Raw genomic sequence first — 57,671 nt, 5'->3', positions numbered from 1 at the left:
GAAGGGGCATTACGCGCGGCAGACCAAGCGATAGAAGACATTATTAATAACGCGACAGCGCGTAAAGTATAAAGGCTAGTCCCCTCTAATCTATATCTCGAACGGATATTTAACCTGATCCGGTGCTTTTAGCACATCGACGTTGTCACTAGTCTGCGCTATTTGTTTATTGGACGTTGCAGGCTCAGTGACTAAAGATTGTTTAGCTTCATGCTCTGCGGCCCGTTTACTGGCTTGCTCGACTAAGTCTTTCATAAGCTGCGTTAGCACATCAATTCGGTCATTGATTAGCTCCAATCGTTGTTGCTGTGCTTCATTGAGGCTTGTTTTGCTTACCAGCGAATCACGTTCTTTTTCTAACGCTTCAATTTCCGCTTTAATTTCATCCAGCGTACGTTTATCAACGCCTAAACGGTTAGCCAACAAATACTCAAACGCTTGTTCACTAAAGGAGGCTTTTTCGTCATCGCTTTTATCTAATGCTGAAGTGCTATCTGCTTGGCTAACGGCCTCGCTCTGTGCCGATTGCTGCACAGCCAGTTCAGCGGCAAACGCTTGCCCTTTTGCCGTGACGTCTTGGGCATTATCGCCTTTCTTAGCGTATTCTCGCTGCCACTGTTCGTATTCAACACTGGTCACTAACATAAGATATTTCCTTCTTGGCGTATGAAAACAGGTCGTTACTGCTGATCAGCCAATGGACAAAAGCACCACAACCGCAAATGCGTTCAAACTATATAACGTCATGCGCTAAGACTTAGCAAAAACAGCGCCATTAGTTGAATAATTTAAACAACTAATTAGGTAATCAAAAGCAACACTCGCTCGTAATGTAACAGCATCCATTTTTACCTGCGAAATATTGAGGTGATATATACATGGCAAATGCCAGCGTTTATATCCCTCTGAGATTTTCAAAAACCATTCGAGATAAAAACGTCATTTTTATCGATTGCTCAAACCGTTGCCGTTGGTAAACGTAAAAAATAAAGATGAACTTCGCGTTTAAGGAAAGATTATGCGGGCCCCATTATAACAGGACTTCAATGATACCCAGATAAAGCAGGCACATTTAAGATGGGTATCTTTTTATCTCAATGAGTTAATGACGCCTACGATCGTAATATTAAATTATCCCCAACTAACCGTCTATCCCTTATACAGCCCAGTCAGAACGATAAATCACTGCAACCCTTTTTATCAAAACGTATTTGAGCAAGTATTCGCTTGCCAAAGCTAACGTAAAAAGAAACGATAACCGATCCTTTTTACGTTATAGACTCACTGAGTATTTAAAAGCGGAAATTTTATCTATATCGATATTTAACGGTTCTTTAATTGCTGTGTCTAAACCCTTTTTCTATAAGCTGCTGAACCTTTTTTTCAAGGGCGATTACCAACGCGGGATATTCGTCGGCGCGGTCTTTTTGCTCGGCAATATCATCCGTTAAATCAAATAACTGCGGCTTAGCTTCAAAGCCCATTTCGATGTCTTTATTGCTTAGCCATTTAGGTAAAGCTTTACTTGCGCTAATGGGCTGAACGTACTTCCAGTTATGCTTACGAAGTCCAACCGTACCCACTGCTTCTTCAAGTAGGTACGTTCGAGCGTGCTCGGTTTGGCCTAAAAATGCGTTCATAACATCAAGGCTATCAATGGCCTCGCTTTTAGCCAATGGCTGATCAACTAAGCCTGCCAATGACGCATAAATATCGACTTGGGATATAAGCGCGTTGCTGCGCGTATGGGCACTTTTGTTCGGCCAATATACAATCATAGGGACACGGGTTCCGCCTTCATACACACTGTACTTACCGCCGCGAAAAGGTCCAGCGGGCGAATGCTCACCAAGCATTTCAGCGGCCATATCGTCGTAACCATCGTCAAGCACCGGCCCGTTATCACTGGTAAATATCACGAGGGTATTGTCCGCAACACCCTGATAAGTCAGCTCTTGCATGACCCTGCCGACGACCCAATCCATTTGTGCAATAGCGTCACCTCTTGGCCCCATGGTGCTTTTACCTTTAAAGCGCTCGTTAGGTAAACGAGGAACGTGAATGTCTTGAAATGAAAAGAACAAAAAGAATGGATTTTTTTTGCTTTTCTCAATAAATTCCACTGCTTTTTCAGAAAAGACATCAGGGAACTCTTCGTCGACCCATAAGGCATTTTCTCCGCCACTCATACTACCAATACGACTAATGCCATTGACTATAGTTTGACTATGTTGCAAATCTGCTTTCATGCGCAGCAATTCTGGGTGTTCAACGCCGGTGGGGCGATGACCCACTTTATGCGCATAACTCACCTCTATAGGATCAGCGCTTTCAAGGTTAACCACTTTGTGGCCTTCTAAATACACAGTGGGCACTCTGTCTCCCGTTGCTGGTAGCAAAAAGCTGTAATCAAAACCAATTTCTAATGGTCCTGGCTTAACGTCTTTATTCCAGTCTACTGACCCATCGCCTAAGCCTAAATGCCATTTCCCAATCACACCCGTGGTGTAACCAGCTTTTTGTAACATACCGGGCAAGGTAGCTTTATCTGGGCGGATAAGCGCGGGGGCATCACCCGCCAAAATAGCAGCATTCTGACGAAAGCCGTGTTCACCCGTTAATAATGAGTAGCGAGAAGGCGTGCACGTTGAAGCTGTACTGTGAGCATCTGAGAAGCTCACACCTTTACTAGCCAATGCGTCTAAATTTGGTGTACTCACACCTACCGCACCATTAGGCGAAATATCCCCATACCCTAGGTCATCCACGTAAAAAATAACGACATTGGGCTTTTTTTGCAAAGGTTGTTCAGCAGCTAGTGCTGAAAACCCGACGACCAATGTGGAAACTCCCATTAGTAAGGCGTAATAACGTGAAATTGATGTATTGATAAAATTCATTATTTGTTACTCCTGAAAAGATCATAAGTCCGATCACTCAATTGAAAAATCAACCAGATGATTTATTGGTACTGCCATTTGCTGAGCCAAGGATCCTGAGTGTCTTGTTGAAACGTTTTAAGCTGTTGTATTAGCGCCTCTCGCACATCGTTAAATTGCGCTAAATAGGCGAGATTATGTTGCTCCTGTGGGTCTTTCTCTATATCGAATAATTCAAACTCAGGGCGATGTAAAAAGTCCTCGATTGGGCGACCCGCGTATTGAGTGATTCCGCGGCGACGCACATCTTGCCATATCAAGGATTGCTGCAAATCCGCAGCGAAGGGATAACTTAGTTCATGGGCAATATTCCAGATCAATTTGTAATGTTTGTTGCGCACCATTCGCATGGGGTAATACATCATCACCTCGTGCATAGTATGCGAGGCGAACACTTTATCCCAACCGGACTGTTGATCACTTTCTATTACTGGTTTGAATGATTTACCCTGCACTTTTGTGTTTGATAGCGACACATTTGCGTAATCTAAAATAGTGGGTGTTAAATCGATCCAGGACACCATCTGCTCATGACTTGGACAGTTTTGGATGTCTTGTTCACAAGCTTTGCTGATGTTAGTGTTACCGGGTGCTTTAACAATTAATGGTAGATGAATACCTGCGTCGTATAAGGTGGTTTTTGCTCCTGGAAAGGCAATGCCATTGTCTGACAAATATAAAATCAAGGTGTTCTGAAATTTCCCCTGAGCCGTAAGAACCTGAATGAGTCTGCCAATCCCCTGATCCAAGCGAGCAATAGATTGATAGTATTGTGCAAGTTCTTTGCGGGCTGCCTTTGTATCAGGTAAGTAAGGCGGAACTAACACATCTTCTGGCTGATAAACGACTTCAGTTATGCCAGGGTAACCTTGTTGGCGATTACCAAAAGTATTAGGTTGCGGGTAGGTTTCAAATGGAAAGCCACGATGGGGATCATCACTGGCAAAATATAAAAAGAATGGCTGTTTACTTTCTCCGATGAATCCTGCACTTTTATCGGCCATCTCAACTGGGCTACGTGCAATTGACTGCATATCGTTAGCAGCCCCTTTAGACAGTACTTCATCAAATTTATAAACGTCATCAGGCCCTAAGTGATACTTTCCTATACGTGCAGTTCGGTAGCCGTTTTCACCCAGCAAGACCGGCAGCGATTTCACATCATCAAAGCTACGAAAGTGATGCTGCTTATGCTCTAAACCATACATCCCATTGGTATGATTTTGCTGACCGGTTAAAATAACGGAACGACTTGGACTACAGCTCGACACAGTCGCAAAGGCATTATCAAAACGCGAACCGTCTCTTGCCAATGCATCAATGTTGGGCGTTTGTACTATCCCATTGCCGTACGCGCCTATAGCGTCTAAACCATGATCATCAGCAACGATCATAACTATGTTTGGTCTACTGTCTATTTCGTTTGTATCTGTTGCGCTATTAACCACAAAGTGAGCTGTGCACAAGGCCATGGTTATTACGCTCAATGGAACTTTTCTAATACGTCTCACAATAGAAGATCCTTGCAAATTGTGTAGTCTATGTCGCTGGACGCTAATAAAAGAACAGCGCCACAAATTATGTTGTGTGGCCTATTCGTTTTTTACAGGACGAAATCGATTAAGTGACGGGGGATAGCTTAGGTACAACGATGTCATGTCGTGTACCTAAGTAAGCAGGGTCAAAAGGTGTAAGACACTCCAACTAGCACTTGCTTTTCAGTCGCTATCCAGTGATACGGGTCATACTTATCCCCAGCACGGTACTCGAAGTGGTCACGGCGTAGCAGATTCAGAGCATCAAGAGTTAAACGAAAGCTCTCTGACACGTTATACGCGAGAGATAAATCCAATTGTCCAAAACCTTCTTGCGCCACTTCTGTGGTAACTAAGAAATCAGAACGATAGTTATAAGATAAACGCCCTGAAACTAAGTCATCTTCATAAATAGCGACCAGGTTATAACTGTTGTCTGATAAGCCTTCTAATGAAATATTAGGCAATAATGGATTTGGTGATGGTACGTCTGAGTCCACATAAGTGTAGTTTGCTTGTAAGCCTAGGCCGTCAAATGGCGCGGGTAAAAAGTCAAAAAACTGCTGATAGGCAAGCTCTAGCCCGCGAACTGTGCCGGAACCGCCATTACTTTTACGTAAAATAACAAAGTCGTTCCCGCCGATGGTTTCTGCACTCTCAGAGGTTTGTAAGAAACCATCTATGTCTTTGTAAAAAACAGTCGACGACGCTAAGCCACCGCTAGCGAAATAATACTCTAGGCTTAAATCCAAATTAGTTGCTGTGAAGGGGTCTAAATCTGGATTACCGCCGGTGCCTCGTCCTTGTTCGAAATTAAGATACAAAGACGGTGCTAAATCTCCAAAATGCGGTCGCGAAAATGTTTTAGAGCCAGCCATACGTACCAACAACTCATCATTTAATTCAATTTTTAGATTAAATGATGGCAAGAATTTTCCGTAATCTTTGTCGCTTTTAGTTCCTTCATAAATCGGACTGCCACTTCCATTTACATTACCGGTGTCAAAGAAATAATCAGCGCTGGTATTAGTTTGAACATAACGGCCACCTGCGTCGCCACTAATAAACAAACCGCCCATTTCAGTTTCAAAATTAGCTTTTAAATATACAGCTGTTACGTCTTCTTCATAATCAAATGAATCACGTGGATTTTCTGTTTCTGACTGCCCAGTAAATCCATAATAATCACGAATTTCGTCGTTGCGAGACAACAAATAATTCGGATTTACGGCGACATAACCATTTGGAAAGTTACCACCATCATATTCATCCATAAAGTTCTTCCATACACTGGGCTCTACCAAATTTAACGGATCATCGCTACCGTATGTTGCACCAGATGCATCAAAAATATGGTTATTCTGTACGTTCTTACTTGTACTTAAACTAGCAAAACGAAAACCAGCTTCGATCGAGCGAATAATGCCGTCATCAAATGCGTAATCGACGTCCATTTTTGCTGCAGATTCATCCGCTTTGAGTTGGCGACTTTCATGCCGCCACTGGACAATATTAAAATTACCTTCATCTGCCACATCAAAGTCACCAAAATCGACTGATGGCGGCTCACTTGGTAATCCGCTATTGTTAATTGTTACAGGCAAATCATCCCAGTTATCGCGAATTCTAGTATTGTGAAAATTCGTTTCGTTGTCGGTATTAACATAACTTACTTCACCTTCGATGATCCATGGGCCAGCGACCGTTTCGAAACCTAACGCAAGATCGTAAGTGGTCGTTTTACGATCATCTATCATGCTTAGCACGTCAAAGTTCATATCGCTTAACATCACCGACGCAGGGTATAAATTGTTAGCATCCATATTTGAGAAATCGCCGTCAATGGCGTTAGCGCCATTAAAACCCCATACAAATTCTTGGCGCAGCTGAGATGTTGAGTAATCGGTATATCCTGAGTCAAAATAGAATTTAGTATCACTATTAAGAGACACGTCTACACCTAGTGAGTACACTGTGCGTTCTCGATCGCCCCACGCCGGTGAAGAGTTAAGTGACGCACTGGTTTTAGCGCCTGCAGGAGCAGTGCCTCCAGCAAAGTCGCCTACAATTGGGGTTGAACTGGAGTTACGAACCAAGTCTTCACGGTATTCACGCTCTAAATACGATACTCCGAAAATAACCCCAATTTCGCCACCATCGTTGCCGTAATCCCAGATGTTACCAGCAACTAAAGAACCTCGAGGCGACCATTCTTTGGATAAATCGCCATAATGTTCTTTGAAACTACCTGCGATAGTTGGACCGTTTAGGCTCAAAGCATCAGTACGCTCGATATCTACCACACCACCAATTCCGCCCTCTAAAATATCTGCAGATACCGATTTATACACGACTACGGAACCAACAAGTTCGGCCGGAATATCTTCAAAACTAGCAAAACGATTGATACTTAAATCGGATGACCCGCCGAAGTAATTACGCCCATTGAGTAAAGTAGCAACTTCATCAAGACCACGAATTGACACACCAGACGCTTCCCCACGAGAACGTGAAATTTGGATACCAGGAATACGTTGTAGTGATTCTGCTACGTTTAAATCAGGAAACTTACCGATATCCTCAGCTGTAATAACATCAGCTACTTGAGCAGATTCCTGTTTGCGTGCAACAGAGCTAGCAATACTTGAGCGGATCCCAACCACTGAAATTTGCTCAATATCTTCACTCGCCCCAGGGGCAGGTGGATTTTCCTGAGCCCATAATTGCCCAGTACTAAGTATCATTGAAACCGCAGATGCTAAAATTGTGCGTTGTGTGCTGGCTTTCATTTCGTTCTCCGAAAATTTTTGTAGTGTGTGTCCGTTTTAGGCGCGAGCAACACGCCGCTCTCCTCAATCATCACTAGTCAGTACATCTGCGCAAAGCGCTCCTAAACGCGATATAACAGAACCAGCTTGCTTAATGCAGTGCTCAGCCTAAGCATGTAAATAAATTATCATTCAATTAACATAACCTCAACATATAAATGAAAACAGTTTCCTACATAAATCAATAATAATAAATATAATAACAACTTAAATAACTGAATTTAATGAGTTATTATTCAGACCATGAAAGAAATTCATTATTAAGAAATATTTAAAATGATATAAATGATAACGGTTTACCCGGCACGAAAACTTATCATTTGTTTTGAAATGAATATTAGTAGTAACTAGGATGTTGCATTAGACAGAAAAATGTACAGAGGGGGGGAATATGACTTCCGCTTAACAAAGAATATGTAAAAGCAACAGTATGAAGCGTTACAATTTTCAGTAAAATTACTTGTTATTTGAATGATGAGCGTGATATTTGACCTGCTCGGTGGTCCAACATTGCGGATATTACATACATAAGAGACTATTTTATGACGTACTTCTTTAGTCTTTATTGGTAAAGCGTACTTTGATGTTTTAGCCAACCATTAACATGGCGGTTATTTGGGTTTCAGTGGGTCCAGTGCACTACGCCAACTTTACTGCTGTATTCGTATTCACCAAGATATTAAACGGTTTCACATTGGGCGATATTCTTAATACGCGGAGCAAGATCTATATTGTGAGCAATTAAAATAGTCTGGCCTGATGAAAGCTTAAGAATAAACTCTTGGTGCTGGGAGCCACTATTATCATCACGCACCACAGTGCCGTTGACCTGAACGTCACTTTTGTGATTAGCATAAGCCTCTTGTAATGTAATGGCGTGGACAATACTTATCTCTTGAAATAACACGAACGTGAATAGCGACAGCAAAACCACACTGCGTACTTTTCGCATTATTTCACTACATAAGCCTGTTATCTTCACCGCATTTTTGAAAGGTTCATTCCAGCGTGATGTTATTAAAGCCGTATATATTTCCTTACGTACCATTCGTTTCTCCCTGAAAATCTATCGCCACTGGAAATAAAGCCCCTCTTGTAAGCTGGCATTTTACTTCCAACCACAGGGGCGCTGCTTTGGACAAAACACTCGTAGTACTGGCAATAAAAAATAATATCGATGGAGCCAAGTATGAATATTAAATAAATCAGCGTTATTTTTTAATCATTGCTCTGCCGTTCGGCCCAGTACAGCGAACAACCCAAAAGATGATATGCCTTTAGTAAAAGAGCAAAAATCCGTAAAAAAGAACAATAGGTCTAGTCTTCAAATGGTCTCAATTTTACTAAGCTATTTCGTATTTTTAGCTAGGCTTGAGTGCTATGCAATTTATAATTTACCCGCTGTATCAAGACTCAATAATCGGTTCAACATTTTGGGGAATCGTTTCAGACTCGACGCTCTCTTCCTGTTTTGCGCGCTCAGCTTTTGAAACGTATGAAGATTTTTTCTTACCGCTGTTTTTAGCGGCTACCGCTTTAATACGTTTTTTATGGATTTGTGTTAATTTTTTCTTTCGGTTCATGGAAATATCTTTGGTAAAGAGCCAAATTTAATGGCTGATTAATACGCCATATCGCGTTATTTTGACTATTATAGCGCAACAATAATGCCCTGTTGTTTTTCTTTCAATATGCGTTTGCAAAAACTGTTAATATGCGCGCGATAATTACTTAGCATCCATGACCAGCTCATTGATACGGGTGATAACGTTAATCCTTTTGCATTTTTTATAGGTAGTACCATGTCAGAAAAAACAACCAGAAACAGACGTATTCGTAAGAAGTTACATTTAGACGAATGGGCCATTTTAGGCTTTGAATTTAGCTGCAATTTAGCTGAAGCTTCAGAAGAAGAATATGAATTATTCTTCAACACATTCGCTGATATTGTTCTAGCCCAGCACCTTTACATTACGTTAAACGACGAGAGTGAAACACTACAAGGTTTTGTTACCTCTGCTGACCGTTACGGCAATGCAACAGAAGAAGATAAGGCTGCTATCGAAACATTCCTTAATGGTCAAGCTATTGCCAACGACGTTAAAGTCGGTGTTCTGGTAGATGCCTTTTACGATATCTAAATATAGTCACGTGAACGCTAACGTTAACGACACCAGCCGTTAACGTGCTTAAAGCCTAACGTACATCTGCATATTCATGATGTACGTTATTACCCATCAGTTTTAAACACGTAAAATTCCCCTAATCGTCACTCTATCGACACCACTAATATTTAACGTCCAAAAAAGCATGCTTCCACCCTTTCAATACAATAGTCAAATTGCGTTATACGCGTACGATTAAACAATAATACTAATCTCTACTTTCGTTTTCACATCCCACTCTGTTGCGCAGCGCTCTCAACCATCATAGTTAAACTGATCCAAATCAAAAATCTGCTCGAGTGACAGACTAAATTATCGGATACATATGTTTTAATGTAGACACTAACAAGGCTCAAAGTAACACGTCGTATCAAGGATAAATCGTGCTATCACTCGCAAGCGCTTATCTACCTATCGTTTTGTTAGTTTACCTGATGACAAAAAAAAACAATTTAGCCGCGAGCAAAGCTTTGCCCCTGTGCGCTGCAATAGCGTATTTGTTGATGTTAGTCGTTTTCAATTTCAAGGCTAATTTGGTTAATGCTTCGGTACTGAGTGGCTTATTGTTGGCATTAACACCGATTACGATCATCGCTGGCGCAATTTTTTTGTTCCGTTGCATGGAAGTCACAGGTGCACTTGAAATTATTCGTAATTGGCTAAATCAGATCAGTAGTAATGCTGTGGCACAACTGATGATAGTCGCTTGGGCCTTTGCCTTTTTAATCGAAGGTGCCAGCGGATTTGGTACGCCTGCAGCCATCGCCGCGCCTATTTTAGTAGGTTTAGGTTTTCCTGCCCTGCGGGTCGCTATATGTTGCCTTATTCTTAATACCATCCCCGTTACCTTTGGCGCTGTGGGTACACCCATTTGGTTTGGTTTGTCGATGACAGACCTAACATTTTCATTACTACAAAATGTAGCATGGAAGTCAGCGTTAATTAATACTGTGGCGGCCCCTTTTGTGGTTTTTGCTGCGCTGGCTTTTGTAGTCGAGAACAAACGTCAGCTTAAACAAAATTTTGCTTTTATAATTTTATCGACTTTCTCATGCACAACTCCCTACTTATTACTCAGTTCCGTTTCAGTGGAATTTCCGTCACTAGTCGGTGGGCTAATAGGGTTAGTGATAACGTTATTGTTAGCTAAATTTGGTATTGGGCTACACCGCGACACATCACCCTCCATTCAATCAGTCAATGTGCCTATTACCATGCTATTGAAAGCGAGTTTTCCACTATGGGGAACGGTAATGTTGTTGGTTATAACAAGGATCCCAGATCTAGGCATTAAAAGCCTATTACAACTAACCTCCCCTGCTTGGCACTTAGGGCTTGGTCAGTTAGGTGATTTTAGTATCAGCGCTGCACTGGTATTAAAACTAGAACATATCTTGCGAACCGATATCGTATGGCAGCACAACTTGTTATATGTTCCATCAATTTTGCCATTTCTTGTAATGGGAATTCTAACTTTATGGTGGTTTAATAACCACTCACTAATCGTAGTCTTAAGGCATACCAAAAATAGCATGCACAAACCCGTTGTTGCCTTATTGGGTGCACTCGTGTTTGTGAATATGATGATGCTTGGCGCTAAGGACTCAGCTGTGAGCCTAATTGGCCAAAATTTAGCGAGTGTTAGCGGTCAATACTGGGGCTTTTTCGCGCCATTTTTAGGTGCATTAGGTTCATTTTTTTCTGGATCAGCGACTATTTCAAATTTGACGTTCGCTGGAATTCAACAATCAATCGCCACCGAACTCAGCCTTAATATCACAACAATTATGGCTTTACAGTCCGTAGGCGCCGCTATGGGAAATATGATTTGTATCAATAATATCGTCGCGGTAACGTCAATCTTAGCGTTACAAAACAGTGAAGGTTACATCCTAAAACGCAGCATACTCGTGCTATTACTGTACGGCATGATTGCAGGTGCAATGGGGCTGTTGCTGAATTGAAGTAGACTAACGACAACAATCAAACTATCAAACTATCAAACTATCAAACTATCAAACTATCAAAATTGAACTATCGTAGTTAAGAGCTAAGCAAATTAACCAGCATTATGTTCTTTACGAACTAAATAGCAGTTTAAAACATACCAACATCAGATCCCCCTTGTTTATATATTTATAAAGACACTGGTTACAAATTCCATAAAAGCTAGTTTAGTGCATTGTCCACTGCCGTTTTCACCTACAAAAACGGGGAGTTTTATACCGTTAAATAACTATTTACACATAAGTGGTTAGACCAGTTAATTTTTGCTATACTCTTCAAAATATAATCAAAACAACCTTTTTGGAATTCTACTATGTTGCAATACAAAGCGCCGGTTATGGACATGAAGTTTCTTATTGAAGACGTGTTTAACTATTATCCTCATTATGCAAAATACCCCGAGTTTGCTGAAGCCACACCCGATTTAGTAGATGCGATACTTCAAGAATGTGCAAAGTTTTGTGAAAACGAACTCTTACCGCTAAATCAGAGCGGCGACAAAGAAGGCTGCAAGTTCGACAACGGGGTCGTCACCACACCGACTGGCTTTAAAGCGGCTTACAACAAATATGTTGAAGGTGGATGGCAGAGCTTATCTCACCCTGTTGAGCATGGTGGACAAGGCTTACCTCCTTCGTTAGGTATGGCAAAACAAGAAATGATGGGTACAGCCAATTGGTCATGGGCCATGTACCCTGGCTTGAGCCATGGAGCGATGAACACCATTCAAAGTCATGGTACTGAAGAGCAAAAAGAACTTTTCCTCACCCGTTTGACCGAAGGCACATGGACCGGAACTATGTGTTTAACCGAACCCCAATGCGGCACAGATTTAGGCCAAGTTAAAACCAAAGCCATACCAAATGACGACGGAACATATGACATTGTAGGTACTAAGATATTTATTTCTGCAGGTGAGCATGACTTAACCGATAATATTATTCATATTGTTTTGGCTCGCCTTCCAGGTGCGCCCGAGGGTACCCGCGGAATTTCATTATTCATCGTGCCAAAAATCCAAGTCGATCAACAAGGCAACTTAGGCGAAGGTAATAATGTTACATGCGGTGCCATTGAAGACAAAATGGGTATAAAGGCATCATCCACTGCAGTACTGAATTTTGACAACGCAAAAGGTGTGTTAATAGGTCCTGAAAATAAGGGCTTAGAATGTATGTTCACCTTTATGAACACTGCACGTGTAGGGACTGCGCTGCAAGGTGTCTGTGCCTCTGAATTAGCTTACCAAAACTCATTATTATATGCCAAAGACCGCTTATCGATGCGCGCATTAAGCGGCAAAAAATTCCCAGATAAAGTCGCCGATCCTATCATTGTGCATCCCGACGTGCGCAAAATGTTGATGACCCAAAAAGCCATCACTGAAGGTGGACGTGCCATGGTGTATTACACCGCCAAGATTGTTGACGAAATTGAAATGGCAAAGACCGACGAGGCACGTAAAGAGGCTGATGATAGATTAGGGTTTATCACTCCTATTTTGAAAGCCTTCTTAACAGAATTAGGCTGCGAAAGCGCCAGCCACGGTATGCAGATATTCGGTGGACATGGCTATATTAAAGAATGGGGCATGGAACAGATCGTTCGCGACGTGCGTATCGCCACCTTGTATGAAGGTACTACCGGCATTCAAGCACTAGATTTATTGGGTCGTAAAATATTATTAACGCGCGGTAAGTCACTAAAAGCATTCAGTAAAGAAGTTCTCGTTTTTTGCAAAAACAACAGCATGATTTCTAGCAACCCTCACAAACGACAAATGAATAAGTTCATCTGGGCGTTAAGCAAGAATGTAGCTAACTGGCAGCAATACACCATGCGCTTAGCCCTAAGAGCAAAAAAAGATCGCGATATAGTAGGCTCAGCATCAGTAGATTACCTAATGTATTCAGGCTATATCATGATGGGCTATTTCTGGGCGCAAATGGCGCAAACGGCCTACGAAAAATTAGCCACAGACGTTGAAAATCGTGACTTTTATCGAGCTAAAATAAAAACGGCAGAGTTTTATTTTGAACGCTTACTACCCAGAACAAAATCATTGGCTAAAACTATGATGGCTGACCCAAAAACCCTGATGCAACTAGACGAAAGCTTATTGTCTTTTTTATAAACGAGTATTTTTTGGCGCACTGGGTAGGAAAAACAAACCCACTCAGTGCTCCAGAATCATTGCACAGACGTTAAATTTAAACAAAAATAAAGCTAAAATTGAGTAGTAACTCAGGTGTAAGCCTAAGTGGAGTAAAGGTTACGCTTTTAAATAATCAATCAAAGCCTAAGGCTCGCATATCGAAACAGCCTTTCACATCACTAGGGCTTGAAGCGCTAGGCACTCGTGCCACCAGCGGCGCTTCCAATAAGTTCTGTAAACTTTGAATATTCTCTTGCAAAAATGGCATATCGGCTCCAAGTACATTCGCGACCCAACCTGCTACAACGAGTCCATCATGTTCAATAGCCTGCGCAGTTAATAACGCATGGTTGACGCAACCTAAACGCATACCTACAACTAAAATCACGGGAAGCTGTTGTGCGATGGCAAAATCAGACAAAAATTGCTCTCGTCCTTGGCTGTTTTTGCCCAGCGGTAAGCGCCAACCACCTGCACCTTCGACCAAAAGCACATCACTTTGCTTATTGACTAAATGCTGATACCCCAAATTGATGTCATGCAATTCAATAAGTTTACCCTCACCGTTAGCTATTTGTTTGGCACAAGCTAAGTGCGGCGCAATAGGCTCTTCAAATGCAACTGGGTTCACCTCTTCATAACCAAGCACGACGCTACTAACCTGTTGTAACAGCATGGCATCATCATTTCGTAAGCCCTGGGCACGACGCTCGCATCCAGCTGACACGGGTTTATAGGCGGCAGTAGAGAGGCCCACGTCATTACACGCGCCAAGCAGTGCGCAGCTTACAAAGGTTTTGCCCACTTCGGTATCTGTCCCAGTAACAAAAAAGGTATGTTGCACTGGATATTGCTGAACGTTATCTGACGACATAGCGCATTCCCTAAATTGATTTTTCGACAAAAATATTGACTAAGCGGTTTCAACTGAGCCGCTAGTTTTTAATTAGCATTTTTTCGGAGCTTCAAAAAGCACACGCTGTAGGTCAACGGTAATCCCTGAGTGTTGCCAAACTCACGCTGATAATACTGCTCTAAATACTGCAACGTTTGCCGACCAATCGTTTTTTGCCGGGTGTTGCTCGTTACCACATTAGCCCCAATCTGTTTCATTGAGCCAAGCAGTTCCCGTACATTTGCATGCCAAGTGATAAAGTTTTTCTGCAGCATTTCAACCTGTAAACCGGCTGCTTTAGCGGCATTAAACCAATTTTCAGCTGAGTCAAAATGGTTTATTTGTCGTTCACTATCAATATGCTGCCAACAGGCATCCAATTCATGCATTGAGCCTGTACACATAATGGCCAGTACGCCTTGTGCATTTGGCGCTAACACGCGATTGATTTCACGGCACACCAGCGCACTATTATTACACCATTGCAGCGCCATAGAGGAAAACACACCACCTGCTGTGTTGTCGCCAATGGGAATATGCTCAGCATCTCCCTGTATCCACTGTATGCTTTGAACTTTACCGGCCTGTTGCTCAGCGGCCTTATTCGTCGTCGTTTGTTGTGCGTATTGCAACATGCCAAAAGCCAAATCCATAGCCATAATATGTTGATGACTATTTATATTCAAAGCCGCTAACTGTCTGGTAACACGACCCGTGCCACAGCCAATATCTAAAATATATTTCGAGGATTTTTCTGCCGAACCGCCCTCTTTAAGACCATAAGCTTGCTGCTTGAATAACCTTAGGGCGTCACGGGCGATATCAATTTGTACCTGAGCGGCACAGTCGTAACGCTTAGCCGCCCGGCTAAACTGCGAGGCTATGCGTCGTTTGAGTTGCAGCTCTTTACTTGTTCTAACACAGGTATTATCGCTTATGTCGACTAAGCTGCTCGCGCTGGTTTTGATGTTTTTAGTCACATTGACACTCAAGCTGGCCAATTGTGATTTGTCAGCTATCAATTCAAGTACAACTCACGGTATTACTCACCAATTTTCACCCATGACTTTTTTTCTCCCATCACGAGTACCAGAGCATCGACCAGCGCCTGAATATCTTTTTTGTGATGGGAAGCACTTAGAGTAATGCGTAATCGGTCTGTGCCTTTTGGCACCGTTGGCGTACGGATGGCACTGACCCAAAGGCCCATATTACGTAACCGTTGACTAATCAAAACAGCCTGCTCTGGGCTGCCAATAATAATGGGTTGAATAGCCGTCATGGATGGCGTTATCGCTACGCCAGCAGCGGTAGTTAACTGGCGAAAGTAGGCAATATTATCGTGTAAAAGTGCGCGCTGATCATTTTGCTCAATGGTATGTAAGCTAGCCAATGTTGCCACTGCCTGAGCAGGTGGCATTGCCGTGCTGTATATGTAATGCTTAGCAAAATTCGTCAGATAGTCGATTAGGTCTCGGCTACCCGCGATAAACGCGCCAGCAGTGCCAATTGCTTTCCCAAAGGTGGCCATTAGCACAGGTACTTGCTGTTGATTTAAACCATGTTTTTCAACTGCACCCATACCTGTTTTGCCTAGCACGCCAAAACCATGAGCATCATCTACCATTAGCCATGTTTTATACTGCTTACTAATGACGGCAAGTTCGCTCAAAGGAGCCTCATCGCCGTCCATACTGAACACACCTTCGCTAGCCAGCAAAATATCTTGTGTTGGTCTATTGGTGCCTGCAAATATTTTATCGAGCTGCTTCTGTAAATGTGCACAGTCGTTATGTGCAAAGCGGCGCAGTGTGGCGTCACTGGCCACTGCTCCATCAAGCAACGATGCATGCATGAGTTTGTCAGCAACAATAAATCCTTCAGTTGCGCTTTTTGAGCCCAATGGCAACTGGAACAACGCCTGACAAAGTGCTTGATTAGCAGCGAAGCCCGAATTAAACAACAGCACTGCCTCACGCCCTAACGCATTAGCTAAATGGTCTTGCAATGCTTGATGTGCTTGAGTATGCCCAGTAACCAACGGTGATGCCCCGCTGCCACCGCCAAATTGACCAATACCGTCAACCCACCCCTGCATAACAGCAGTAGATTGCCGCATACCAAGATAATCATTACTCGAAAAATTGAGGTAGTGCTGGCCACCCACTTCAATTAACGCACCGACCGCTGAGTCTAACGTTGTAACTTGGCGAAACACGTTATCTTTACGCCGCGCAGCGAGCGCAGCTTGAATAAAATCAAATGCCATTAACGGGTCACCGTCTCAGTATTCTTTTGGGTCGCATCGTAAAATAACGCTGACGCCTGAGGCGCTTCTTTACTTTGTATTTCGTCTAGTAAAGCGGCTTGATGTGCTTCATCAGAGAATTCACGCGTCTGCCTAGCGTTAATACCGAGTTTTTTGAACAACGTTACGTCCTCATGAGTTTCTGGGTTTGACGTAGTTAACAATTTACACCCATAGAAAATCGAATTAGCCCCGGCCATAAAGCACATGGCTTGCATCTGTTCGTTCATCGCTTCACGTCCTGCAGACAAACGAACAAACGACTTGGGCATAATGATACGCGCGACGGCTATAGTGCGAATAAACTCAAAATAATCTAAATCTTCGACGTTTTCCATAGGCGTACCTTTAACCTTCACCAACATATTGATAGGCACACTTTCTGGATGATGATCTAGATTAGCTAACTGTATCAATAAACTTGAACGGTCAGAACCTGTTTCACCCATGCCTACTATACCGCCAGAACAAACATTCATACCCGCTTCGCGCACATTATCGATGGTGTTTAAGCGGTCTTGATAGGTACGCGTGGTAATAATATCACCATAAAATTCAGGTGAGGTATCTAAGTTGTGATTGTAGTAATCAAGTCCCGCTTGCTTTAAAGCGACCGCCTGAGCACGGGTTAACATGCCCAATGTCATGCAGGTTTCTAACCCCAGCTTTTTCACTTCGCGAACCATATCGACCACGTAGGGCATATCGCGATCCTTCGGGTTTCGCCATGCAGCCCCCATACAAAAACGCGTAGACCCAGCAGCTTTTGCTTCTTGGGCCCGTAAAATGACTTTCTCGATTTCCATCAGGCGCTCTTTTTCAAGCCCTGTGTCGTAACGAGCACTTTGCGGACAGTATTTGCAGTCTTCGGGACAAGCCCCAGTTTTTATTGATAATAAAGTGCTGACCTGTACATAATTCGGATCGAAGTTAGCGCGATGCACACACTGGGCTTTAAACAACAGATCATTAAACGGTAAAGAAAATAGTGCATTTACTTCTGCAAGAGACCAATCGTGACGAATAGAATCAGACCCTTGGCCGGCGTTAGCAGAATGATTTTGAGAATGGCTTTGGGCTGCACGTTGGTTTTGGGCTTGAGAAAGTGCATTATCTGGTGCTTCGACGCTGACTGACATAGTTGATCCTTTACATCATTATAATTCGCGCTTAGTCTAAGTCCGCTCGACACATTGTCAACTAAATTTCATATTTAAACTTTACAAGTGAGTATTTTTTGAACAGTTCAATTCAGGCAAACCTCGCCTTCGATCAACGGCATATATGGCATCCCTATACATCAGCAATAGATCCTCTACCGTGCTATCAAGTCTCCGGTGCCCATGGCGTACATATTCACTTGGCGACAGGCGAAAAACTGGTGGATGGTTGCTCATCTTGGTGGACCGCTATTCATGGCTATAATCGCGCTGAGTTAAATCAAGCCGCAAAAGACCAAATTGACGATTTCTCCCATGTCATGTTCGGCGGTTTGACCCATCAACCCGCGATTGATCTATGTCGTAAATTAATCGACATCACACCATCTGGTTTAAATAGAGTATTTTTGGCCGACTCGGGCTCAGTGTCAGTAGAAGTCGCCATGAAAATGGCATTGCAATATTGGGCTTGCCAAGGCAGCCCAAATAAACACCGCTTTATTACGCCGCGCAATGGCTATCATGGTGATACGTTTGCCGCAATGTCAGTATGCGATCCGATTAATGGCATGCATTCATTATTTACTGACGCGCTTGCCAAACAAATTTTCGCCCCGGCGCCGCAAACCCGTTTTGGGCAAACATGGAACGAGGATGATATAGCGCCGCTCGAAGAATTAATCCAGCAACATCATAATGAACTCGCCGCCCTAGTACTTGAACCTGTGGTGCAAAACGCCGGGGGTATGCGTATTTATCATCCGCACTATTTAAAGCGTGCGCGTCAGCTGTGTGATGACTATGGTTTGCTGCTGATTTGCGATGAAATTGCCACTGGCTTTGGTCGTACAGGCAAGTTATTCGCCTGTGAGCATGCTGATATTAGCCCTGATATTCTATGCATAGGAAAAGCGCTGACTGGTGGCTATGTAACCCTCGCAGCAACCCTGTGTACTGAAGATGTAGCCCAAGGCATTTGCCAAGGCAGTCCAGGGGTATTTATGCACGGTCCAACCTATATGGGCAATCCACTGGCGTGTGCGATTGCAAATGCAAGTTTAGATATTATTGCCTCAGGTGAATGGCAACACCAAGTACGTAATATCGAATATCAATTGAATAATGAATTGAATAAATGCCGAGAGCTTGATGCGGTAGCTGATGTACGGGTTTTAGGTGCGATTGGCGTAGTAGAATGCAAGTCGCCGATTGATGTCGCTACCATGCAACGAAAGTTTGTGGAAGCTGGCGTGTGGATCCGTCCTTTTGGAAAGTTAGTGTATATTATGCCTCCCTATATTATTTCCCCTGATGAACTAACCCAATTAACGCAGGCGATATATGAAGTGTTAGGTCAATAATTCGGTAGTAATGCATTAACAATATCACATTGCTAGTGCATTACGGGTGGTGTGATATCCATATGTTTGACTTGATGAGCTAATAACGTTGCTGCTGGATCTTGGGGACATTGACGGATAAAATATTGATAATCGATAACGGCGAGTTGCGGGCATTGTAACTCGTGTAATAGTACCCCCCTATCTCGTCTTTCATAGGGATTATTTGGGCATAAGTGAATCAACAAATCGATACTTCGAAGCGCATGTTCATAGCGCTTCGCGTTGATTAACGAAAATTTTACCTGATGCAACATATGTACAACGACTTCGTCGTTGCTGGCAGGCTCTAACGCTTCTTTAGGCATAGACTCATTATCAATTTCCTCTATGACATTAAAGTACATTTGCCTAAGGGTATCATTGTCAAGCACGCGCCCATCGATAGGATCAATAAGTACACTGTGAACTTGAGTATCGTGGTCAGTTTTTTCTGAACAGCTTATTTCAGGTGGCAGTGTTAACGTATCTGATAGTACTTTATCTTCCTGGCATGCTATGTCACATCTCAACAAGAAGTGCCCAGGGAAGTTAACACATCGGACATTAAAGCCAAGACACTGGCCTAGATGACTAAACAGCACAGCTAACGTGACCGGTGTGCCACTGCGATAAACCAAGACCTCGTGCAATAAACTTTGCTTGCATGCATCCCCACTGTTGTGAGCGCCGGTAAACGCGAGATCGCGATAAAAAAAGTGAACTAAGCGTAAAAAAGCGGAGTGATCAGGCTGAGATATATGCGCTAAAACACGGGCGTGTTTAGCCCATTTATCAAGTTGTTGTAAACAATCAGAGATATCCGTATCTATCCCAACACTATGACGGCTAGCTAATAACCCCGCACATAACAGTTGTTCACTTTGTATTGTTTGCTCTAAATACTGCACCGAGACATTACCTTTTCCTTACCCTGTCTCTTTTATCGGAAAGAACCGCGTATTCTTGATATCAAATTTGTGTAATTTTTATCTCAAATGGAAAGACCGGAAATAAAGTTGCCTAGCAGAGTGTAGGCAACAGGGGTATGTATATGGAGCAAGCGTTATTTGAATTAAGAAAACAAAATAGCCTGTTTAGATACAGCCACCAGAGCAGTGAAAGCAATCCAGCTTAATGCACCCACAAAGCCTATTATGCGCATAAAAGTCGTGCGAGCCATTTTAAGTGCCAACGCCACCATGAAAACGTACATAAACAAGCCAACCAGCTTCTCGGTTACCCAAGGCGTAACGAACGGGTATTGGCTAATAAGCACACATAGGGTTCCGGCACTTAATATCAAGAAAGTATCCACGATATGAGGCGTAATTTTCACCCACTTTTTTTGCAACATGCTTGAACCTGTCATTGTCCAAAAGAAGCGAATTAAAAATAATAAAACGCTCAAGGCGATACAGGTTAAATGAAGGTGTTTTACTGCGGTGTACAACATGGATGGTCCTTATAAAATCAAATTGGGTTTAGTTAACGTTAAGTAATGATAATGTGATGGTCGCCATGCACAACGGCGGGCATCGTCACGTGAAACTAAAAAATAATATCAGTGTATATATTAACGCACACAATCTAATGTGACGTCCTCAACTTTATCGATATTTTGGGTTAATAAGGCAATCAAGCTTGGATCAAACTGACTACCACTAAGCTCTTTCATACGTCTCATGACCTTGGATACTGGCCAAGCTTCAGCATATTTTGATTGGCAACGCAGCACATTATAAGCAATTGCTACCGACGCAATACGTGAATATAGATGAATGTTTTCACCGCATAATCCGTTGGGATATCCTTTTCCATCCCAGTGCTCGTAATGTTCTTTCGCTATCGTCGCGGCAATTTTAATTAACGGACGTTTCGAACTTTTAAGTAATCGATAACCAAATTTGGTGTGCTTGGCAATTAAATCAATATCTTTAGCACTCGGTGTATCCGTATCGAACAACGCGTGTGTGGGCACAAATAGGTTACCAATGTCATGCAGCGGTACAGCTGACGTCAACAAACGCAACTGCTCTTCATCAAACCCGAGCGCTTGGCCTAAAATGTGGCACACTTTTACGGTTCGCAAAGTATAATATTCTGGGTCGACGCCCTCTTCCATCGCTTGACCCAAGCGTTCAATTATTTCTCGCTGGGTATCTTCGATGTCTTTTGTCAGCATAATATTATCGAATGCAATTTGAACATTTTGAGAGAAAATTTCTACTAGCTTTTTCTGTGCATCACTAAGACGTTTCGGCAACCCCGATAAATATAATAACGAGCCACAATGTGTATGACTCTCGCAGTAGGCCACTAAATATTCGTCTGCATATACCAAGGTTTTTTCATCTAAAGCGGTACGACAGGCACTCAATTGCTCGCCAGATAAGACGTTGGGAAGCGCTTTTCCCGCCGCATTTTTATACTCACCTTGCCCCGTAAATACAAAAAGATTATCTAACGAGTCAGTCCTTGATTGAGTAATGGGATTAGGGCCCGCTACAGCACACGTGAGGTATGCCGCATCTTTCCCCCCACCTAACAAGGAAGATAATTGCTGAACAATTCCTTCGATAAAACTCTCAACAGAATGAATGCGAAATAGATTGGCTGAGGCAGAAATGATTTTTTCTAGCCCAATTCGATTTTCATTGATGGCCACAATATCTCGGTAAGAGCGCAGCGCGGCAATCACGACCGTAAATAACTTTTGCGCCGTTAGTTCGGTCTTCGATTTATAGTCATTAATGTCATAGTTAATGATGACATCTCGCTCTGGCGCTTGACCTGGCTGACCGGTACGTAAAATAATACGAATAAAGTGGTTTTTGGCTTCGTTACGGATAAAATCGGCAATTTTTAAGCCCGCATCGTCCGTTTCCATAACTACATCTAACAGAACAACGGCGATATCATGATTATTAAGTAAGATTTCTCTGGCTTGTTCACCACTGTATGCACTAATGAATGTTAAATTTTTATTCTGAAACTCAAAATCATTTAACGCCAATTTGGTGACCGTATGAATTTCAGGCTCATCATCTACAATTAAAATTTTCCATGAGCCCTTATATTGGACTTCATCTTCGTCAGAATCTTCTGCAAATATCAACTCGTCATTCATACATCTCTTCCCTTCGCCTCTGCGATTTTAACTTGATATCGTTGTACATCTAAATGCGCTTTCAAAATAGTACGCTTTTCAATTAGTTGCAATATCCGATAAGGAAAAGTGCGGTGTTAAAAAGGCTTATAGAGCCGGATAACGACCCAATGTGATACGAGGATGGCCATTTAAATCGTTTACCGAATGTATTTGCTCAAAACCATGTTTAGTGAATAACGCTTGGATCCCCGGCGCTTGTTGATAACCATGTTCAAAAACAAGCCAACCTTCTTTGGCTAAATAGGTTTGGGTCTTTGCAATAATTAAGCGAATATCGTTTAAGCCATCCGGCCCTGATGTTAGCGCACTGGCGGGTTCAAAACGCACATCACCCTGTCTTAAATAAATACTGTCATCTTCTACATAGGGTGGATTACTGACAATCAGCGAGAATGTTTCATTTGCTATATTTGAAAACCAATCACTTTGCTTAAAGCTAACTTGCGGCAGGTTGTTCAGTTGCGCATTTTGTTTTGCAAGGGCTACCGCCTCAGTGCTTTTATCAATACCGGTGATCTGCCATTCGGGCTTTTCACTTGCGAGGGCTAACGCAATAGCCCCAGTACCTGTGCCTAAATCAAGCACCGTCGCATGTTGGGGCAACGATAACGCCAATACCGTTTCAACCAATAATTCAGTTTCAGGGCGGGGAATTAATGTCGCTGGGGATACCTGTAAGCGCAGACTCCAGAAATCTCGATAGCCAATAAGATAAGCAATGGGGTGACCGGCTTTGCGTTTAGCTATTAATTGTCCCAAGGCGCCCAACTGCGCCTCGGTTAATTCTTTTTCAGGCCACGTCATTAAATACACTGGCTCGCAATGTAAAACATGGCACATCAATAAGCGGCTATCGATTCCAGCACTGTCAAACGCCCGTAATTGGGCTTTGGCTATCACCAATTGCTCGGCGATACAGTGAGCACTACAAGCACTAGGAGCACGAGAGTGAGTGCCCATAGTACCTAGCCTTCGTCAGACAATGATGCTAACAAGTCAGCTTGGTGTTCCTGACGAATCGGCTCAAGTACCGCATCTAAATCACCGGCAATAACATCATCAAGACGATATAACGTTAAATTGATACGATGATCAGTTACCCGACCCTGAGGAAAATTATAAGTCCGTATACGCTCAGAACGATCGCCACTGGCCACCAAATTACGCCTAGTGGATGTTTCTTCTGCTTGGCGTTTATCTTCTTCAAGTTTGTTTAATCGTGACTGCAATACAGCCATCGCTTTCGCACGGTTTTTATGTTGAGAGCGTTCATCTTGGCACTCCACAACAATGCCTGATGGCACGTGCGTGATACGAATGGCAGAATCGGTTTTATTAACGTGCTGTCCACCGGCTCCTGAAGCGCGAAACGTATCAATTTTAAGATCCGCTTTATTCACTTCAATCGCTTCAGACTCAGGTACCTCAGGCATCACTACCACAGTACAAGCTGATGTATGAATACGTCCTTGAGACTCAGTTTCAGGTACACGTTGAACGCGATGTCCGCCAGATTCAAACTTAAGCACACCGTAAGAGCCATCACCGATAACATTGGCTATGATTTCTTTATAACCACCGTGATCCCCATCATTCATGGTAACCACTTCAACTTTCCAACGACGTGATTCGGCATAACGACTGTACATACGGAACAAATCGCCAGCAAAAATGGCGGCTTCATCACCGCCCGCCCCTGCCCGAATTTCGATAAAACAGTTACTTTCATCATTCGGATCTTTAGGTAGTAACAAGATTTGAAGTTCATCTTCAAATTGTTCTATAGCCAACTTCGACGTTTTATATTCTTCTTGCGCCATTTCGCGCATCTCAGGATCGCTTTCTTGCATCATTTCTTGGGCTGACTCAAAGTCGGCTTTCGCCCCCTGATATTCTGCAAAGCACTTAACCACACCTTCGAGTTGAGAATACTCTTTGGTCAATGCACGATATTTATTTTGATCGGCAATAATTTCAGGCTGACTAACTAAAACCTGCACCTCTTCAAAGCGTTCGGTTAACGATTCTAATTTACCTTGAACTGATTGTTTCATGTGATTCCTGCTAAGCACCTTTACTTGGTTATATTACCTATTGGTTAACAACCCGCCGGTTCGCACCGAGTAAAAAGGTGTAAATGAAGTTACTTCGACGAGTCGTTCGCGCGCGCTAACCCTAACGCATCCATCAATAGACTCATATTTTTATTATCTTGCTGCATTGCAGCTTGCTTTAACGCTTTGGTTGGCGCATGTATCAACGAATTCGTTAATTTATTCGCCAATTCTTTAATCACTTGTTCGGCATCTTTGCCATCCGCTAACTGATTTAGCGCTCTGGATATTAACGTATCTCGTTGGCTTTCGCTTTGTTGGCGAAAATCACGCAGTACGTCAATTGAAGACTGCCCCTGGCACCACAGCAAATATTGTGCTGCTTGTTCATCAATCATCTGCTCAGCTTGTAACGCAGCGTGCTGACGGGACTCAATATTTTTCTCAACAATGTGTTGTAAATCGTCCACCGTATAAAGATAAGCATCGTCTAAATCGCCCACTTCCGCCTCGATATCCCGCGGTACCGCTAAATCTACCAAAAACATAGGCTTGTGGCGTCTGTCTTTTAAGGCTCGTTCAACTAAACCCTTGCCCAAAATAGGTAATTGGCTAGCGGTAGAACTGATCACTATATCTGCGTCTTTCAAGTGATGTGGAATTTGCGTCAAGGTTAACGTCGACGCCCCTAAAGGTTTAGCGATAGCTTCAGCTCGAGCGAGCGTTCGATTTGCCACGCTAAGCTTTTCAACGCCTTGATCGTGCAAGTGCTTCGCCACAAGTTCAATGGTTTCACCCGCGCCAATCAACAGTACATTACTTTTTTTCAGTGATGAAAAAATATGTTTGGCCAACTGCACTGATGCATAAGCGACTGATACCGCGTTAGAGCCTATCTCAGTTTCACTGCGTACCCGTTTCGCCACTGAAAATGTCTGCTGAAACAAGCGTTCAAACTCGCTTTTTATCACGCCTGAATCTTTAGCACTAACAAACGCTTGTTTTACTTGCCCTAAAATTTGCGGCTCACCGAGTATTAATGAATCTAAACCGCTTGCAACACGCATAATATGTTTGACGGCGTCTTGTTGATGATGCACATAACTGTTTGCAGCTAATTCGTCGGCATCGGCGTTATGAAATTTTGCCAGCCATTGACTCAAATTATCTCTGGTCAAATTTTTAGCTTGCGCGTATATCTCTGTTCGATTGCATGTAGATACAATCACAGATTCATAAGCGCCTGTCAGTTGAGCCAAAGATTTTAAGGCTTCGACCATGGAGTCCGGGGAAAACGCGACTTTTTCGCGCAATTCAACTGGCGCAGTTTTATGGTTAATCCCGAAGGCAATTAAGGTCATGCGGATTACAGCTTTTTCATTAAACAGTGTTAAGGCCAGATCTGGGGCGCATTGTACGCAAAAGGTAAAACTATTGAAAGCACCCTGCCATCTATGTTCCTATAGCGACTTTCATTTTATGAGTATGGTGCCTGTGAGTGTCCGTTCAAATTTACATTTCGTATTAGTTATTCTTATTACGATCCTACTTAACGCTTGCGCCACTCGCCCGCCTAGTAATATTCAGGTTAATAGCAAAGCCCATCAAGTCAAATTGAGTCACATTCAGCAGTGGAAACTCAAAGGCCGTATGGCATTTAAAAGCGCTGACGAAAAATTTAGTGCCAATTTAAACTGGCAGCAAATAGAAGACAGTTATCATCTTTCGCTTAATACCATGTTAGGCATTAATATCTTGTCCATGCACGGCGATAATGACTCAGTTGAACTAGACGCTGATGATGAGCACTATCAAGATACCGACGCGAGTCACTTAATTTGGCGTATTACCGGTTGGCAAATTCCTGTGTCTCAATTTCCTTTTTGGATTAAAGGCCTAGCAGGGCCAACAGACCAGGCCATATATGCACAAAGCGGCGTCGTGAGCCAGCTTATTCCTCATTGTGATAATTGCACTGGCTGGTTGATTAGCTATAGTGATTATCGTCAACTTGGCGATGTTTGGTTACCACATAACATTACCTTAGATAATCCCTCCCTTGGGAACAAAATACTGATTAGAGTAAATCAATGGACCAAACAATAGATTGGTGGCCAAGCCCCGCTAAACTTAATCTTTTTTTGCATATCAACGGTCGCTATCCAAATGGATATCACCGCTTACAAAGTTTATTTCAGCTATTAGATAAAGGCGATGAGCTGACATTTCATGTTACCGAGCATCCCGATATTGTCTTGCTAACCCCAATCGATGGCGTGCCTAACGAGCAAAATTTGATTGTGAGAGCCGCGCAATTATTGCAAAAGCAAACGACAACCACTCAGGGCTGCGAAATTAGGTTACGCAAGAACTTACCTATGGGCGGCGGGATCGGTGGAGGTTCATCGAATGCAGCTACGACACTAATAGCCTTAAATTATATGTGGCAATGTAACCTAAGCCTGACAGAATTAGCTAAACTAGCGTTAGAATTGGGCGCTGATGTGCCTGTTTTTGTTATGGGCAATACAGCCTTTGCTGAAGGGGTCGGTGAACAATTAACCCCGGTCAAACTGACGCAACAGCATTATTTAGTGGTTTTCCCTGAATGCCATGTCTCTACCGCTGAGATATTCACGGATCCTGATTTGCCAAGAAACACGCCGCGTATTTCTTGGCATGAGTATGAATTTGACCGTACACACAATGACTGTCAACAATTAGTCTGTAATCGCTTTGAGAATGTTGCAAATACATTACGCTGGTTGTTAGAATACGCGCCGTCAAGAATGACAGGCACAGGTGCTTGTTTATTTTCGGTCTTTACCAGTAACCAAGAAGCTAAAAATGTGCTAGCTAACTTGCCCTCAGGTTGTTCAGGTTTTATTGCCAAGGGAGTTAATGTCTCTCCTGTGCATGAAAAATTAGCACAACTCGGTCGCATTCGTTAGCACATGTAAGAAGCGTAATTACGCGGCGAAAGGTTATAGCTATACGCAGTATTTTTGGGATATCGCCAAGTGGTAAGGCAACGGGTTTTGATCCCGTCATTCGTTGGTTCGAATCCAGCTATCCCAGCCATTTTCACTTTTACGCACTGAGGAATTTAACGTGCCAGACATGAAGCTTTTCGCTGGAAATGCAGTACCTGAACTTGCACAGAAAGTAGCCGATAGGCTGTATACCAAACTTGGCCACGCCAGTGTCGGGCGCTTTAGCGACGGGGAGATCAGCGTAGAAATTCATGAAAATGTGCGCGGCTCAGACGTATTTATTATCCAATCCACTTGTGCTCCTACGAATGACAACTTAATGGAATTGATTGTCATGATTGATGCATTTCGTCGTGCATCGGCGGGTCGTATCACGGCTGTTATTCCGTATTTCGGCTATGCTCGCCAAGATCGTCGTGTACGCTCTGCTCGTGTTCCTATAACGGCTAAAGTGGTTGCAGATTTCTTATCAAACGTAGGCGTTGACCGCGTATTGACAATTGATTTACACGCAGAACAAATTCAAGGTTTCTTCGACGTACCAGTAGACAATGCATTCGGTACGCCCATATTGCTTGATGACATGCGTCGTCGCAATATTGAAAACCCTGTTATCGTGTCACCTGATATTGGTGGCGTTGTGCGTGCTCGTGCTGTGGCAAAACTGCTTAACGACACGGACTTAGCTATTATCGATAAACGTCGTCCTAAAGCGAACGTTGCTCAAGTTATGCATATTATTGGTGACGTACAAGATCGCGACTGCATCATAGTTGATGATATGATCGATACTGGTGGCACCCTTGCCAAAGCTGCTGAAGCTTTAAAAGCTCACGGCGCGAAAAAAGTGTACGCCTATGCAACGCATGCTATTTTCTCAGGTAACGCTGCACAAAACCTTCGTGATTCTGTCATCGACGAAATTATTATCACTGATAGCATTCCACTTAGCCCTGAAATTAAGGCCCTGGATAAGGTTAAGCAGTTGACCCTATCAAATATGTTAGCAGAGGCAATTCGCCGCGTTAGCAACGAAGAATCTATCTCGGCAATGTTTGAATACTAAGTATTAATGTCTGCTGGTTAAGCCGCTTTTACAGCGGCTTTTTTGTGCCTGTTTTCTGGCTCACTCTGATCTGATTGGTACATAACTTGCGGTACTGCATTACCTTCACCCGTTCAAGGAATGTCTATGGAAGATGTATGGCAATTAATCCCTTACCCGTGGCTGGTTGTTGGTGGTTCAGTAAGCATCAGCGTACTGACTATGTATCTAATAAAGCGCCTTATCTTGGTGCAATTACAAAGAATAAAGCGCAGTGAAGGTCGCCATATCACCAGTATACTGTTCAATTCACTGAGCAAACCCCTGAGTATTTTTATTCTGGTGATTAATATTTACCTGCTGCAATATTTGTTAGTGGAGTACAAACTAATATCATCTCAATTTTATAAGCAAGTCGATATCACTGCACAAATTGGGATCATTATTGCGTTGTTAGTCTTTGCTGAGCGATTCTGCAATCAACTATTAGTGAGTTATGCCGATACCTCTGAAGCATTGCTCAATAGCCAAAGTATTATCAGGGGTGCCAGCAAAATCCTTATTATTGGTATTGGCGGTTTGGTAATTTTAGGGACACTCGGTATTTCGATTACCCCCATAGTGGCATCATTAGGTATTACCTCTCTCGCTGTAGCACTAGCCTTGCAACCCACTTTAGAAAATTTCTTTTCCGGCGTTCAACTGATCATCGACAAACCGATCCGCGTGGGCGATTTTGTTGAACTTGACTCCGGCGAACAAGGTTTTGTAGATAGAATTGGGTGGCGTTCTACATGGATAAAGATGCTGCCAAACAATATCGTTGTCATGCCAAACAGCATGTTGTCTCAATCTAAAATCATCAATTATTACTATCCGGAAAAGGAACTGTCGGTGCCAATAGATGTAGGTGTTCACTACGATTCTGACTTAGAACACGTAGAGCGTGTGACGCTGGAAGTGGCCAGAGAAATCTTGCACAGCCACAAATGGGGAGTTGATAATTACGAAACATTTGTGGTTTTTCACACCTTCGACAGTTCAAGCATTAACTTCACTGTAATGCTACGAGCCGAGGAATATTTTAATCGGTTCTTTATTAAATCGGCCTTTATCAAGGCATTGCATCAGCGTTTTCGTCAAGAAGGTATTGTTATTCCTTATCCTATTAGGGCAATCAACACCGATCAGGAGCAGCCACACCACCAAAAAATTGAGACATAGAAAAGGGTATCTTTAGGGACTATGTTAAGCCGAGCGTTACGAAAGGTGATGCTTCAGCCGTACAGCACTTGTACAAAGAGCACTGATAAACAAAGTACTGATAAACAAAGTACTGATAAACAGCGGAGATCTTTCTTGTTAACCGCCCATGCCAATGGTAATATTCGCCGCCCTTTTTATAGGGCTGCAGGTTTTCTGGCCTTACTGGCGAGTCAATTTAGCGAACATAGTAGATTTTGGTCGCAGAAATCTACACTTAATTACTTACTTATTGGAGTTACCCCATGTCTGATGGAATTTTCACACTAGACGCAGAAGTCCGTACTGATTTAGGGAAAGGTGCGAGCCGCCGCCTACGTCACGACGACAAAGTACCCGCTGTACTATACGGCCTAGGTAAAGAAGCCGTTTCTTTAACTTTGTCTCATAACAAAGTTTTCCAAGCGCAAGAATTTGAAGCTTTTTACTCTCACGTTCTAACATTGAACATTGATGGAAAAAAAGTTGAAGCGGTTATAAAAGATATGCAACGTCACCCGTTTAAACCTCGTGTAACTCACTTGGATTTCTTACGTGTTGATGCTAAGCAAGCGCTTCAAACAAACGTGCCTTTACACTTCATAAACGAAGAAAAAGCAGAATCTATTAAAACATTAGGTGGCCACGCTGAGCACCACATGGTTGACGTAGAAATTAGCTGTTTACCAGCTGACTTACCTGAATTCATTGAAGTTGACGTAGCTGCAGTTGAGCTTGGTCAAACACTTCACTTGTCAGATCTTGTTCTTCCTGCAGGCGTTACTTCAGTTGACCTTGCTAAAGGCGAAGATCACGATTTAGCTGTAGTTACAGTTAAAACGACTAAAGGTCCAAGTGTTGAATCAGAAGAAGCCGCCACTGATGGTGAAGAAGCTCCTACTGAGGAATAAGTTGATTGTCTAACATTCAACTAATCGTGGGTCTGGGTAATCCAGGCCCCGAATATAAAAATACCCGTCACAATGCTGGCACATGGTTAGTTGAAAGCCTAGCCCGTATGCACAATTGCACCCTGAGTTTACAAAGTAAATTTTTTGGTTTTACTGGTCGTATGACGATTGATGGCCAAGACATACGTTTACTTATTCCCACCACATATATGAATAAAAGTGGTCAAGCGGTTGCTGCACTCGCAGGATTCTATCGCATTCCCCCTGAATCTATTTTAGTGGCTTACGATGAACTCGATTTACCACCTGGTATCGCCAAATTTAAATTAGGCGGCAGTTCAAGCCAAAATGGTATTCGCGATATAGTTTCAAGCTTGGGAAATAATAAAGATTTTTATCGTTTGCGCGTAGGCATAGGCCATCCTGGTCATAAAGGTAAAGTTACTGGATATGTACTAGGAAAAGCCCCAGCAATAGAGCAAGAACAAATGGACGCTGCCATAGATGAAGCGATCCGTTGTGTCGAAATACTAATTAAAGATGATATGAAAAAAGCCATGAATCGGCTGCATTCATTCAAAGCAGAATAAGCATCAGCAGTCACTGCTGAAACTAAAGATTAAGAGGATCTAAAAATGGGTTTTAAATGCGGCATAGTGGGATTACCAAACGTTGGTAAATCAACTCTTTTCAATGCTTTGACCAAAGCCGGTATCGAAGCCGCTAACTTTCCGTTTTGCACGATCGAGCCGAATACAGGTGTTGTGCCCGTTCCCGATCCTCGTTTAGACAAGCTAGCTGCTATTGTTAATCCAAAGCGGATTTTGCCTACCACAATGGAATTTGTGGATATTGCAGGATTAGTTGAAGGGGCATCTAAAGGTGAAGGTTTAGGTAATAAATTTTTAGCTAACATTCGTGAAACTGACGCTATTGGTCATGTTGTACGCTGTTTCGATAACGACAATATAGTTCACGTTGCGGGTAAAATTGACCCTCAAGATGATATCGATATTATCAATACAGAATTAGCGCTAGCCGATTTAGAGACCACCGAAAAAGCCCTTTTACGCGTAGCAAAACGTGCCAAAGGTGGCGATTCAGATGCTAAATTCGAATTAAAGGTGCTTGAAAAAATTAAGCCACATTTAGATGAAGGCATTTTATTACGTGCTGTGGAACTTGAAAAAGAAGAGCTAAAAGCGATTAGCTATATGAACTTCCTTACCTTAAAGCCCACTATGTACATTGCTAACGTAAATGAAGATGGCTTTGAGAATAACCCCTACTTAGATAAAGTCCGTGCTATTGCAGAAAGTGAAGACGCAGTCGTGGTAGCAGTGTGCGCTGAAATGGAATCTGAAATAGGTGAGCTAGAAGACGACGAACGTGCAGAATTCATGGCTGAAATGGGTATTGAAGAGCCAGGCTTGAATCGCGTTATTCGTAGCGGCTACAACTTGCTAAATCTAAATACATATTTCACTGCTGGTGTACAAGAAGTGCGAGCTTGGACCTTCCCTATCGGTTCTACAGCCCCACAAACTGCTGGTATCATCCATACTGATTTTGAAAAAGGGTTTATTCGAGCTGAAGTAATTGGTTACGAAAATTTTGTCGCCTTTAATGGTGAACAAGGCGCAAAAGATGCGGGTAAATGGCGTCTTGAAGGCAAAGAATATATCGTCAAAGACGGTGATGTAATTCATTTCCGCTTCAATGTTTAGCTTTCGCGCTCTACTAGAAATTTAAAAAAACAGAGCTTCTTAGCTCTGTTTTTTTATGCCTATAATTTACCTTATTACATATTACAGACTTAACTCACAACCATTCGTAGTAAGCCAATGTTTCACGACTAAAGAGTTAATGAAAAAAATAGTGTGTGGGCTATGCTTGCGAGACTACTTGTGCGCTTTATTATTCCCATTTGCAGATTTTTAGTCAGTCAGATTGATAAAGACATTACAACTTTGGTTCAAACGACGTGCGTGTATTATTTGTTATTAGCATTCTAGCCTCATCTATTTTCTTTTCGCTTACGACCTGCGCACAAGAGACCGTGAATGTAGGCGTTCTTGTAGCAAGTAAAGGCCAGCGAATGGCGTATGAGCATCTCGCCATGCAATTTGAGAAAGAACATCCAGATATCCAGATAAAGTATGTGATACAAAACGACACACACTACAAACGCTCTATTCAAAACTGGTTAACCCAAATCAAAGGATTAGATGTGTTGTATTGGCAAGCAGGGTTGCGATTAAATCAAATTGCCGCTCAGGGCTTATTAGAGCCACTCGATGAACTGTGGCAAGCACAACGATGGCAGGAACATTTTCCTAAAGGTATACAAGCCATCATTCGCCAAGATGAACATTTTTATGGCTTACCTTATTCCTACTATCAGTGGGGCTTTTACTACAAAAAGTCACTATTTTCTCAGCTTGGTATCACAGTACCTCAAACATGGATGGAGTTTATATCCGTCTGCGAAAAATTAAAGGCATCTGGTGTAACACCCATTGTGGTCGGTGGTAAGGGTAAATGGCCCGCGGCTTCTTGGTTTGATTACCTTAACTTGCGTATTAATGGCCTAGCCTTTCATCAGCAGTTAATGAAAGGTCATATACCTTACACCGATACGCGGGTAAGCAACGTTTTGTATAAATGGAAGCAACTAATCGATTTACGTTATTTCATTCCGACAATGAACGATAAAAACTGGACGGAAGTTCTGCCGTATATTTATCGAGATATTGCTGGTATGACGTTGCTAGGTAACTTTGCAGAACAACACATCGCTGATAAAAGCAGTGATGATATAGCATTCTTTCGCTTCCCAGAAATTAATCCGAACATACCGCTTTATGAAGAAACGCCCATTGAAATTTTTGTTATGCCCAAGAATGCACAACATAAAGCGGCAGCGAAGGTATTTTTAACTTTTGTTGGTCGTGCTGATATCCAAGAAAGTCTAAATAATGAATTAGGTTATATTGCACCTCATAATCAGGCTAAGAAAAATTCATTCTACGAATCGTATTTAAATATTGAAATGAAAGCAAATGACAACGGTTTAGCCCAATATTTTGATCGCGACACTGCTGAACTCATGTCAATTGAAGGGGTGAAAATCTTATCTGCGTTTTTAAGCAATGCGGATGTTGAACTTACCGCTCTCAATTTAGAAAAAATACGTTTACAAGCCTTTGCTGACGACTTGGTTCAACACTAAGTAGATTTCAACATTGAGTAACTTGAGCAAGCAAATCCGAACCTTAGATAACGTTGCTAGTAGGACGAGGCAGCTAAATAATTAATCTTAAACGGCCCTATGCTGAAGACCCTATAACAGAATCTTATAACGGTTATTCATTGTCGGCTGTTTATTGACTCACTATTGATAGATTGAATAATTGTAAGCACAGGCTACCTTTGTTGCTATTACAGGCTTGCATGCACTTATCTTTCGTCAGGATGCTTTTACCAGTAATATTTTTCCCAGCGATATTTCGAACATGAATATCTTTACGGGTTTAGCCACAAACTTTACACTTTGCTTACGGGCCCCCTAACCTATTTAATCCTATTGAAGAATCAACATGAAACCTGTTTTTGATATACACCCCCTAATTGGCTGCGAGCAAATTAAACTGCATAAACCCAGAAGTATCTTGTTAAGCGAATTAAATCAGCCCTATAAGGCTATTAAAAAACACCCTGAACGTGAACAGGCTAGCGACGCACTTTTTCGAAATGATTTACATATTTCGTATCAAGGACAACCTCCACTTGTCGAATCCATTGAGTTTGCTTATAGCGAGCTATACGACGTGACTCTATTGGGCGAATCCATATTGAGTTTGCCAGCCAAAAGCGCGTTAGCTACCTTGGAGAGCATCACAGGGAAGACAGCCGTCACTTCAGATGGTGGCTATACCTACGAAATACCGGCGCTGGGATTATGGCTGTGGCGAGAGTCGAATGATAATTTTGATGAAAATGGTTTCTATTTTTTTACCATCGGTTTACGTGTTGTTGCCTAACCGAAAGACTAAAAGCGCGGTTATGATGAGAAGCCATTTTACGCTTAATACGAAACTTTGCTGACGAAACGCTTTATTCGATCCCCATTAATAGATAAAAATATAGAACATCACATAAATATTATTAACTAACGTGAAATTTGATGGTTTTTTTGATTAATAGGGCTTTTCTTAATTCGAACGGAGTTTATTTACATTTAATCTCAATAAACCTGTTTGGATGTTGAATGCCCCCTCTAAATCGACCAAAGAAATCCCCTTTAAGTAAGAATAAGCACAACCGTATTTGCCAACAAACAAAAGATGCGGGCAAAAAACAAACTAAGCATGTTATTTTTTGGCCATACATAGGTTAAATTAACACCAACTGTTTATTATGCGAGCAAACGATCATTTTATCTTAAAAAAACGGTTGACGACTAAAAGGCATATCAGCATAATACGCGCCACTTCCGAGAGGGAGTGAAGGAATGGCTACATAGCTCAGTTGGTTAGAGCACATCACTCATAATGATGGGGTCGCAGGTTCGAATCCCGCTGTAGCCACCATTTCCTGTTTGACTAAATATGTTTAGAGAAGCAGGGGAGAAAAATGTGCGGGAGTGGTGGAATTGGTAGACACGCTGGATTTAGGTTCCAGTGCTTCACGGCGTGAGAGTTCGAGTCTCTCCTTCCGCACCATGTTTGGGATATCGCCAAGTGGTAAGGCAACGGGTTTTGATCCCGTCATTCGTTGGTTCGAATCCAGCTATCCCAGCCATTTTTTCAATGAATAGATTGTTGATATCTGTTTTATTGGGATATCGCCAAGTGGTAAGGCAACGGGTTTTGATCCCGTCATTCGTTGGTTCGAATCCAGCTATCCCAGCCATATATAGTGATGTATTTCACACATTTATGCTTAAAAAGCCAGACGCAAGTCTGGCTTTTTTCGTTTCTGCAGTTAATTTTCTGAAAATTGCTTTTTAGCCTGCCTTCAACCTAGACACACATGCCATTACACGGCACACTTTGCCCAATAACCTTAAAAGACTGCGGACCACCTTTTGATTTCTGAGATCGTCAATTTTATTAATAATGTGTTGTGGGGTGAAGGCCAAGTTTTAATTTACTTGCTTATTATTGCAGGTGTGTGGTTTACCGTTAAGCTTAACTTTATACAGATACGTCATTTCAGCCATATGTTTGGGGTGATGAAAGGCAGCAATAAAAGCGATAAAGCAGGCATTAGTTCCTTTCAAGCACTTTGCACGAGTTTATCCGCTCGAGTAGGCACTGGTAACTTAGCAGGTGTAGCGGTGGCTATCTCTTTAGGGGGTGCAGGTGCGGTATTTTGGATGTGGGTTATTGCATTATTAGGTATGGCTACGGGCTTTGCCGAAAGTGTGCTTGGCCAATTATATAAGGTACGCGATGATAACGGCGAATATCGGGGCGGCCCAGCGTACTATATTCAACAAGGGCTAAATAATCGCTGGTTAGCCGTTACATTTGCACTGTTCTTGTTTCTAGGGTACGGCTTTATCTTCAGTGCGGTACAAGCCAATACCATCACTGACGCCCTTAAATTTGCTTACGATATCCCTACGCTACATTCCGGTCTAGTTATTATTATTTTGGCTGCCCTGATAGTCGTCGGCGGCTTGCGCGCAATTGCACGATTTGCCGAATGGGTTGTGCCCTTTATGGCTGTAGGCTATATCGCTGTTACTCTGTTTATTACAGTCATGAACATAGATTTAGTGCCCGCCATGTTGGCAGATATATTTAAATCAGCATTTGGCTTGCAAGAGGCTGGGGCCGGCGCTTTAGGTGCTGCATTTAAAAACGGCGTACAACGCGGTTTATATTCTAACGAAGCAGGCTCTGGTAGCGTGCCGCATGCTGCGGCGAGTGCCACGCCGAATCCGAACCATCCCGTATCACAAGGTTATGTGCAAATGCTTGGGGTGTTTATTGATACAATGATCCTTTGTACCTGTACGGCATTTGTTATTTTACTTGCAGGCGGGTCTTCTAGCGACCAAATGGAAGGTATTCGTCTAACTCAAAATGCCATGAGCAGTCATTTTGGTGGAGGTACAGAGTTTGTAGCAGCCGCAATAAGTTTATTTGCTTTTACGTCAGTGGTAGCCAACTACGCATACGGTGAAAGTAACTTACACATGTTCAAACTCGATAATAAGATCGGTAGGGGTTGTTATACCGCTGGCTATCTGGCGATGATTTTATGGGGTTCAATGGCAGCGTTACCCGAGGTCTGGGCGGCAGCTGATATGGCGTTAGGATTGATGACGGTCATTAACATCATTGCTATTGGTATGTTGACACCGACGATTGTTGCTATCTCCAAAGATTATTTTGCGAAGCATAAAAGTGGCAAAACAATTGAATACCAAACCGGTGATTGCGAGATCCAAGGGGAAAGTGAAAAAGGTATTTGGGATCAACGTAAGTAAAAATTTCTTTTGGACTAATCTAGGTTGATTCGTTTAAACAATAAAGCCGCTGATGTCAGCGGCTTTAATACACATGTAACGTCAGGTAGCGTTGACTAATTTGATGTTTCAGAAATAAGCCGCGCAACAACTAATCCAAGAGCTTGACGCTGTTTCTCGTCCGTCAAGTTACCTTGTTCATCAAACGCCGACATCCCGCCACCAATTGCGATTTGTTCTGGTACGACCATTACCTGGATATTACTTAGTAACATTCGTAGGGGCACTAATCCACGCAATCCACCTAAAGCGCCTGGCGATGTAGCAGCCAAGGCTGCGACTTTATCTCTAAAAGCAGATAAAGGGCGCTCTTTGTCAGTATGTGGCCGTGAAATCCAATCTAGCGTGTTTTTTAGTAGTGCAGAAAACGAACTATTGTATTCAGGAGATGCGATAAATAAACCAGAGTGCTCGATAAAAAGAGATTTTAGTTTAATGGCATTTTCAGGTAAACCGCGCGCAGTTTCATCATCACCGTCATATAATGGCATAGGGTAGTCTTTCAAATCCACAAAGGTCGCATTTGCCCCCTGCTCCACGGCAAGTTCGTAAGCTGCTTTCGCCAATTTTTTGTTTAAAGAGTCTTTGCGCGCACTTCCCGCTAAAAACAGTATTTTTGATGACATAGTATTTCCGTTTAGTTTATACAACCTATTAAAAAACAGCTTTGCTAGCCTTCACCAGCGAAGCGTGCTCAATTCGAAGTGAAATGCATAATCAGTTGTACCACTACCATTACCACCAACAGCGGCAGTATCCAGCGACTCATTTTTGCTGTTTGTTCGCTCGATATCCTAAAACTTGAACGCTCAAGTAAAGGTACAACGACCAATAAGGCGACCAAAAGTACGCCTAATATAATTAAAACCGTCAAAAGTGCCTCCTAGTAGTGGATTGATAATGCTCTACCTCGTCTAAATGCCGTTATTAGCAATCCAGCGCTTTACGTCGCTCCTGACTACTGACATGGGGCGAGCACCGGGTAAAAGCAATAGGTCATGAAAGCGTTTAAGATCAAACTCACTACCCAGTTCTTTTTCGGCCATACGACGAAGTTCTACAAACTGCAACATACCCAATTTATATCCTAGGGCTTGCCCTGGGAGTGCCATATAGCGTTCAACTTCTGCAATAACATCTGTCATACCGGTACCCGTTGTCTGGTGAAAATACTCAATTGCTTTTTCTCGCGTCCACTTCTTACGGTGCAAGCCAGTGTCCACCACTAAGCGCACCGCCCGGTATAATTCAGCCTGCAATCGCCCTAAATCACCAAAGGGGTCGCCCTCGTACATGCCCATTTCTTTGGCGACCAGCTCAGAATATAGCGCCCAGCCTTCAACATAGGCATTAAAAGGCGCGTTTTGTCGGAGCAAACCAATATCTTGTTGCGCCATATTTAGGGCAATTTGAAAATGGTGACCAGGCACGGCTTCATGATAAGTAAGCGTTTTTAACGAGAAACTCGGTACTGCGGACATATCTCTAAGGTTGATCCAAAAAATGCCAGGTCGTTCCCCATCTAGTGACGGCGGAGAATAGTAGCCTCCAGCCTCACCGGCTTCAGTTACCTTAGGAATGCGGTTAACTTCTACCTTTTGAGTAGGTAACGTGCCGTAGTACATATCTGTGTGGGCCATAATAGCGGCAATTTGGCCGTTTAAGTCCTCTAGTAATTGCTCTCGCCCTTCGTCGCTGTCTTGATATAAAAATTCTGGTTGCTCGGCTAACGCAACCATCCGCTCACCTACACTACCGTCTTCATAACCTTGGGCTTGTAATATAGTATCCATTTCTTTACTGATACGCGTGACTTCATCTAAGCCCAACTGATGAATATCATCTGGTGTCATATTTGAATCGCCCAAATAACGCACTTCATGCAGATACATCGCATCGCCATTAGGTTGAGCCCAAACTCCATCTCCCTTAGGCGCACTTGCTTGGCTAGCAAGCAAAGTGTTTTTGACTGTTCGATAGGCTGGATAAACCACATTTTTCATAGCTAGCTGGGCTTGAGTGACTAACTCACGTTGTTGCTCGTCACTTATATTGGTCAGGGCCAATCTTTTAGAAAACGACGTGACAAGCGCATGCTCTTCAATCGGACTAGCAAGGAAATTAGTGAAATAATCTAATGTTTTGGGGTATAACTTTTGGGGTAATTGCACACCGTTCAATCGGTCTGAATTAAAGGTTTCAAGCACGCCAGCGACTAAAAAGTCAAAATGCTGTAAGCGAGTAATATAATCTTGTGCTTGCGCTACAGTTGACACAGATTGCTGGACTTGCATCACCTTAGGCACATCTATTAATGGGCCAGATAATTGATTGATAATATAGGGCAAATGCCCCGCCCAGGTATCGATGTAGCCCCCATGAAACTCAGGAAAGCCAGTATAATAACGTAATATATCGGTTACTATTTGTTGGTGGCGTTTTTCATCCACAGAAAAGCCATCATCGTTCACTTTAGATACGGCTTGGGAGGCATCACTCATGTCTTGTTGAAACTTGCGCATTCCTGTCGGCGAGAAATCAGTAAAGCGGGTGTTATAACCCTTCCCTGCTATTGTTTCAGATACACCTAAAGCAGTAGCCAGCAGCGGTTCATAATGCATAAATGTAAGTGTTTCTTGTTTCACTAAGGCATTAAGTTCGACTTTATTCTGCTGTAAACTAACTGCGTTTTTGGTATTTTTAATTTCCTCGGCACTGACGTCCCGCTTTGCAAGCGAGCTTTGTTCTTGTTGCACAGAACAGGCGCAAACCAAAGCAGTTAACGCGAATGGAACAATCAGATTTTTTATCATTATAATTTTCCTAAGTTACCGAATAAATGGCTGTTTTTTATATTAACGGGGGGTAATATTATCGCTATTAGTTAAGACCCATAGCGTACTTCATCACTTGTTGTTTAACGACGCCGCCGTGATTAGCAAGTTTAAACCCTACATTTCGTATCGCTTTAAATAATGGATTTTGCTGTTTGAAAGTGCCGTAAATCACATCCATCGCACTCATCATCAATAAATTATCTTTGCGCCTGTTAGACTCATAGCGTAATAAATCTGTATTCTGTGGCAATTCTTCAGCAATACAATCGAGTAGCGCCGCTACATCTTTAAATCCTAGATTAACACCTTGACCAGCGAGTGGGTTAATGGCATGTGCTGCATCCCCAATAAGTACCACATGCTCTTTCACATATTGATTGGCGTGCATTCTCATCAGGGGGAAATGAGCTGTTTTTAACACATCAAACTCTACCAATTCATCCGGAAACGCCTTTATTATTTCTTCTTTGAGCGCGGCTGGCTGTAATGTTTTTAGGCGCTTGATATTGTCACTCGTGTTGTACCACACCAAGGATGCAAACTGCGAATACATGGGAAGAAATGCAACGGGTCCAGTTGGTATGAATTGTTGCCAAGTGATATCTTGCTGGGGAGCATGGGTAATAATTTGAATCGCAAAGGCTTGTTGACGATATTGCCATCCTTGCGTGCCGATACAGGCAGCTTCGCGTACTTGTGAATGCAAGCCGTCTGCACCAATCAACCAACGGCAGTTCAGCACACGTTTATCCATCAGATGTACTACCGGTTTATCACCAGGAATTATCTCTTTTACCGAGCTGTCACAAAACCAGGTTACATTAGTAAAGTCGGCTAACGCCTGATGTAAGCCTAATTGTAATACTCGATTCTCGATAATATAGCCAAGACGTGGTGCGTTGATATCGTCGCTAACAAAATCGGTGCGACAATCTGGTCGCTCCCATACAGACAAGCGCCCATAACTGCAGGTACGCATTTGCTCTATGTGCTGCCATGCACCAAGCGAATCAAGTAACGCTTGAGAAGTCACACTAATTGCTGATACACGAATGTCTGGCTCATCACTAGGTTCAAACGCTTTAGGCATATGTGTCTCTATTAGGGCAATAGAAAAGCCTTTTTTAGCTAAACCAAGTGCAGTTGCAGCACCTATCATGCCTCCGCCAACTATACAAAAATCAAACACCTAACCTTCTCTTATCATTAGATTTTCCAATGAGGTTGTCATAAAAAATTAAAAATATTTTAGCTAATTTAGCCGCTATTTAGATTATCACAGATCCTGTTTTTCACAGTAACATCCAACTGACCATTTGAGCCAATCCGAATACAAAACTTATACTTAAGGATAAGATCCTATAACTAAGCTCAACAAATTCTCTGTATCTTATACATGCAGCCATTAAAGATTAAAATTTTAACCAATGACAATTTACATGGTATTACTTTGCGACAAGCACAGCACACAAGCACCTTATGTAACGGACACTAAAGGTACATAGATCATGAATTATTCTGACAAACGCGTATTAATCGTAGACGACCAGCGGCCCTTTTTAACATTACTTCGTGGGGTAATAAACAATATGGGCGCACAATCCGTTGTAGCTGTACAAAACGCGGATTCAGCTCTCGCTGCGTGCAAAAAAGAAAAATTCGATATTATTATCTGTGACCTACATTTAGGTTCAGGTAAAAAGAACGGTTATCAGTTCTTAGAAGAAGCCAGGCAAAAAAATCTCGTTAAGCCAGAAACGGTATTTGCCGTCGTTAGTGCAGACTCCGAACGCCCGGTGGTATTCGGCAGTGTTGAAAAGCAGCCAGACGACTACTTGATTAAACCCTTCTCGCAAGCACAACTCAATTTACGCTTATCTAAAGCGTATCAGAAACGCGTTACGCTGAGTTCTATTTATCACGCCATGCAAAAAAATGATACCACAGGGGCGATAGCTGCTTGTCGACAAGCCATCATGTCGGGCACCCGATATACCAAAAGCTGCTGTCGATTGCTCGCTGAACTTTATTGGAAAGCAGGTGAACATGTACAAGCTAAGCACATGTTGACGCCGCTATTAGCGCAAAACCCTCATACTTGGGTGGGTATCGCACTCGCAAAAACGGAGATGAATCTTCAGCAATATGACGACGCAATTACACTTGCTGAAGAAGTGCTATCGCGTAATCCATTACTATTTGAAGCATACGATATTATAGCCCAATGCAACCTAAAACAGCAGAATTACGCTGATGCACTCTGCGCAATTGAAAAGGCAATATCCCTTGCGCCTTTTTCTGTTGAGCGTCAGTTAGCCGCTTGCAAAATTGCCAGACAAAATCAAAACTACGAGATGGTCAAGTTGCGAAGTCTTGATGTATGGGAACAGTCCAAGAAATCGATTCATCGGGATATTTCGCATTTATGTAATTACTTTCGGAGTATTTTGGACGCAGCCGAAAACTGCACTGATAAGCATATCCGCAGTAAATATCAGCACGAAATGCTGACAGCTATTGCACGCTACCGCCATGATGAGGCGTTAGCAAGAATTGATGAAGACTTTGACTACGGTATTTATGAGAATATTTTGACCGCCCGTATCAGTGTCTTAGACGGACGTTTATTAGAAGCTAAGCGCATATTAAGCGAATGCCAACAACAGATAGCAATCCGTTTCGAGGAGTATCCAACCGCTTTTGCTCCTGATTCTATCAAGGTACTGTTAGATTTAGGCGAGTACGACGACGCTGATAGCCTTAGTCAAAAACTGGTCATGAGCGGCAAACACTTGGATGAAAGTACTCTGTTATCATTAAAATGCAGTATTGAAAAAGTTGCCCAGCGAAAGGGACTATACCAAAGCTTCAATAAACTGGGGACGGAGCATTATAACAGTGGGCGTTTTCAAGAGGCCCATGGCGCCTTTGCTGAAGCGCAAAAAGTTGCCCCAGTGCATACGGGTACCGCACTTAATATATTGCAATGTAATCTGAAAATCATCGCTCAAATGAAAAAACCAGAAACCCGTGCGATTAATACCTTAAAACAGATGTATCGTCATTTAAAAAACATGGTTATGCTTGAATCTCACCAACAAAAATTCGAATCACTTAAAAGTGATCTCGGTAAATATGTAGAGGTAGCATGAAAATACAGTTACTGATTGCAAGCACACTTATCGTCACCAGTCTTACAGGCTGCGTTAGTCAACAAAAGCCTTGTGAGGATATTCTTGAGGTTAAACGCCAAGAACAGCAATGCACAGAATGGCGAAAAACCATGGGTAATAAACAATACCCACAACAAGCCCTAACCGCTAAAAAGCGCTACGAAGAAGCCTGCGTAAATTTACGCTACTATCGAGACGGCTACGACACCATCTGTAAAGGTCAAGACAAAGCCATCGGCGAGAAAAAAGAATAAAAGTAGGCGTGATAAAACGCTCGTAATATTGATAGTCAGTTCTAATTTCATCTCGAGCTGACTCGTTCTCCAATGAATAACCCGTCATTGGGCATTCGACTTAATTTATCCGCCGTCTATGCATATAGTCTATATAAAAAATAGCCTTCCTTTTCTGGTTAGACGCTTTTTTTGCCCTTTTTTGTGCTCTAACACGCTAGCTATATAGACCTGTGAATAAGCAATTGCTTTAAAAACGTTTAGCCTTAACAGTGTTCACCCCGCAAGTTTCAACTTTCCCCCTGCAACGTTCGATCATCAAAGAAAATCGCTGAAACTAGATCCACAACAAAGTATTTAACGTTAAGCGAGCTACATTATAGATAGGCAATATAAACAATTTTCTCATTTAAAAAGGGATCACCATGGCTATTATCTATTTTTGGGGTGCGGCACAAGAAGTAACGGGGTCTTGTCACTTAGTTGAGTCCGCTAGTTTCGGTAAACTTTTACTAGATTGTGGTATGCATCAAGGAGGCAACTCTATTGAGCGTATAGGTGATAAAGGCTTCCCTTTTAATCCCGCGTCCATTGGCGCAGTGATTTTATCTCATGCCCACCTCGACCATAGCGGTATGTTACCCAAACTAGTCCATGACGGCTTTACTGGACCTATATACTGTACGTCAGAGACGGCTGAATTATTGGTGGTCATGCTGAAAGACTCGGTCAGTATCTACATGGGAGATTTAGCCCGTGAAAATCGCCGACTAGCACGTAAAGGTAAACCCTTAGTTGAACCAGAATACTCTGAAGAAGATGTTATGCAGGTACTAACACAGTGTGAACCTCAAACCTACAACAAGGCATTTACCATAGCAGACAATGCAAACGTTTGTTTGCATGACGCAGGCCATATTCTCGGTTCTGCCATTGTCGAGCTCAGTTTTGAAGAAAGAGACGAGCAGAAAAAACTAGTATTTTCCGGCGACCTAGGCAACAAAAGTGCAGTATTGATGAAAGACCCTACCATACTGACTAAGGCTGACATTGTATTGATGGAAAGCACCTATGGTGATCGCAATCACAAATCTATCGACAATACGGTATCTGAGCTTAAAACAATTTTACGCAATACAGCAGAACGCGGTGGGAATATCATGATCCCAGCTTTTGCGGTGGGACGTACCCAAGAGATATTGTTTTACTTGGGTCAACTACACCAGCAAGGTTTATTAGACAATTGGCAGGTTATTCTCGACAGCCCTATGGCAATTGAGGTCACAAAGGTTTACGACCATTGGTTTAGCGCACTCGATATAGATGAAATTGAACAAGCAAGTCCTCATGCACAATCCATTTTAAAAGATTTCATACCTCGGTTATTTTTATCTGTGACACCAGACGAATCCATGATGATTAATAAAATGAAAAAAGGCGCGCTGATTATTGCCGGTAGTGGTATGTGTACCGGAGGGCGAATACGCCACCATTTTAAACAGCGTATTTGGGATGCACGCAACAGCATTATTTTTTGTGGTTACCAAGCAAACGGCACATTGGGCCGCCTACTCGTAGATGGGCTACAGCACTTAAAACTATTTGGTGATGATTATGTAGTCAAAGCGCAGATCGAAACCCTTGGCGGATTTTCGGCCCATGCTGGACAAAGTGAACTAATTGAGTGGGTTGCTCATTTTGAAAATTCACCCAAAGTTGTTTTAGTCCATGGTGAACCCAAAGCTCAAGAGGCATTAGCGCAAAAATTATGGACCGATAAAAACATCAGAGTCGTCATCCCAAGCCTTGGCCAAAGTTTAGTTTTTTAACGATGGTTAAGTCTGATTTAGGGGTTAGAGAAGTTAGAGGACTTAGGCAACAACAGTTTCAGTGGCTAGCGAAATCGGAAAAGCTAAGGGATATATTACAAATTCAGCTGACTTTATCAAAGGCTGCAAAATACTGTCACTCGTTAACTTTGGCCAACTCGCTTGTTGTGTCTATCACGCGACAGCATGACGTTTGTCTGAGTGTTCAGGTCTCTGTTATAGACCCGCATTAGCATAGCCTCTATTCACTTTGCGTTAACAGCACAAGTACGGTGAAAATTTTGGCTTACCGGCTAATGCCCCTGCAAAAACACGGTAAAAAGAAGGCAGTGATTACAGAGTATTTCCTGCCTTTTTACATGCTCTGATTTATGACAAGTGGGCTAGCATTGCCTGCAATGGGTGTTTTGGTTTTTCGCCTTCGATTCGTGCTACTTGGCTGCGACAAGAGTAGCCTGTGGCTAGAATTTGAGAAGACTCAAATGCAGCGACGGCTTTTTGCCAACTCAGGGCGTAAATTCCTTTTGATTGCTCAAGATGACTGGCTTCATGACCAAACGTGCCTGCCATTCCGCAACAACCTACCGCAATGGGCGTAAGAGACATTCCCATTCGTTGGAATAACTGCTGCCAGTGCTTTTCGCTCTCCGGTAGCGCTGTTTTTTCACTACAGTGGCCGAAAAAGGCGTATTCGATCTCTGTTGATTGGCCTTTATTTGGAAGTTCAATATTCGCCAGCCATTCATGTACCAGCTTCACCTCAAAATTTCCTCGGGTATCACCAAGTACTGTTTTATATTCATCTCGATAGCACAACACCAAAGAGGGATCGACGCCAATCATAGGAATAGCTAGCGGAAGAATTTTATTTAAAAAGTCGGCACTATCCTTGGCGGTCACAGCAAACTCTTTTAAAAAGCCTTTAACATGCTGAGGCTTACCATTAGGTTTAAAAGGTAGCAATATGGGCTCGTAACCCAAGCGCTCCACCAATTTGACTAAATCACTTAGTAAATCAGCTTCGTAAAAACTGGTAAACGGGTCTTGTACAATCAGTACTTTTTTAGCCCGTTCTTTAGCACTTAGTGCCTGTAGCGTGCCTAAGTCAAAACGACTGGCTTGATGACCCACGAGCTGTTTTTTTAGCGATGGTGAAGACAATAGTGGTGTGTCGACATACCCCACTGACTTCTTGATCAGACTGTTCATCCATCCTTGCTTCAAAAAGAAGTTGACCATGTTAGGCGCTTTGGCCATCAAGGGGGCCATCGCTTCAATATTGCCGACTAAATAGTCTTTAGCGGGGCGCAAATAACGCTGATAATAGAGCGACAAGAAGCGTGCACGAAATGTGGGGACATCTACGCTCACCGGGCACTGGCTGGTGCATGCCTTACACGCTAAACAACCATCCATCACTTCCAAAACCTCGTGAGAGAAATCAGTCGACTGGGCTTTACCCATAGAATTATTGAGCCTTTTAAACCAGCTCTGACTCTTGGCATTTCGCTCAAGGGCGTTCACATCCACATTATGGTTAGCCAGTAGACGCAACCATTCACGCATAGCCCCCGCTCGTCCTTTGGGACTATGGCGTCTGTCAGACGTTATTTTACTCGACGGGCACATAGGCGATGTAGTGTCATAGTTAAAGCATAAGCCGTTACCGTTACAACTCATAGCGGGCTCGAATGCATCGCGCACTTCAATGGGTATTTGCCTATCAAATTCTCCACGCTTAACCCCTGCAACGCTGACCAAAGAGGCGGTGCTCTCGTAAGGCGTGCAAATTTTGCCTGGATTCATCTTATTGTGGGGGTCAAACACGCTTTTAATTTTTCGCAGCTCGGCATAAAGTTCTTCACCAAAAAACGCCGGTGCATATTCGCTGCGATAACCTTTGCCATGTTCTCCCCACAACAAACCACCATACTTGGCGACTAACGCGGATACTTCATTAGAAATGTCGGGGATCATTTGCTCTTGCTCAGGATCGCACATATCAAGAGCTGGACGTACGTGTAATACTCCCGCATCTACGTGACCAAACATGCCGTAGTTGAGATTCCTTGCATCGAGTAAAGCACGAAACTCCATAATAAAGTCAGCAAGGTTTTCTGGCGGTACCCCTGTATCTTCGACAAAGGCCAACGGTTTTTTACGGCCTTTGGTTTTACCAAGCAGGCCTACTGACTTTTTCCGCATCGCATAAATTTTGCCGATATCAATGCTATCAAACGTAATTTGATAACCAATCACACCGCCTTCATTATTAGCCAACGCCGCATCTAATTTACTGCAAAGCAGCGTTATTTTATCTTGCAGTTCATCGTCAGAGTCACCGTTATACTCAACCATATTCAAGCCAAGCACTTCTTTGTTTTCAACTTCGGTGATGAGATCCTTTACCTGATGCCAAATAATATCTTGTTTAGCTAAGTTCAAGACGTTGCTATCGACCGTTTCAACTGACGTTGCTTGGGCAGCCACCATATGCGGGGCATGGCGAAGTGCTGATTCAAAGGAATCGTATTTAATGTTGACCAAGGCTTTATGTTTGGAAATAGGCGTCACGTTTAACTTAGCTTCGGCTACAAACACTAATGAGCCTTCAGAGCCTGTAATTACGCGGCTAACATCTACAGTTGATAAATCGTCACTTAGGGCATGTTCTAAATCGTAACCCGTTAAAAATCGGTTCATACGTGGGAATTTTGCCAGGATCTGCTCACGCTTATCAACGCATGTTGCAAGAATTTGCTTAACTAAACGCCCTGTCGCAGTGTTGTTTTTCGCGATTTTTTTGGCTTCCTCCATACTCATGGGGGATGACTCAAGCAGTGTTCCGTCAACTAAAACAGAGGTTAACCCTAATACGTGGTCACTGGTTTTGCCATAAACCAACGAGCCCTGTCCAGACGCATCGGTACTGATCATACCGCCAATAGTGGCGCGGTTACTGGTAGACAAGTCTGGCGCAAAAAATAAACCATAAGGTCGCAATGCATCGTTTAACTGATCTTTAACCACCCCGGCCTGTACCTTGACCCAGCGTTCTTGTGGATTAATTTCCAAAATGTGATTCATATGTCGCGACACATCGACAATAATGCCAGATGTCAAAGATTGACCGTTTGTACCGGTACCACCGCCTCTCGCGCTGAATGTGACATCAGCATATTGGCTAGCAAGCTCACCGATAATTTTTAGATCCGCTACTGATTTTGGCAAAACAACTGCCTGGGGAAGAGATTGATAAATAGAATTGTCTGTTGCAACAGCTAACCGGCTGGCATAACTAAACTCAACATCCCCACTGAATTCGCTGCGCCTCAAAGCTGATAAATATGCTTGATAATTAGATTGTGGGCCGTTTTCAACGTTTAAAGCAGGTAATTCAAGTTGTGCCATAATGTTCTTAATTCTCACGGTTGATCAATTGCGCGGTATTATACAACCCAAGGGCCTATAACAGCTAATACGTGTTTCGAATTAATTAGCTCTTATCCGCCATAAAAAACCTATTATCTCGCATATTTGCACAAAGATCATACTCGGTAACATGTGGTTTGTTGCAACATCGATATCAGTGACGTAAAAAGTAGTCATGAAAAAAGGATTGTTTACACCATGAAAAAAATACGTATCGGACTTGGCGCATTGCTTCTGCTTGCAGGCATCGTGTTATTTATTATACCTGGCTCAATGTTTTTGGTGCTCGGTGGATTATTGCTACTCAGTGTTGATGTGCCGCTGGCCAGAATATGGCTAAAACGCTGCCAAAGCGCTATGAGCCGTTCTTCGGCTAAGCTAGACCGCTTAATACTTAATCGTAAGCTTCGCAGCTAACCCCTAGATTAACCTGTTATGTTGATGGGCCAAAATGATGGCTTGTATTACTACAAAATGTAATTGAAAAAAAGGCTGTCATATGACAGCCTTTTTACATGTAGGGCACTGATATTATTATTATTTTTTCTCAGTGGTGTATTTTAGCGCTATTTACTTCGCGTGTTTTTCCCCTAAGTACAACCATGTTTCTACAACTGAATCAGGGTTTAACGATACGCTATCAATACCTTGCTCAACCAACCACGCAGCTAAGTCTTCGTGATCAGATGGGCCTTGGCCACAAATACCTACGTACTTTCCGCGTTTTTTAGCGGCCTGAATAGCCATAGCTAGTAACACTTTTACTGCTGGGTCACGCTCGTCAAACAAATGCGCAATCACACCTGAATCACGGTCTAGACCAAGGGTTAATTGGGTTAAATCATTTGATCCAATAGAGAAACCATCAAAGATATCTAAGAACTGATCCGCCAGTAACGCATTGGACGGTAATTCACACATCATAATAACGCGTAAACCATTCTCCCCTTGCACTAACCCTTGCTCAGCGAGTAATTCAATAACCTTGCGACCTTCTTCAAGCGTTCGCACGAACGGGATCATGATCTCAACGTTCGTTAAGTCCATGTCATTACGCACGCGCTTAATAGCCTCGCACTCAAGAGCAAAACAATCGCGGAAGTCTTCAGATATATAACGACTTGCACCTCTGAAGCCCAACATTGGGTTTTCTTCATCGGGTTCGTATTGGTAACCGCCGACTAAGTTGAAGTATTCGTTCGATTTAAAATCAGACATACGCACAATCACTTTCTTAGGTGAGAATGCTGCGCCGATAGTCGCGATCCCTTCAACTAACTTCTGAACATAATACTCAACAGGAGATTCGTAACCCGCCATCATTTCGCTGATTTCTTGTTTGAGTTCTTCAGGCTGATCATCAAAATGAAGCAACGCTTTAGGATGCACGCCAATCATTCGATTAATAATAAACTCTAAACGCGCAAGGCCCACACCGTCGTTAGGCAGGCGAGAGAAGTCGAATGCACGATCGGGGTTGCCCACGTTCATCATGACCTTCAAAGGAATTTTAGGCATTGAATCTATTCGTGATGTGACCACATCAAAATCAAGTACGTCACCGTAGATAAAACCAGTGTCGCCTTCGGCACAGGATACCGTAAGTTTATCGCCATTTTTGATAACATCGGTGGCGTTGCCACACCCGACAACTGCTGGAATACCGAGTTCACGAGCGATGATTGCAGCATGACACGTACGGCCGCCACGATTAGTCACAATCGCAGACGCCTTTTTCATAATCGGTTCCCAGTCTGGGTCAGTCATATCAGTAACTAACACGTCACCAGCTTGAATTTTGTCCATCTCTTCAACTGAGCCAAGTACTTTCGCCACACCGGCACCAATTTTATGACCGATTGAACGACCTTCACATACAACCTTCGCTTTGCCGTTTAAACGGAAACGTTCGATAATCTGCATGTCTTCGCGGCTTCGCACGGTTTCTGGACGGGCTTGAACGATATAAAGTTTGCCGTCGATACCGTCTTTGGCCCACTCAATGTCCATGGCACGTTTGTAGTGTTTTTCAATAATTTGCGCTTGCTTCGCCAATTCCAATACTTCGGCGTCCGTCAGCGAAAACTTCATGCTATCGGCGTTATCAATATCAACGATTTCGACTTGCTTCCCATGACTTAAGTCATCTGAGTAAATCATCTTGGTTAATTTACTGCCAAGGTTACGGCGAACAACCGCTGGACGACCTTTTTCTAAGGTTGGCTTGTGTACATAAAACTCATCTGGGTTAACAGCGCCCTGCACCACCATTTCACCTAATCCGTAAGAAGAAGTAATAAATACCACGTCTTCAAAACCAGATTCTGTATCAATAGTGAACATTACGCCTGAAGCAGCGCAATCACTGCGTACCATACGTTGAATACCAGCAGACAATGCCACGCCCTTATGATCGTAACCCTGGTGAACACGGTAAGAAATAGCACGGTCATTAAACAAAGAGGCATATACGTATTTGATGGCAACCATCACCGCATCAATACCTTTTACATTCAAAAAGGTTTCTTGTTGACCCGCGAACGATGCGTCTGGCATATCTTCTGCTGTTGCAGATGAACGTACCGCAAATGATGCTTCTTCACCGGCATCCCCTTGCAGCGTTTTAAACGCAGTGGTGATATCCGCTTCCAGTTCAGGTAAAAACGGCGTTTCGATAATCCATTGACGAATCGCTTTACCAGCTTCGCCCAGTGCAGGAATATCGTCTACATCTAAACTGTCGAGTAATGTATGTATACGAGCCTCAAGGCCACTTTGCTCAAGAAAAAGATTAAACGCCGACGCTGTTGTCGCAAAACCACCGGGTACCTGTACACCAGCATTTGAAAGATTTGAAATCATTTCGCCAAGGGATGCATTTTTACCACCGACAACGCTCACGTCGCCCATTCCCAATTGCTGATACCAAAGTACATTTTCTTGCATTTAATTCGTCTCCAAGATGAACTCAATTGTGTAAGCTGCCAACAAAGACAACCCCAGATAGTTAGTCAAAATGATGCTCGCAATACACTATAAAAAATTATATTTCTCAAGCGCCTAGCTTTTTACTGGAAGGATTTTAGAATGCACTCTAGTGGAAAGTAAAATTTAATTTCTTTCTGTAATTATATTACTACATTGTTAAGGAAATGTTATGCGAACGGCTTACTATATTTCAGATGGGACAGCGATAACTTCGGAGGTGTTTGGCCACGCATTGCTGTCATTATTCACCATAGAGTTCGAACATATCACCGTTCCCTTTGTCGAAACCGTCGAGCACGCTCAACAAGTTGTTAAAAAAATATCTGAAAGTTTTCAAGATGACGGTCAGCGCCCTCTCGTGTTTTACACCATCGTAAATACCGATGTGCGCAAAATCATCTCTAAATCAGTGGGTATTAACTACAATTTTCTCGATCAATTTGTTGCCCCATTAGAAATTATATTAGGGGTGCCGTCTAAACCAGAAAAACATCGAACTCACAGCATCCACGAAAAAAATTATGACATCAGAATCGAAGCGGTGAATTACGCTTTGGCAAATGACGATGGTTCAAATTTACGTGACTACGGAGAAGCCGATATTATTTTGGTTGGAGTGTCGCGCTCAGGTAAAACCCCCACCAGTTTATACTTAGCCTTGCAATATGGAATCAAAGCGGCAAATTATCCATTTACCGAAGAAGACATGGGCGATATTCTTAAAATGCCTCCGGCGCTAAAGCATTTCAAAGACAAACTATTTGGCCTAACGATAGAGGCTCAGCGATTGCATCAAATCCGCTCAGAACGCCGTGCAAACAGCACGTATGCATCGCTAAAACAATGCCGCCTGGAATTACGTGAAGTCGAAAACCTTTACCGCAAAGAAAAAATTCCATTTTTAAACAGTACTTTTTATTCAATCGAAGAAATTTCAGCCAAAATTCTCGCCACAACTGGGTTACAACGTAAAAAACATTAATAATTCAATGTATCGCGTGCATCAGTAAACAGCCAAGGAAGTTGCCTAGCTGTTCACTGAAAAGCACCGTCGCCATGCTCAGCGCTATCAGCACTGAATAAGGTGCTAATAGTTATACTCACTCACCTATACGGTTTACATTACCGCTTCGGTTAAGCTTGCTCAAATCATGTAACAATTATCCTACTTTCGTGACTTGATTTGCCTTAAGCAAGGGGTAAGCTGTTCACTGATTTTATAAAAGGCCTGTCTATGTTTACCCATTTTTCCCCTTCGCTATTCACATTTTTACAAGAGTTAGAGAAACACAACGACCGCGAATGGTTTAATGATAATAAACAGCGCTACGAGGATTTAGTGCGCGGACCGGCACTTGAATTTATCAGTGAAATGCAAAACTGGATCCCGATGATTTCGCCTCACTACGAGGCTTCGCCGAAAAAAGTAGGTGGCTCGTTGATGCGGGTATACCGAGATGTACGCTTCTCTAAAGACAAATCCCCCTACAAAACTAATGTGGGTATTCAATTTCGTCATGAAATTGGCAAGGACGTTCACTCACCAGGTTTTTACTTTCATATTTCGACCCATGAAATATTTTTGGCGGTGGGCACTTGGCATCCCCAACCGGACGCGCTGCGTGCGATCCGTGAACACATTCAACGCAAACCAGCCGTTTATCAAGATGCCATTGAACACAAACCGTTTACCGAGTATTACCATTTAGCGGGCGACACTCTTACGCGCCCACCTAAGGGTTATGACATTGAATCACCTATGATTGAAGAGATTAAACGTAAAGATTTTATTGCTATGTGCCCGTTGACCAAAGAACAACTATTAACAGGCAATGTATGTGAACTGGCCGCCACTCGATATGGTCGAGCACAGCCGTTACAGAAGTTTTTATGTGATGCGTTAGGACTACGTTTTTAAGTAAACAGCGAATAATCATAATGCAATGGCAGTAATTTACGCGTCTTAAGCACGACCACCGGTGATCTTATTCGCCCGTCCTTCGTCCTTGGCTTTTTCAGCTCGGCGACGGCGTGCTTCTTTCGGGTCGGCAATCAAAGGCCGATAAATTTCAATACGATCACCGTCTTGAGGCACATCCGTTAATTTGCAGGTTCGATTCCAGATCCCGACTTTATTTTTGCTTAAATCAATATCATCGAAGCGTTGCATAATACCAGAGGCGTTAATCGCTTCTTCTACTGTATGCCCACGTTCCACTACCACCTCTAATAGCGCTTGCTGATCAGGTAGCCCGTAGGCAACCTCAAGATTTATTTGCTTATCGCTCATCAATAGATCTCTTTTGCTCGTTTGGTGAAGGCAACCACCATATTAGATGCAATTGAATTAAATACTCGGCCAAATGCCATTTCCACTAAGCGACTGGAAAAAGAGAAATCTAAATTCAATTCAATTTTACACGCACTATCTGTGAGCGGTTTGAAGGTCCAACCGCCACGGAGCTCAGAAAAGGGTCCATCGACTAAATGCATATTTATGTACTCGCCACGAGATAATTCATTGCGCGTAGTAAACCATTGTTTTATGCCAGCCTTGGAAATAAGTAACGATGCTTCCATGCTTTGTGGTGTTTCATGAAGCACCTTAGTTTGCGCACAACCAGGTAAAAATTCAGGGTAACGCTGCACGTCATTAATTAAATCAAACATCGATTCAGCACTAAACGCCACTAAGGCACTGCGGGTCACATTAGCCATCAATTCCCCTTGAATTGAGTAAGTCAGTTTTTATAAGCGCAAAATTCTAGCATAAAATCATATATCTATTTCAATATCAGTGATTTTTGTTGTGCCGCGAATAACAACCATTATAATACTTCCCCATGAATAGAAAGAAGTCAAAATCAGCCACAAGCAATACCATCGCTTTAAATAAGAAGGCACGGCACGATTATATCTTGCAAGATAAAATCGAAGCGGGCGTCGAATTACAAGGATGGGAAGTCAAAAGCATTCGTTCTGGGAAAGTAAATTTATCAGACAGCTACGTTATCCTACATCAAGGCGAAGCCTTTTTAGTGGGTAGTACCATTCAACCTCTTAACCAAGCATCTAGTCATGTGGTGTGCGAGCCCATTCGTCGACGCAAACTGCTGCTTAAAAAGCGCGAGCTCGACAAACTAATTGGCTCAGTTGAACGCCAAGGCTTTTCAATACTCGCCACCGCCATGTATTGGAAGAAAAACTGGGTAAAAGTGGAAATTTACCTAGGTAAAGGTAAGCACGAGCATGACAAACGTGATGCCGTTAAAGACCGGGACTGGGCAAGAGACAAAGAACGTATGATGAAACATAAAGTCTAGGCTGAGTGTTTTAATCAATATAACAAGGCGCTTTAGCGCCTTTTTATTTTTGGCTCATTGACAGAATGCATTGCCCTTTTTCATTGGTTAGATTTAGGTATTAACCAACCTTAAACCTTAATTATGCATTTAGTACAAATTAACCTAGTAGCCCTATCGAACGGATATTGAACTAACATGGGGATTTGCCCATGTTTGCCTGTACATTCCTTAATCAAGCCGTGAGAAGCAATGAATTATTAGCGGTTTTAACTACGCATATTAGTGATTTCCCCTAAGCCTGTGTTACAATACTCGCCGTTGGTAGTTTGCAACCAACACGCTTTGGGGCTGATATTGGATTCGACAAGATTCTTGAGGCTTTAGGTGCATGCAGAGGAGCGGTTTGCCTCTATAAAAGCCGCATTTAAATAGTCGCAAACGACGAAAACTACGCACTAGCCGCTTAATAACCGGCAGTGCCCTTCCACTCATACTCTTTCTGCTAGTAGAGGTTCGGAAGGTCATCCCAGCAGGATAGCGAGGGAACCTTGTCTAAGGGTGAACCGCGAAATAGTATTAGGCCCGCTATGAGAAATCCTGTCTGCCGGAGTTCGAATTAGTTAAATAAAAGACAGAATAAGCATGTAGTACCGACGGTTAACGTTTTTTGGACGCGGGTTCAACTCCCGCCAGCTCCACCAAAACGAAATAAAAAAGGCTGATTTATCAGCCTTTTTTTATGTCTAAAACAAAGTAAACAGCGGCCTGCAGAGGAGTTTAGTATCTATTGAGGTCTATTGACGTCCAGTGACATCTACGGTTTTTAGTAGTACTCTAAGTAGTACTACTTTTGAGAGTCACTACTGGTACTACTAAAATGGCGCGACGCACTAAAGCTCTAACGAATACTGAAGTTGATAAGGCTAAGCCCAAAGATAAGGTTTACAAATTGGCTGATGGCGAAGGATTACAACTTCGTATTAAACCAAATGGTTCAAAAGCCTGGTTGTTTGATTATTTTAAACCCGTAACCAAGTCCCGCACATCGATCAGTTTAGGAGCGTATCCAGAGGTATCCTTAAAAACAGCACGAGAACGCAAAGTTGCAGCTAGAGAACTACTCGCTCAAGAGATCGATCCCAAAGAGCATAGAGACAACTCTAAACAAGAAGCAGTAGATTCCCATAGCAACACATTAACTAGCGTTGCACATGAATGGCTTAAGATTAAACAAACTAAAGTCACTGAAGACTACGCATCAGATATATTGCGATCTTTAGAGCTGCATGTTTTCCCACACATTGGCAGTAAGCCAATTGATCAAATTACAGCTCCAATGACAATTAAGGTTCTAAAACCGGTATCAGCCAAAGGTAGCCTCGAAACAGTCAGAAGGCTTTGTCAACGATTAAACGAAATCATGATATTTGCCAACAATACAGGTCTTATCCATGCAAATCCGCTCTCTGGTATTTCACACGCTTTCGAAGCCCCGAAGAAACAACACCTTCCAACGATCAAACCCGAAGAAATAAAACGACTTATGTACAAGCTTTCGACCGCCAGTATCAAGCTAACCACTCGATGCTTGATCGAATGGCAGCTCAATACGATGGTAAGGCCAAGTGAGGCAGCAGGAGCTAAATGGTCTGAAATAGATAAAGAAAAAAAGTTATGGACTATTCCTGCACAACGAATGAAAAAACGAAAAGAACACTTGGTGCCACTTACAGATCAAACGATGGCGTTATTAGATGTTATGCGCCCAATCAGCGAACATAGAGAGCATTTATTCCCTGCGGATAGAAATCCAAAAACTCATTGTAATAGTGAAACAGCTAATATGGCCTTAAAGCGCATGGGTTTTGCTGGTCAGTTAGTGTCCCATGGCCTTAGGTCGCTCGCTAGTACAACCCTTAATGAGGAAGGTTTTGATCCTGATTTAATCGAATCTGCACTCGCACATGTAGATAAAAATGAAGTACGCAGAGCTTATAATCGCGCCGAGTATATTGAAAGAAGACGTGAGCTTATGAAATGGTGGTCTGAACATATTGAAAAAGCTGCAACTATGAGTGTGAGTTTAGCTTCTGGTGTAGGCCTCGACAAGCATGTCAACTAGTGGCAATCTCACGGAGTCTGTTACAGGCTCTATTTTGGAGATGTTTTATTATCTTTTATACAATCGTTACCCTCATTATCAATAGCCTATTCTCTAACGTAATCAGCTGTACTTGACTCTAACTGTTTAACTTGATCATCTATTAACTTATTAATCATTTTTTTAGATGTTAAACAATTTGCCTCTGCAAGAGTTGCAAGAGCATCAGTTTGCTTCTTTGACAAAACACAACTGAAATTTGAATCAACTTTCCTATCACTATATTTTTTCCAACTATTCATCATCGTAAGAATAAACTTATCAACATTTGCTTTAATTTCCTCAGTCCTATTATATCTCCCTCTGATCGATGTTCTGGTTAAATGGCACCGGACACTTTAATAAGAGACAATTAACCGTCAAATATTAAGGTGTGAACATGAC

Annotated in this window: 47 protein-coding genes, 5 tRNA genes and 1 other RNA gene (1 of these 53 running past the window's edge); 29 read left to right on the top strand and 24 right to left on the bottom strand. The window is 42.7% G+C overall.

Going from position 1 to position 57,671, the window contains the following annotated elements:
• On the top strand, positions 1-72 hold the 3' end of the coding sequence (locus tag GQS54_RS19270; RefSeq protein WP_166425546.1) for an FAD-dependent oxidoreductase. Its footprint begins 1,173 nt before the window's first position; 72 of the gene's 1,245 nt are visible here — the last part of the coding sequence; its start codon lies beyond the left edge, outside the window; the stop codon is at positions 70-72.
• Positions 73-90: 18 nt separating this feature from the next.
• On the opposite strand, the gene GQS54_RS19265 is transcribed toward GQS54_RS19270, so the two are convergent.
• From GQS54_RS19265 to GQS54_RS19240, 6 genes are all read right to left on the bottom strand, one after another.
• The gene (locus tag GQS54_RS19265) at positions 91-645 is read right to left on the bottom strand and encodes a hypothetical protein (protein ID WP_166425545.1); all 555 of its coding nucleotides are present in this window, start codon (positions 643-645) and stop codon (positions 91-93) included.
• A gap of 689 nt (positions 646-1,334) precedes the next feature.
• Positions 1,335-2,900 (bottom strand): arylsulfatase, encoded by a 1,566-nt coding sequence (locus GQS54_RS19260; RefSeq protein WP_166425544.1) that lies wholly within the window; start codon positions 2,898-2,900, stop codon positions 1,335-1,337.
• Between the two features lie 62 nt (positions 2,901-2,962).
• Complete coding sequence (locus GQS54_RS19255) at positions 2,963-4,450, bottom strand: sulfatase (RefSeq protein WP_346766594.1); 1,488 nt, start codon at positions 4,448-4,450, stop codon at positions 2,963-2,965.
• Between the two features lie 170 nt (positions 4,451-4,620).
• On the bottom strand, positions 4,621-7,263 hold the full coding sequence (locus GQS54_RS19250; protein ID WP_166425543.1) for a TonB-dependent receptor: 2,643 nt from the start codon (positions 7,261-7,263) through the stop codon (positions 4,621-4,623).
• 718 nt (positions 7,264-7,981) lie between these two features.
• The gene (locus tag GQS54_RS19245) at positions 7,982-8,350 is read right to left on the bottom strand and encodes a DUF3465 domain-containing protein (RefSeq protein ID WP_240920013.1); all 369 of its coding nucleotides are present in this window, start codon (positions 8,348-8,350) and stop codon (positions 7,982-7,984) included.
• A 358-nt stretch (positions 8,351-8,708) separates the two neighbouring features.
• Positions 8,709-8,885, bottom strand: coding sequence for a DUF2986 domain-containing protein (locus GQS54_RS19240; RefSeq protein WP_166425542.1), 177 nt, complete (start codon positions 8,883-8,885; stop codon positions 8,709-8,711).
• Between the two features lie 219 nt (positions 8,886-9,104).
• On the opposite strand from GQS54_RS19240, the gene GQS54_RS19235 reads away from it, so the two are divergent.
• From GQS54_RS19235 to GQS54_RS19225, 3 genes are all read left to right on the top strand, one after another.
• The gene (locus GQS54_RS19235; protein ID WP_166425541.1) at positions 9,105-9,443 is read left to right on the top strand and encodes a 50S ribosome-binding protein YggL; all 339 of its coding nucleotides are present in this window, start codon (positions 9,105-9,107) and stop codon (positions 9,441-9,443) included.
• Positions 9,444-9,850: 407 nt separating this feature from the next.
• Entirely contained in the window at positions 9,851-11,431 is a 1,581-nt protein-coding gene (locus tag GQS54_RS19230; RefSeq protein WP_166425540.1) for an L-lactate permease, read from the top strand.
• A gap of 356 nt (positions 11,432-11,787) precedes the next feature.
• Positions 11,788-13,608, top strand: coding sequence for an acyl-CoA dehydrogenase C-terminal domain-containing protein (locus tag GQS54_RS19225; RefSeq protein ID WP_166425539.1), 1,821 nt, complete (start codon positions 11,788-11,790; stop codon positions 13,606-13,608).
• Positions 13,609-13,762: 154 nt separating this feature from the next.
• Here GQS54_RS19225 and bioD read toward each other — a convergent pair whose 3' ends face one another.
• From bioD to bioB, 4 genes are all read right to left on the bottom strand, one after another.
• Positions 13,763-14,503 carry a dethiobiotin synthase gene (bioD, locus tag GQS54_RS19220; protein WP_166425538.1) on the bottom strand — a complete coding sequence of 247 codons (741 nt, stop codon included), beginning with the start codon at positions 14,501-14,503 and terminating at the stop codon, positions 13,763-13,765.
• A gap of 68 nt (positions 14,504-14,571) precedes the next feature.
• On the bottom strand, positions 14,572-15,504 hold the full coding sequence (locus GQS54_RS19215) for a methyltransferase domain-containing protein (RefSeq protein ID WP_346766593.1): 933 nt from the start codon (positions 15,502-15,504) through the stop codon (positions 14,572-14,574).
• A gap of 62 nt (positions 15,505-15,566) precedes the next feature.
• Positions 15,567-16,793: an 8-amino-7-oxononanoate synthase gene (locus GQS54_RS19210; RefSeq protein WP_166425537.1), complete on the bottom strand. Its 1,227-nt coding sequence runs from the start codon at positions 16,791-16,793 to the stop codon at positions 15,567-15,569.
• Positions 16,793-17,971: a biotin synthase BioB gene (gene bioB, locus GQS54_RS19205; protein WP_240920012.1), complete on the bottom strand. Its 1,179-nt coding sequence runs from the start codon at positions 17,969-17,971 to the stop codon at positions 16,793-16,795. Before bioB ends, GQS54_RS19210 begins: the two co-directional genes overlap by 1 nt.
• Positions 17,972-18,069: 98 nt before the next feature.
• Between bioB and bioA the strand changes: the two genes are divergently transcribed.
• Positions 18,070-19,353 carry an adenosylmethionine--8-amino-7-oxononanoate transaminase gene (gene bioA, locus GQS54_RS19200; RefSeq protein WP_166425536.1) on the top strand — a complete coding sequence of 428 codons (1,284 nt, stop codon included), beginning with the start codon at positions 18,070-18,072 and terminating at the stop codon, positions 19,351-19,353.
• A 32-nt stretch (positions 19,354-19,385) separates the two neighbouring features.
• Here bioA and GQS54_RS19195 read toward each other — a convergent pair whose 3' ends face one another.
• The 6 genes from GQS54_RS19195 to hemA form a co-directional block, all read right to left on the bottom strand.
• A complete protein-coding gene (locus GQS54_RS19195) occupies positions 19,386-20,282 on the bottom strand; it encodes a tetratricopeptide repeat protein (protein WP_166425535.1) in 897 nt (298 codons plus the stop codon).
• A 164-nt stretch (positions 20,283-20,446) separates the two neighbouring features.
• Positions 20,447-20,824, bottom strand: coding sequence for a SirB2 family protein (locus GQS54_RS19190; RefSeq protein ID WP_166425549.1), 378 nt, complete (start codon positions 20,822-20,824; stop codon positions 20,447-20,449).
• 123 nt (positions 20,825-20,947) lie between these two features.
• A complete protein-coding gene (locus tag GQS54_RS19185) occupies positions 20,948-22,501 on the bottom strand; it encodes a DUF3369 domain-containing protein (RefSeq protein ID WP_166425534.1) in 1,554 nt (517 codons plus the stop codon).
• 126 nt (positions 22,502-22,627) lie between these two features.
• Positions 22,628-23,503, bottom strand: coding sequence for a peptide chain release factor N(5)-glutamine methyltransferase (gene prmC / locus GQS54_RS19180; RefSeq protein ID WP_166425533.1), 876 nt, complete (start codon positions 23,501-23,503; stop codon positions 22,628-22,630).
• 5 nt (positions 23,504-23,508) lie between these two features.
• Positions 23,509-24,597 carry a peptide chain release factor 1 gene (gene prfA / locus GQS54_RS19175; RefSeq protein ID WP_166425532.1) on the bottom strand — a complete coding sequence of 363 codons (1,089 nt, stop codon included), beginning with the start codon at positions 24,595-24,597 and terminating at the stop codon, positions 23,509-23,511.
• An 89-nt stretch (positions 24,598-24,686) separates the two neighbouring features.
• Positions 24,687-25,958: a glutamyl-tRNA reductase gene (gene hemA, locus GQS54_RS19170; RefSeq protein ID WP_166425531.1), complete on the bottom strand. Its 1,272-nt coding sequence runs from the start codon at positions 25,956-25,958 to the stop codon at positions 24,687-24,689.
• 73 nt (positions 25,959-26,031) lie between these two features.
• Between hemA and lolB the strand changes: the two genes are divergently transcribed.
• The 15 genes from lolB (at position 26,032) to GQS54_RS19095 (ending at position 37,290) form a co-directional block, all read left to right on the top strand.
• Positions 26,032-26,703: a lipoprotein insertase outer membrane protein LolB gene (lolB, locus tag GQS54_RS19165; protein WP_240920010.1), complete on the top strand. Its 672-nt coding sequence runs from the start codon at positions 26,032-26,034 to the stop codon at positions 26,701-26,703.
• Entirely contained in the window at positions 26,688-27,548 is an 861-nt protein-coding gene (ispE, locus tag GQS54_RS19160) for a 4-(cytidine 5'-diphospho)-2-C-methyl-D-erythritol kinase (protein WP_166425530.1), read from the top strand. The genes lolB and ispE overlap by 16 nt, the downstream gene beginning before the upstream one ends.
• A gap of 55 nt (positions 27,549-27,603) precedes the next feature.
• Positions 27,604-27,678: transfer RNA gene (locus GQS54_RS19155), tRNA-Gln, on the top strand.
• A 30-nt stretch (positions 27,679-27,708) separates the two neighbouring features.
• Entirely contained in the window at positions 27,709-28,656 is a 948-nt protein-coding gene (locus GQS54_RS19150; RefSeq protein WP_158770336.1) for a ribose-phosphate pyrophosphokinase, read from the top strand.
• A gap of 126 nt (positions 28,657-28,782) precedes the next feature.
• Positions 28,783-29,859 carry a mechanosensitive ion channel family protein gene (locus GQS54_RS19145; protein WP_166425529.1) on the top strand — a complete coding sequence of 359 codons (1,077 nt, stop codon included), beginning with the start codon at positions 28,783-28,785 and terminating at the stop codon, positions 29,857-29,859.
• A 284-nt stretch (positions 29,860-30,143) separates the two neighbouring features.
• The gene (locus GQS54_RS19140; protein ID WP_166425528.1) at positions 30,144-30,788 is read left to right on the top strand and encodes a 50S ribosomal protein L25/general stress protein Ctc; all 645 of its coding nucleotides are present in this window, start codon (positions 30,144-30,146) and stop codon (positions 30,786-30,788) included.
• Between the two features lie 5 nt (positions 30,789-30,793).
• Positions 30,794-31,378 (top strand): aminoacyl-tRNA hydrolase, encoded by a 585-nt coding sequence (gene pth / locus GQS54_RS19135; RefSeq protein ID WP_166425527.1) that lies wholly within the window; start codon positions 30,794-30,796, stop codon positions 31,376-31,378.
• A gap of 45 nt (positions 31,379-31,423) precedes the next feature.
• On the top strand, positions 31,424-32,515 hold the full coding sequence (gene ychF / locus GQS54_RS19130) for a redox-regulated ATPase YchF (protein ID WP_166425526.1): 1,092 nt from the start codon (positions 31,424-31,426) through the stop codon (positions 32,513-32,515).
• 257 nt (positions 32,516-32,772) lie between these two features.
• The gene (locus tag GQS54_RS19125; RefSeq protein WP_346766592.1) at positions 32,773-34,020 is read left to right on the top strand and encodes an ABC transporter substrate-binding protein; all 1,248 of its coding nucleotides are present in this window, start codon (positions 32,773-32,775) and stop codon (positions 34,018-34,020) included.
• A gap of 367 nt (positions 34,021-34,387) precedes the next feature.
• Positions 34,388-34,831: a hypothetical protein gene (locus GQS54_RS19120; RefSeq protein ID WP_166425525.1), complete on the top strand. Its 444-nt coding sequence runs from the start codon at positions 34,388-34,390 to the stop codon at positions 34,829-34,831.
• 472 nt (positions 34,832-35,303) lie between these two features.
• Positions 35,304-35,380: transfer RNA gene (locus GQS54_RS19115), tRNA-Met, on the top strand.
• A gap of 47 nt (positions 35,381-35,427) precedes the next feature.
• Positions 35,428-35,512 (top strand) — tRNA-Leu (locus tag GQS54_RS19110).
• A 4-nt stretch (positions 35,513-35,516) separates the two neighbouring features.
• Positions 35,517-35,591 (top strand) — tRNA-Gln (locus GQS54_RS19105).
• Between the two features lie 36 nt (positions 35,592-35,627).
• Positions 35,628-35,702, top strand: a tRNA-Gln gene (locus GQS54_RS19100).
• A 175-nt stretch (positions 35,703-35,877) separates the two neighbouring features.
• Positions 35,878-37,290, top strand: a complete 1,413-nt coding sequence (locus GQS54_RS19095; RefSeq protein WP_166425524.1) for an alanine/glycine:cation symporter family protein — start codon at positions 35,878-35,880, stop codon at positions 37,288-37,290.
• A gap of 95 nt (positions 37,291-37,385) precedes the next feature.
• Here the strand turns inward: GQS54_RS19095 and GQS54_RS19090 are convergent, their stop codons facing one another.
• The 4 genes from GQS54_RS19090 to GQS54_RS19075 form a co-directional block, all read right to left on the bottom strand.
• A complete protein-coding gene (locus GQS54_RS19090) occupies positions 37,386-37,955 on the bottom strand; it encodes an NAD(P)H-dependent oxidoreductase (protein WP_166425523.1) in 570 nt (189 codons plus the stop codon).
• Between the two features lie 68 nt (positions 37,956-38,023).
• A complete protein-coding gene (locus GQS54_RS19085) occupies positions 38,024-38,203 on the bottom strand; it encodes a hypothetical protein (RefSeq protein WP_166425522.1) in 180 nt (59 codons plus the stop codon).
• Between the two features lie 40 nt (positions 38,204-38,243).
• Complete coding sequence (locus tag GQS54_RS19080; protein WP_166425521.1) at positions 38,244-40,142, bottom strand: DUF885 domain-containing protein; 1,899 nt, start codon at positions 40,140-40,142, stop codon at positions 38,244-38,246.
• 67 nt (positions 40,143-40,209) lie between these two features.
• Positions 40,210-41,355, bottom strand: coding sequence for an FAD-dependent oxidoreductase (locus tag GQS54_RS19075; protein WP_166425520.1), 1,146 nt, complete (start codon positions 41,353-41,355; stop codon positions 40,210-40,212).
• Between the two features lie 319 nt (positions 41,356-41,674).
• Here GQS54_RS19075 and GQS54_RS19070 point away from each other — a divergent pair, with 319 nt between their 5' ends.
• From GQS54_RS19070 to GQS54_RS19060, 3 genes are all read left to right on the top strand, one after another.
• Positions 41,675-43,318, top strand: a complete 1,644-nt coding sequence (locus GQS54_RS19070) for a response regulator (RefSeq protein ID WP_166425519.1) — start codon at positions 41,675-41,677, stop codon at positions 43,316-43,318.
• Positions 43,315-43,593: a hypothetical protein gene (locus tag GQS54_RS19065; RefSeq protein ID WP_166425518.1), complete on the top strand. Its 279-nt coding sequence runs from the start codon at positions 43,315-43,317 to the stop codon at positions 43,591-43,593. The genes GQS54_RS19070 and GQS54_RS19065 overlap by 4 nt, the downstream gene beginning before the upstream one ends.
• 404 nt (positions 43,594-43,997) lie before the next feature.
• Positions 43,998-45,401: an MBL fold metallo-hydrolase gene (locus GQS54_RS19060; RefSeq protein WP_166425517.1), complete on the top strand. Its 1,404-nt coding sequence runs from the start codon at positions 43,998-44,000 to the stop codon at positions 45,399-45,401.
• A gap of 369 nt (positions 45,402-45,770) precedes the next feature.
• Here the strand turns inward: GQS54_RS19060 and GQS54_RS19055 are convergent, their stop codons facing one another.
• The gene (locus tag GQS54_RS19055) at positions 45,771-48,812 is read right to left on the bottom strand and encodes an FAD-binding and (Fe-S)-binding domain-containing protein (protein WP_166425516.1); all 3,042 of its coding nucleotides are present in this window, start codon (positions 48,810-48,812) and stop codon (positions 45,771-45,773) included.
• A gap of 219 nt (positions 48,813-49,031) precedes the next feature.
• Here GQS54_RS19055 and GQS54_RS19050 point away from each other — a divergent pair, with 219 nt between their 5' ends.
• A complete protein-coding gene (locus tag GQS54_RS19050) occupies positions 49,032-49,250 on the top strand; it encodes a tellurium resistance protein TerC (RefSeq protein ID WP_166425515.1) in 219 nt (72 codons plus the stop codon).
• A gap of 153 nt (positions 49,251-49,403) precedes the next feature.
• Here GQS54_RS19050 and ppsA read toward each other — a convergent pair whose 3' ends face one another.
• Complete coding sequence (gene ppsA, locus GQS54_RS19045) at positions 49,404-51,779, bottom strand: phosphoenolpyruvate synthase (protein WP_166425514.1); 2,376 nt, start codon at positions 51,777-51,779, stop codon at positions 49,404-49,406.
• A gap of 211 nt (positions 51,780-51,990) precedes the next feature.
• Between ppsA and GQS54_RS19040 the strand changes: the two genes are divergently transcribed.
• Together GQS54_RS19040 and GQS54_RS19035 are read left to right on the top strand one after the other, a co-directional pair.
• A complete protein-coding gene (locus GQS54_RS19040; RefSeq protein WP_166425513.1) occupies positions 51,991-52,803 on the top strand; it encodes a pyruvate, water dikinase regulatory protein in 813 nt (270 codons plus the stop codon).
• Between the two features lie 252 nt (positions 52,804-53,055).
• The gene (locus tag GQS54_RS19035) at positions 53,056-53,739 is read left to right on the top strand and encodes a TIGR02453 family protein (RefSeq protein WP_166425512.1); all 684 of its coding nucleotides are present in this window, start codon (positions 53,056-53,058) and stop codon (positions 53,737-53,739) included.
• A gap of 45 nt (positions 53,740-53,784) precedes the next feature.
• Here the strand turns inward: GQS54_RS19035 and GQS54_RS19030 are convergent, their stop codons facing one another.
• Together GQS54_RS19030 and GQS54_RS19025 are read right to left on the bottom strand one after the other, a co-directional pair.
• Positions 53,785-54,111 (bottom strand): RnfH family protein, encoded by a 327-nt coding sequence (locus GQS54_RS19030; RefSeq protein ID WP_166425511.1) that lies wholly within the window; start codon positions 54,109-54,111, stop codon positions 53,785-53,787.
• The gene (locus GQS54_RS19025; protein WP_166425510.1) at positions 54,111-54,539 is read right to left on the bottom strand and encodes a type II toxin-antitoxin system RatA family toxin; all 429 of its coding nucleotides are present in this window, start codon (positions 54,537-54,539) and stop codon (positions 54,111-54,113) included. Before GQS54_RS19025 ends, GQS54_RS19030 begins: the two co-directional genes overlap by 1 nt.
• Before the next feature lie 125 nt (positions 54,540-54,664).
• On the opposite strand from GQS54_RS19025, the gene smpB reads away from it, so the two are divergent.
• The 3 genes from smpB (at position 54,665) to GQS54_RS19010 (ending at position 57,248) form a co-directional block, all read left to right on the top strand.
• Entirely contained in the window at positions 54,665-55,144 is a 480-nt protein-coding gene (gene smpB / locus GQS54_RS19020) for an SsrA-binding protein SmpB (protein ID WP_166425509.1), read from the top strand.
• A 326-nt stretch (positions 55,145-55,470) separates the two neighbouring features.
• Positions 55,471-55,827, top strand: a transfer-messenger RNA (tmRNA) gene (ssrA, locus tag GQS54_RS19015).
• A gap of 176 nt (positions 55,828-56,003) precedes the next feature.
• Positions 56,004-57,248: an integrase domain-containing protein gene (locus tag GQS54_RS19010; protein WP_166425508.1), complete on the top strand. Its 1,245-nt coding sequence runs from the start codon at positions 56,004-56,006 to the stop codon at positions 57,246-57,248.
• The last annotated feature ends 423 nt before the right edge of the window (positions 57,249-57,671 follow it).

The organism is Paraglaciecola sp. 20A4 (assembly GCF_011378905.1).
Classification (GTDB): domain Bacteria; phylum Pseudomonadota; class Gammaproteobacteria; order Enterobacterales; family Alteromonadaceae; genus Paraglaciecola.
Note: the sequence above shows the minus strand (reverse complement) of the source record. Positions and strands in the feature narration are given on the sequence as shown.

What these genes read in the sequence shown, in the direction of transcription:
- GQS54_RS19265 (WP_166425545.1), bottom strand. Translation starts at nt 645, where the DNA reads ATGTTAGTGACCAGTGTTGAATACGAACAGTGGCAGCGAGAATACGCT.
- GQS54_RS19260 (WP_166425544.1), bottom strand. Translation starts at nt 2,900, where the DNA reads ATGAATTTTATCAATACATCAATTTCACGTTATTACGCCTTACTAATG.
- GQS54_RS19250 (WP_166425543.1), bottom strand. Translation starts at nt 7,263, where the DNA reads ATGAAAGCCAGCACACAACGCACAATTTTAGCATCTGCGGTTTCAATG.
- GQS54_RS19245 (WP_240920013.1), bottom strand. Translation starts at nt 8,350, where the DNA reads ATGGTACGTAAGGAAATATATACGGCTTTAATAACATCACGCTGGAAT.
- GQS54_RS19240 (WP_166425542.1), bottom strand. Translation starts at nt 8,885, where the DNA reads ATGAACCGAAAGAAAAAATTAACACAAATCCATAAAAAACGTATTAAA.
- GQS54_RS19235 (WP_166425541.1), top strand. Translation starts at nt 9,105, where the DNA reads ATGTCAGAAAAAACAACCAGAAACAGACGTATTCGTAAGAAGTTACAT.
- GQS54_RS19225 (WP_166425539.1), top strand. Translation starts at nt 11,788, where the DNA reads ATGTTGCAATACAAAGCGCCGGTTATGGACATGAAGTTTCTTATTGAA.
- bioD (WP_166425538.1), bottom strand. Translation starts at nt 14,503, where the DNA reads ATGTCGTCAGATAACGTTCAGCAATATCCAGTGCAACATACCTTTTTT.
- GQS54_RS19210 (WP_166425537.1), bottom strand. Translation starts at nt 16,793, where the DNA reads ATGGCATTTGATTTTATTCAAGCTGCGCTCGCTGCGCGGCGTAAAGAT.
- bioB (WP_240920012.1), bottom strand. Translation starts at nt 17,971, where the DNA reads ATGTCAGTCAGCGTCGAAGCACCAGATAATGCACTTTCTCAAGCCCAA.
- GQS54_RS19185 (WP_166425534.1), bottom strand. Translation starts at nt 22,501, where the DNA reads ATGAATGACGAGTTGATATTTGCAGAAGATTCTGACGAAGATGAAGTC.
- prmC (WP_166425533.1), bottom strand. Translation starts at nt 23,503, where the DNA reads ATGGGCACTCACTCTCGTGCTCCTAGTGCTTGTAGTGCTCACTGTATC.
- prfA (WP_166425532.1), bottom strand. Translation starts at nt 24,597, where the DNA reads ATGAAACAATCAGTTCAAGGTAAATTAGAATCGTTAACCGAACGCTTT.
- hemA (WP_166425531.1), bottom strand. Translation starts at nt 25,958, where the DNA reads ATGACCTTAATTGCCTTCGGGATTAACCATAAAACTGCGCCAGTTGAA.
- ispE (WP_166425530.1), top strand. Translation starts at nt 26,688, where the DNA reads ATGGACCAAACAATAGATTGGTGGCCAAGCCCCGCTAAACTTAATCTT.
- GQS54_RS19145 (WP_166425529.1), top strand. Translation starts at nt 28,783, where the DNA reads ATGGAAGATGTATGGCAATTAATCCCTTACCCGTGGCTGGTTGTTGGT.
- GQS54_RS19140 (WP_166425528.1), top strand. Translation starts at nt 30,144, where the DNA reads ATGTCTGATGGAATTTTCACACTAGACGCAGAAGTCCGTACTGATTTA.
- ychF (WP_166425526.1), top strand. Translation starts at nt 31,424, where the DNA reads ATGGGTTTTAAATGCGGCATAGTGGGATTACCAAACGTTGGTAAATCA.
- GQS54_RS19120 (WP_166425525.1), top strand. Translation starts at nt 34,388, where the DNA reads ATGAAACCTGTTTTTGATATACACCCCCTAATTGGCTGCGAGCAAATT.
- GQS54_RS19090 (WP_166425523.1), bottom strand. Translation starts at nt 37,955, where the DNA reads ATGTCATCAAAAATACTGTTTTTAGCGGGAAGTGCGCGCAAAGACTCT.
- GQS54_RS19080 (WP_166425521.1), bottom strand. Translation starts at nt 40,142, where the DNA reads ATGATAAAAAATCTGATTGTTCCATTCGCGTTAACTGCTTTGGTTTGC.
- GQS54_RS19070 (WP_166425519.1), top strand. Translation starts at nt 41,675, where the DNA reads ATGAATTATTCTGACAAACGCGTATTAATCGTAGACGACCAGCGGCCC.
- GQS54_RS19065 (WP_166425518.1), top strand. Translation starts at nt 43,315, where the DNA reads ATGAAAATACAGTTACTGATTGCAAGCACACTTATCGTCACCAGTCTT.
- GQS54_RS19060 (WP_166425517.1), top strand. Translation starts at nt 43,998, where the DNA reads ATGGCTATTATCTATTTTTGGGGTGCGGCACAAGAAGTAACGGGGTCT.
- GQS54_RS19055 (WP_166425516.1), bottom strand. Translation starts at nt 48,812, where the DNA reads ATGGCACAACTTGAATTACCTGCTTTAAACGTTGAAAACGGCCCACAA.
- GQS54_RS19050 (WP_166425515.1), top strand. Translation starts at nt 49,032, where the DNA reads ATGAAAAAAATACGTATCGGACTTGGCGCATTGCTTCTGCTTGCAGGC.
- ppsA (WP_166425514.1), bottom strand. Translation starts at nt 51,779, where the DNA reads ATGCAAGAAAATGTACTTTGGTATCAGCAATTGGGAATGGGCGACGTG.
- GQS54_RS19040 (WP_166425513.1), top strand. Translation starts at nt 51,991, where the DNA reads ATGCGAACGGCTTACTATATTTCAGATGGGACAGCGATAACTTCGGAG.
- GQS54_RS19035 (WP_166425512.1), top strand. Translation starts at nt 53,056, where the DNA reads ATGTTTACCCATTTTTCCCCTTCGCTATTCACATTTTTACAAGAGTTA.
- GQS54_RS19030 (WP_166425511.1), bottom strand. Translation starts at nt 54,111, where the DNA reads ATGAGCGATAAGCAAATAAATCTTGAGGTTGCCTACGGGCTACCTGAT.
- GQS54_RS19025 (WP_166425510.1), bottom strand. Translation starts at nt 54,539, where the DNA reads ATGGCTAATGTGACCCGCAGTGCCTTAGTGGCGTTTAGTGCTGAATCG.
- smpB (WP_166425509.1), top strand. Translation starts at nt 54,665, where the DNA reads ATGAATAGAAAGAAGTCAAAATCAGCCACAAGCAATACCATCGCTTTA.
- GQS54_RS19010 (WP_166425508.1), top strand. Translation starts at nt 56,004, where the DNA reads ATGGCGCGACGCACTAAAGCTCTAACGAATACTGAAGTTGATAAGGCT.